Below are 55,814 nucleotides of genomic sequence, written 5' to 3'. Positions count from 1 at the left end.
CAGCCATCTTGGTGGCCCCCACTGGGTCGACGGTCGCGCTCCTCGGAGCCGTCGCCGCCGGACCACTGGTCGGGGCGGTGATGCTGACGTGGGGCCACGCGACACTCGGTGGTGTCAATGGTGACGTGATCGGCGCAACGAACGAAATCGCCCGCGCGGTCGGACTTCATCTGGGGGTCACTCTATGGATCTTGTTGTGAGCGCGACTGGAGGATGGTAGTTATGGACGCACTACTCATGTGTGGCGGCCAAGGAACGCGGCTTCGTCCAGCCGTCGGCGACACTGAAAAGCCACTGGTCGAGGTCGACGGCCGACCGATGGTCGACCGCGTCGTGAGCGCACTCCATGAGAGCCGTGTCTCGGAAATCGTGGCCGCCGTGTCTCCTGAGACGCCGTCGACGGCCGCTCGGCTCACTGGCTGTGCGGATGTGCGGGTCATCGAAACGGCGGGCGAGGGGTACGTCACGGATCTCACGGCCGCATTGGAGACGATGGAAACACCCACAGTCACCGTCACAGCTGACCTCCCGCTGTTGACCGGAGAGATCGTCGACCGCGCTGTCGAGACGGCCGACGGGGAGTCACTGGCTGTTTGTGTGCCGCTATCGCTTGTTGAATCGGTGGGAGCCAGTGCCGATACGACCGTCGACCACGATGGTGAGACAGTGGTTCCATCAGGGCTGAACGTCGTCGGCGATAAGAAGAGTCGACAGGTTGTCTGGGAGACCGAGCGGCTGGCACTCAATGTTAATCACCCGGCAGACCTCCAACGTGCCGAGAAACTATTTAAACATTTACAATAGTATCTGCAGGGATTTGATTTTGTCATCAGAAACGGCAGATTTCGATGTTAATAGAAACATAATTTAGGGAGATACCCTTGTTTACCTTCGTATGGACCCCCAGATGCTTGATGCACTCGACCGTGTTCCGCACGGTGGTGCGTCGGACCCGCAGTTACTCGACTTCAGCGCGAACACGAACCCTGTTTCTCCCGCAGGGACCGTGTCGGTCTACGAGTCGGCGTTTTCGGCAGCTCGTCGGTACCCAGTCGACGACTACTGTGAGTTCCGCGCCGCCGCTGCTGAGTACACCGGTGTTAGTGGCACACAAATCATCCCCGCCGCAGGCGGGCTTGCCGGGATACGGCTCCTGTTGTCGGTCGTCCTCGACAGCGGCGACAGCGTCGCCATCCCGTCACCGAGTTTCGGCGAGTATGCCAAGGAAGTACAGCTCCAGGGCGGCGAGCCGACGTTCGTCGACCACGACGCAATCACCGAGGTCGACCCCACCCCACACGAGGTGGTCGTCGTCTGCAATCCGAACAACCCGACCGGCGAGAGCTATTCGCCGACCGCGCTGCATGGGCTGGCTGATCGCTGCCGGAACGCCGGAACGACGCTGTTGGTCGACGAGGCGTTTCTGGATTTCACCGACCAGCCATCGATGGCGGGCGTCGAAGGTGTCGTCGTCGCCCGCTCGCTGACGAAAATCTTCGGGCTACCGGGACTTCGGGCCGGCTTTTTGGTCGCTACCGGACAGCTTCGAGATCGACTCGATGTCGCCCGGATCTCGTGGACACTGAGCACGCCCGCCGCGGCGGTTGGTGCCCACTGTCTGGGCGAGACCGAGTTCGTCGACGAGACCCGCCAGCGCGTCCGCTCGGAGCGCGAACGGATGGTCGACCGGCTCTCGACGGCGTTCGATGTCACCGACTCGACGGCACCGTTCCTGCTGTTGGAGACCGACCGACCGGTCAAAGAGGTCATCGACCAGGCCCGATCAAACGGGGTCGTCATCCGCGATGCGACCACGTTCCGCGGGCTCGACTCCCACGTTCGGGTTGCGATTAAACGACCCCACGAAAACGACACCCTGCTCGACGCACTCGGCGTCTAAGCAGTCTATGCGGTCTATGCGTTGCGATCGGATCGGTCGACAGCATCGGCGTCGACCAACTCGTCGAGGTAGTCGACCATATCGTCGATAGCATCGCGCTGTTCGGCAGCCCCAGCAGTGATCTCACCGATCCCGTCTTCGATCTCTTCGGCCTGCCCGGCGACCTTCTCGGCGGTGGCGGTGATCTCTTCGAGCGAAGCCGCCTGATCGTCGTTGGTGTCGGCGACTTCGGAGATTCCTTGCGCGGCCTCTTGGGAGGCAGCAACGATATCCGACAGTGAGTCGAGTACGCCCGAGATCTCCTCGTTGGCACTTCGGACGCGGCTGTTTGTCGTCTCGGAGACTTCGGCAGTCTCGCGGGTCTGGTGTTGAATCTCGTCGATGAGTTCCGAAATCTCGTCGGCGTTTTCTTTCGTATCCTCTGCAAGACTTTTGACCTCATCGGCGACGACCGCAAAGCCGTCGCCGGATTCGTCGGCACGGGCAGCCTCGATGTTGGCGTTGAGCGCGAGGATATTGGTCTGGTCGGCGATATCTGCGATCACTTCGACGACCTCGCTGATCGCGTCCATCCGGGATTCGAGCTGTTCGACTGTTCCGACGAGTTTTTCGGTTGAGGCGACGACCTCCTCCATTTGGCCTTGGGCACTTTCCCCGGCCTCTGCGCCCTGTTCGGCGGCCTGCTCGGCGCGGTGGGCCGCCTCGTCGACCTGATCGGAGGTGGCTGCGACCTCTTCCATGGTTGCGCTGAGGTTCTGCATCTCGTCGCTGACCTGACGGAGCGAGCGGTTTTGATCGCCCACCTCCTCGTTGATCTGAGTGGCTCCGGTGGCGATCTGTGAGGCGGCCGCCGACAGCTCCTCGACCTCGCTGACGAGCCCCTGGACCATCGTCTGGGTCGAGTCGGCGACGGTGTTGATCGCATCAGTGATTTCCAAGACGTTGTCGTCCAGCAAATCGTGGCTGTCGGTGTATCTAACACGGGCGCCGAGTCGACCGTCTTCGAGATCTTGGGCGGTGTCGGCGACTTCTTCGACGAGGTTTCCCATCGCCTCCCGGCGGCGAATAACCTCTGTGTTGTCCTGAATGAGCTGCATCACGCCCTGTAACTTCCCGGCTTGGGTGATCGGTGTCGCTACCGAGTGGACGTGTAGTGTCTCGCCGTTGGCGTTGTCCATCTCCTGTTCGACCTCGTAGGCCCGCTGATCCCGCCCGGAGCGGTCGGCACCGAACGTCTCGTCGGCGGCATCGGGGTTGTCGACGACCGCGTTGGCGAGTGTTTGGGTTCGGTCGTCACGGAAGAACTTCGCCGTGTCGTCATCGCCCAGCACCTCCTCGCGGGCGATCCCCGTCAGTACCTCCATTTCGCGGTTCCAACCGATGATTCGGTGCTGGGTATCGATAATAAAAGCCGGCTGTGGGAGTGTATCCAACAACGCGTCGGTATCGATATCGATGTCTTCATCCGTGGACTGTCGACCGCCAAGGGTGTCTTGATCAGCCTCATCGTCCCGGAGAGACCCCTCAGCATTACCCTGTGACATGGAATCGAATTACGGATTCGGCATATTATACGTTAGCTTGCCATTATCAGATATTATATTTTCATCAGCGACAGACGATTTTTCATATCGCTACCCGACGGCATGTATACAGCCAGTGTACTGACGATCAGAATTCGGCGTCGAACATCCGGACAGACGATAGGTTAGTCGACGACTAACGCAACCGGGTAGTTGGTGATGTTCTCGTAACCATCCTCAGTCACAATCACGATATCCTCAATTCGAACGCCACCAACCTTAGGATCGTACAGCCCTGGTTCGACAGTGATCACCTGTCCGGCTGTGAGGTCGCCACCGTCGGTGCTCAGTCGCGGGCGCTCGTGGACATCGAGGCCGACACCATGGCCAGTGCTGTGAATAAAGCCAACCTCCGTTTCGGGATCGGATCGAAACGTCGGCAGCCCGGCGTCTTCGTAGACCTCGCAGGCGGCGGCATGCACGTCCGCGCCTGTGTTGTCGGGGTGGACAGCAGCAAGCGCGGCTTCAAGGGCTTGCTCAGTCAGGTCGTACCATTCTCTGAGCGTCTCGCTCGGTTCACCCTTGCAGAAGGTGCGGGTCATATCCGAGTGGTAGCTGGTCGACTTGTTACGGGGGAAGATATCAATGATAATCGGTTCGCCAGCCTGCAGTGGGCCACTCCCGCGGTTGTGTGGATCGGCGGCCTGCTGACCGCAGGCGACGATGGTCTCGTCGAGTCCACAGCCGTGTTCCAAGAGCGTGATCTCGATAGCCTGTTTGACGCGCTCGCTCGTCACCGGCTCGTCTTTATAAATCAGTCGACCGTCGGTGTCGACCGTTGCCTGCCCGATCAGGTCCTCGGCGGCCGCCATCGCGGCCTCGTTGGCCCGCTGTGCGGCGCGGATGTGGTCGAGTTCAGTGGGTGTTTTGACTGCCCGGACATCGATCAGTACGTCATCGGCGTCGACAACCACGCTGACTCCCTGTTCGCGGAGCCCGTCGGCCGTGCCGACGGGGAACCGTTCGGGGACCGCCACGCTGTCGACGCCCGCGTCGGACAGAAACGCCGCCGCGACGCGGTGGCCGGCTTCGACCGGCCCGTAGTCGTCGACTAACGCCCGTCTGTCGTACTCCGCGTGGCGTCTGACCTGATCGGCACGGCTCTCGGTTTTCGCCCGCCCGTACTCCAGTCCCGAGACGAGCAGCGAGAGCGTCGTCGGTGTATAACACGTGAGGAAGGGGTCGGGTGCATCGAAGCCCGACAGATATCGTTGGTTAGCATCGCTGCTAGCGGCATCAATGAGGTAGGCGTCGACTCCGAGCGCCGAGAGATGGGAATCGAGGCGGGACAGATCCGGATCCATACGGCCAGTTGTCGATCACCCCACAAGTAGTTCGCCCTCGACACAGCGGTCGATGGCGGGTGGAGACCGATCTGGGGAATTCAGGCGACCGTGGACCTCAGCATGTCTGACATACGTTAATATGCGTGGCTGCTAAACAGTCAGTAAAGATTATGATCTCAATTTGGTCAGGTCGAACGGACAGTCACGGGCAAGAAGTATTTCAGTCGTCGTCCCCCACTCCCTCCAATCGGAGAACTCAATTATGAAACTCGCAACAATTGGCGTCGGTAACGCTGGCAGCAAGATCATCGACCGAATGCTCGAATTCGAAAACGAGACCGGTCGTGATCTGTGTCGACACGTGATGGTCATCAACACCGCCCGGACAGATCTCGCAAAACCGAAGTACGTCCCGGAGGACCGCCGCGTCCTGATCGGTGACACTCACCAGAAGGCCAAGGGCCACGGCGTCGGCGGCGACGGTGAGGTCGGCGCGGAGGTCGCCAAAAACGACATCGACGAGATCCGGCGGGTGTTCGACGACGTCGAGATCCACGAGGTCGACGCGATTCTCGTCGCCGCGGGACTCGGCGGCGGCACCGGCAGCGGAGCCGGCCCCGTCGTGATCGACGAACTCCAGAAAATGTACGACGAGCCGGTGTACGGACTCGGTGTCTTGCCGGGCGAGTACGAGGGTGGTCGACCGGCGCTCAACGCTGCGCGGTCGCTCCAGTCGTTTGTCACGAAGGTCGACAACTTCATCGCCTTCGACAACGACGCCTGGCGCTCCCGCGGCCAGACCGTCGAAGAGGGGTACGAACAGATGAACCGGGAGCTTGCCACGCGAATCGTCACCCTGCTGGCGGCGGGTGAGGTCGACGATTCGGATGTCGGTGAGAACGCGATGGATTCGAGCGACATCATGCGAACGCTCGACACTGGCGGCGTCTCCTCGATTGGCTACGCATCGAGCGATCTCGACAAACCGGACGGGCTGCTCTCGAAGTACAAAACCAAGGACAAAGACGAAGAGATCAACTCGATGGATGCGGCCAAAATCAAGGGGCTCGTCCGTCGAGCGGTCAACTCACGGCTGACGCTTCCCTGCGAGGTCTCAAGTGCCGACCGGGCGTTGATTATTTTCGCTGGACCGTCGTCGATGATCTCCCGCAAGGGGATCGAATCCGCCCGCGAGTGGCTCGAACAGGAGGCCGATACGGTCGAAGTGCTGGCGGGTGACGATCCCCGCGAGGATTCGGATACGCTTGCGGCAGTCGTCCTGCTGTCGAACGTCACCGAGACGCCTCGGATCAAGGAGATCCAGAATCAGGCCGTCGACGCTCAGAACAAGATCGCCGAACTCGATGCGGTCCGTGAGGAGGAGATCACGTCGCTAATCACCGACGATGACAATGAGCTGGACCCGATTGTCTAGTTGTGGGGAGCGATAGATGAAAGTCGCCCTGCTCGGCGTCGGCAACGCAGGCACCCGGATCGTCGACCAACTGGTTGGGACCGAACAGCGAACGGGCCGTCCGGTGACCGAAGGCCAGGTGCTCGCGTTCAACACCACGCCCTCCGTGTTCGCCGAGACCGAGCATATCGACGACGAGCGACAGGTCGTCGTGGGCGATATCCATCCGGATGTCGTCCAGCCCGATGAGATCACTGAAAGCGAGGGTGAGTTTGACGGCGGAGACGATGAGACCGCCCAGCGGGAGGGAGTCGCTGGCAACCCGGAGCTTGGCGTCTCGGTTGCGCGGGACGACCTGCCGGAGATCCGGCGGGCCCTCGATATGATCGAAGACACCGAAGTCGACGCGGCGATGATTGTCGCCGGACTCGGCGGGGGCACCGGCTGTGGTGTCGGGAGCGTACTCCTCGAAGAGCTGAAAGCGATTTACGATATTCCGGTGTACGTCCTCGGCGTGCTGCCGACCAGCGAGGAGTCCGACCAACGGGCCTGGACCGCCGCGCGGGCGATCCGAACGGTCGTTCCGTTGGCCGACTCCGTGATCCCCGTCGACAACGAGTCGTGGGTGACCAAACACGGCGCGAGCGAGGGATACGAGGAGCTCAACCGGGCGATTGCGACCCGAATTATCTCGGTGTTCGGGACTGGAGAGCGCGACGACCAACGTCTCTCGGAACTACAGATGGATCCGAACGATGTCAGACGAGTACTCGAAATCGGTGGGCTGGCCACTGTCGGCTACGCCGAAACCGAACTCGAAGTGGTCACCGAAAGCTGGCTCACGCGGCTCCGTCGACTGCTGGGACGTGAGGTGCCGGAGCCGGAGCCACAAACTGACGCCGTCTCGATCAAAAACCTCGTCCAGCGGGCCGTCGAGTCGGAGTTGACGTTGCCGTGTGATATCGAGACGGCGGATCGCGTTCTGCTCATCCTGTCAGGCCCGCCGGAGGAACTCTCACGGAAAGGGTTCGAGACTGGGCGCTATCTGCTCGAAGACAAGACTGGGACTGTCGAGGTGCTAGCAGGCGACGAGCCGCTGCCGGCTGCAACGCGGATTACGGCGACGGTCCTCCTGTCGAACGTGACGGGAGTGCCGCGGATCGAGGCGCTACAGAAGCGGGCGGTCGCCTTCCAGCAGGAGCGAAACAGCCAGCCAGTCGACGACAACGACCACGGGTTCCAGTTCCAGCAGGAGTCGGTCGACGAGGCTGATACTACAGACGAAATCGATGCCGAGGCTGCAGACGAGATCGACGCAGTCGACAACTCGGTCGACGAGGATGAGACTACGGCTCACGACGAGACCGACTCCGAGACTGAAGAGCCGACGCAGGAACAGTAACAGATCCAAACCGTCTTCAGTCGACCTCAGTTCCGTTCCGGCTTCGGTATTCTGATACCCCTCGACGGGTACGTCGGTGTATGGACGTTCACATCTCGGCATCGAGAGTTGCGGGCACCGCCCGCGCACCGCCATCGAAAAGCTACACCCACCGTGCGATTTTGGCCGCCGGCTACAGCGACGGCGCGACCGTCTACGACCCACTCGACAGCGCCGACCCCCGAGCGACGATGCGCGCGGTCGAAGGGTTCGGCGGGAGCGTCGACCACAGCGAAGCAAGCCTCGAAATCACGGGGTTCGACGGAACGCCCGAGGTTCCTGACAACGTGATCGACTGTGCCAACAGCGGGACGACGATGCGACTCGTCACTGCCGCGGCCGCGCTTGCCGACGGGATCACGGTACTGACCGGCGACGACTCGCTTCGCTCGCGACCACAGGGGCCGCTGCTGGAGGCTCTCGACGCCCTCGGCGTCGAAGCCAAGAGCAGTCGACACAACGGCCAAGCGCCACTCGTCATCGAAGGACCGCTTTCCGGCGGGCAGGTCGACATCCCCGGTGACGTCTCCTCCCAATACATCTCGGCACTCCTCATGGCCGGCGCAGTTTCCGACGAGGGAATCGAACTCAATCTGACGACCGACCTCAAATCAGCCCCCTACGTCGACATCACCCTCGAAGTCTTGGAGGATTTCGGCGTCACCGCCGAACCGGTCGGCGCGACCGGCGAGGGTGGCGTTCGCTCCGCAGGCGCGGAGGGCTTTGTCGTTGCGGGTGGCCAGCAGTACAGCCCCGAAGGTGGCGAGTACCACGTTCCAGGGGACTTCTCGTCGATGTCCTACCTGCTGGCGGCGGGGGCTATCGCCGCCGCCGACGGCGAATCGGTCGTCGTCGAGGGAGCCTATCCAAGTGCGCAAGGCGACAGCGCGATTGTCGACATCCTCGATGCGATGGACGCCGACATCGACTGGGACCGAGAGGTAGGCGAGATCACCGTCGCCCAATCCGATCTCACCGGGACGACGGTCGACGTCGGCGACACACCAGACCTACTGCCGACGATTGCGGTGCTCGGCGCGGTCGCCGAGGGCGATACCGTCATCGAGAACTGCGAACACGTCCGCTACAAGGAGACCGACCGGGTGAGCGCGATGGCAACCGAGTTGACAAAAATGGGCGTCGAAGTGACCGAAGAACACGATGTGTTGACAATCCACGGCAGTGAGTCGACGCTCTCGGGTGCAACTGTCGAGGGCTACCACGACCACCGAATCATCATGTCGCTGGCGGTCGCGGGGCTGGTCGCTGATGGAACCACGACAGTAACCGGGGGCGACCACGTCGACGTCTCGTTCCCGACGTTTTTCGACCTGCTGGCCGATCTGGGTGGGAGCGTCGACCGAACGGAGTGACCCAGCCGAGCGTTACTGTAGCCGGCCGGTGAGATCGAGTCCGTCGGAACTGTTTTCGGTCGACTCGTTGTCGCTGTCGGCTGTTTCGTTGTCGCCCGAATCACCATCGGTCGACTCGGATTCAGTCGACTCGGCGGCAGCCTCAGGAGTGATCGATTCGGTGAGTTCACGCGTGGCGGCGGCTTCGATAGTTCGGAACTGGCGCGGATAGACACCGACGGCGACTAAAAAGTCGTCTCCCCGTTCGACGGCTTTCGTGACGTACATATCGAGATCCAGTGGCAGGCCAGCGAAGGTAGCCTCGGCAACGAACCGCGACTGTATAACCGACTGCTCCAGAATCGTGATCTCTTGATCGCTGTCGTGTTCGATCCCGTCGATACTGTCGTAGTTCTCTCCGATGAGGTCGACCACCTCACGGCTCGACATCTCACCGATTGGGTTCAGCGTTTCCCCGGCAAGTTCGATTTTCGGCGTCGAAAGCACCGCGAACGTTGCGGTCGCCGTTTCGGCGAGCCCCTCGATACCAACCTGTTTCTCGTACTGGCTCAGATAGCTCGTGACCGCGAACGTCTCCGACTGCCCGGCGGCTTCGACCGTTCTCTCGGTGACTAGCTCCTCGATGCCAACCGCTTCGTATCCGGTCGACTCCAGTGCCGACTGGCTCACGCCCGCCGGTGTCGACTCCAAACTGGTGACGCTGCCCAGAACGCCACTGAGACAGCCCGATAGCCCGACAAGCCCGGCAACTGCAGTGCCCGAAAGCATATCTCTACGATTCATTTCATGATACCAAAATGCTGTACTGATATATGCTTGGTGTCTCTGGGAGCCAAGACCAACGGTGTACTATCGGTAGTATATTTGACCATCAACTACCAGAGCGCTGGTCAGTGCAAAAAACGGAACGAGGGAGCAGCCTCAGTCGACCTGTTTCTCGCCAGTCGAAGCCCCACTGTCGGTGTCGACAGCCGACGTATCCTCCCGTTTGTCGGCGAGTCGCTGTTCAAACCACTGCCATTCGGTAGAGAACTGGTTGGTCTCCTTGAGATTCCAGACATCGGCGTCAGTGACTTTCGGCCCCACACGGAGCGACTGGAACATGTTTATCGCCCAGATGCCGATGCCGATGATTAGCAACACCGCACCGAACGTCGACAGCTGCTGGAGCACCTCGAACTCGGCGGGATAGGCGGCCCGGCGGCGCGGCAGTCCCAGATAGCCGAGCGCCAACATCGGCGTAAACGTCGTAAACACGCCGACGATGGTGAGATAGGCGTGGACCTTCGCCGCCCGCCGGTCATACATCCGTCCCGTAAACAGCGGGAACCAGAAGTAACCCGCCGCAAACGCCATGAAGGTGATGACGCCGACGACGATGAAATGGAAGTGGCCGACGACGTAGTAGGTGTCGTGGAGCACGAGGTCGACCGGGATCGAGGCAAGGAAAATTCCGGTCACGCCGCCGATGATGAACGTGCCGACACCGCCGATACAAAGGATCATCGGCGCGGTGAGCCGGATCGAGCCACCCCACAGCGTGGTGATCCAGTTGAACGTTTTGACCGCCGAGGGGACCGCAATCGCAATCGAGATCGCCATAAACGACGCCCGGAGTCGGGGATCGATCCCGGTAGCAAACATGTGGTGGGCCCAGACGCCGAACGACAGCACCCCGATTGCCAACGTGGAGTAGACGATGAATTTGAAGCCAAACAGGCGTCGACCGGCGAACTTGGGTAAGATGTAACTCACCAGCCCGAACGCCGGCAGGACGAGGATATAGACTTCGGGGTGGCCGAAGAACCAAAACAGGTGTTGCCAGAGGATCGCGCCACCATCGGCAGTAAAGAACGCCGTCCCGAAGTTGCGGTCGGCCAGCAACATCAGGAGGGCACTACCGAGCAGCGGGAACGCGAAAATGACGATCCCGCTGGTGGTGAGCAGCGTCCACGAGAAGATATCGAGGTTCGACCACGTCACGTTCCGGCCACGCATGGTGAAGATGGTGACGACGATGTTGATCGCGCCCATCACGGTAGCCAGCCCGCTGAGGTGCAAGCCCAGCAGCAACAGATCCATCTGGGGGTTGTCGAGTTGGATCGACAGCGGGACGTACATCGTCCAGCCGCTAGCCGGCGGCTCAAGGGCCAGTAACACGGGGAAATCGATGCCGAACCCCAACAGCATCTTCCCCAACACCTCGGTAATCAACCCCGCACGGGCTAACAGAAACGCTGCCGGAAGGAGCCAGAAGGCGATGGCATTGATTCGGGGGAACGCCATATCTTCGGCCTCCAGCAGAATCGGGATGAAGTAGTTGGCGAGACCGAAAAATACCGGCGTAACGAAGAAAAACAGCATCGTCAGCCCGTGCATCGTAAACACCGCGTTGTAGGTGCTTGCATCCCAGATGCTCAACGCGGGGGTAAACAGCTCGGCCCGAATCATCATCCCGTCGGTCGCCCCCCAGAGCCCGGCGGCGGTGCCGAAGATAATGTAGAGAATCCCGATATCTTTGTGGTCGACGGTCGTCAGCCAGCGAAACAACCCGTCCGGTTTGTGTGCAAACCCGGTCTGTTTGCCCGGCAGAAACGCCGAAAATCCACCGTCTGAAACGAGTTGCTTGGCGTCCGATGAGCCACTGGCACGCCAAGCCAGTAACACCATGCCACCGACGAAACTAACGGTCACAACGGCGAGAAACGCGAGATTGAACATCACGGACGATCACGCCCCCGGAGCGGCAAACACATATCACACCGCTACAGTCTCGGGGGTGTTAGAAGTGTTTGATAGTTGTCAGGAATGTCAGTCGACGGGATAGATTCGATGTGCGACTGATTAGGGATTGCCGTCGACGTCGGGCTCTTGGGCTCGATTGGGTGTCGACCCCACGGAGTCACCAAAGCGGTTATAGAACGCCCCCAGCAGGAAGCCGTAGGCGAGGTGCGCCAGCAGCGTGAAGCCGGCGAACACCGCCAGCAGTGGACCGCTGATGTCGCCGCGACCGAGGACAAAAAACGCGATCCAGAGTACCGATCCCAGAATCATTCCGTTGGATGGCGGGTCGTCGAACGGCATCGAGGGCTCGATGGCGACGAACAACAGCGGCCAGATGACGGTGCCGACGAACGCGAAAATGACGAAACCGATGAAGGTGTTGCCGGGCATCCCGACGTAGCGGGCGACCGCGTCGAAGGCTTGGACCTGTTCTCTGGTCTCGACCTCCAACATGAGAAACACCAGCGACATCACCGATATTCCCGTCGCACCACCAAGTATCCCACCTGCGATCCGGTTCACGTCGACTCACCGATAGCCATTGTCCCTATCAGAGTGGCAGTCGACATAAAACTCGGTTTGCGTCGGATTGCTGTACTGTCCACGACGGGTGCTCACATTCCATGTCGACTGCTGGCGACGGCTGGCGAATCAGTCAGTACAAATTAACCGACCAAGCAACAATATGCAGCTATGACTACTGGTGATCGAAGTCGAGCAGGTCGGTTCGGAGGGCCAAATCAATGACGCGCCAGTATGCGCCGGTGTCGCCTCCGGTCGCACTGACAATCGCCGGCAGCGATTCGGGCGGCGGCGCGGGAATCCAGGCCGACCTGAAGACGATGGAGGCTCACGACGCCTTCGGGACCTCAGTCATCACGGCGACGACAGCCCAGAACACGACGGGCGTCCACGACGTGAACGTGCTGCCGACCGATCATATCGAAGCCCAGTACGACGCGGTCGTGGAGGATTTCCGCGTGCAAGCGATCAAGACTGGGATGTTGGCGACCGCACCAGTGATCGAAACGGTCGTCGACTGTCTCAACCGCTACGAGAGACCACTCGTCGTCGACCCCGTGATGGTCGCCGCGACGGGCGACCGACTGCTCAGCGAGGATGCGGAGGCAGCCTACGCCGATCTCATCAAGCAGTCGACGCTGGTCACGCCGAACGTCGACGAGGCCGAGATTCTCACTGAGACCGAGATTGATGACGCGAAAGCTGCCGAGCAGGCTGGCCGCGAACTGGTCGACCAAGGGGCCGACGCCGCGCTCGTCAAAGGTGGCCATTTGGATGGCGACGACGTGGTCGACACCCTCGTCGTCGCGGAGGCCGATGGGGAGCCACGAACCGAACAGTTCAGTCATCCCCGGATCGAGACCGCCGCGACCCACGGCTCGGGCTGCACGCTGTCGAGTGCGATTGCAGCCCGCCTCGCCCGCGGTGAGTCGCTCTCGACGGCGGTCGCCGGTGGCGTGGCGTTCATGGAGCGCGCAGTACGCTACGGGATCGATGTCGGCTCCGGGCCGGGATCGGTCCACCATCTCGTCGACCTCCGGGAGCGCGCCGACCGCGTGGCGGTCAGCGACGCAGTCGAGGCGGTTGTCGCCCGGCTGGTCGACCGCAAGGTCGAAACACTCGTTCCCGACATCGGCATGGGCGTTGTCGGCGCGACGCGGTACGCCGAAACCCCAGCAGAGGTCGTCGGTGTCGACGGCCGAATCTGCCGAACACGAAGCGGAATTCGGCCGACTGCGGGGGTTCGCTCGGGTGGCTCGATTGGGCTTGCCAACCAGCTGCTGGCGGCCCGCGAGACGTTCCCCGAACTCCGGTTTGCGGTCAACTGCCGGTTCGACGCCGGTGTCGAAACCGCGCTGTCGGCAGTCGACGGCCCGGTCGTCGAAAGCGAGACTGCCGACGTGGAAAGCGACGCCGTCGAGCGCGTCGACCACACGGCTCCGGTCGTCAGTATCGACAGCGAGAGCCTGCCGGACAACAAACCGCCAGCGGCGGTGATCGACCGGGGTAGCGAGGGTCGACAGCCCGGCGTGGTGCTGTTTGGGACCGATTCCGAGACGTTGATCGAGCGAACGCTGACGCTGTACGAGGCACTGATTACGGAGTGAACAGGGTACTACAAGACTGCGAGCGCCGAACTTTTTCCGCCTCGGGTTCGCCAGAGGCGAACCGCTCGGCGCAAAAACTTCGATGAAAAAGGCCGAGGGCTCGGCCTCTGGTCTCGCCCTCGGAGAACCGCGCTCGCCCTGCTCGCGCGGATGCTGGTGACAGACTCAGACTCTAAGTATAGCAGGGTGAAATCAGCTGAGAAGTGGTCAGTTTCATCTTCTTCAACAGTAAATCTCAACGAACCAGTCGACTACAGGAGCCACAGAGGTTCTCCTCTTTGACGTCGACCTCCCGGACGGTCGGTGAGAAGCTCATGACGCATTTGGAGTTGTCACAGTGTTCGAGGCCGAGGGTGTGACCGATTTCGTGGACGACCTCTTTGCGGACGCGGTCGGCGAACACTTCGGTTTCGGGTTTGGAGGTGATGCCGCCGTCGGAGGAGGTCTGAAGGCGGTACGTAGAGATCACAGAGCCGTTGCCGTTGAGATAGGCCAGCCCGAACACGTAGTTGCGGCGGCGGTAGTAGAGATCTTCGGCGGTGATGCCGATGTTTTTGTCACCCGATCCCACGCGGCTAACCAGTTCGATCAGATCCTCTGCGCGGTGTTGATCCCGGTTGGGATCGAACGCGCCGTCGGGGATCGGCTGGCTGTCATGGACGGTCACATCACAGCCATAGACCGACCGGAGGCTAGCCGATGACTCCCGCTTGACCTGGGCGGGGACATCCCCAATCGGCACGATGTCGACAAGCATGAAGGGCGTTATGAAGGGGTTGTTATTAAGTCTCACGCCACCGACTGCGTTCCGTCCGCCGATTGTGAAGAGATATGGCACGCAGTGACCACTGCCGTATCTCGGTACGTTTTTTTCAGTCCGCCGGTTCAGTTCGGTTAATGGACGTAGATACGGTCGTACTCGACATCGACGGTGTACTGGTCGACGTGGCCGACTCCTACCGGCAGGCCATCGTCGACAGCGTCGACCGCGTGTACGGCGAAACGGTCGACCGCGAGGCCTTACAGGCGTTCAAAGACGCCGGCGGCTTCAACAACGACTGGCTGGTGACCGACGCGGTCGCCCTCTACGTACTCGCACAGCAGGCTGGCTTCGAGAGCGACATTGCGACGTTTACCGATGGCATCGCTGCCCACGGCGGCGGGCTGGAGGGCGCAGAGGCCGAGCTGGCGGCCGAAATCCCGAATGCGACCTTCGAGGAGGTCATCGAGCAGTGGGATCCAGACCAGCTCCGAACGGTGTTTCAGGCACTGTATCTCGGGAGCGAGCTGTTCCGAGAGCTCGAAGGCGGCGAGCCACCGTTCGAGACGGCGGGCTACATTCACGACGAGCCAGTGTTGGTCGACCCCAAGACGCTGGACACACTGACCGACAGCTACAATGTCGGCGTGGTAACGGGTCGACCGGCCGCCGAGGCGACGATTGCCTTGGATCGTGTTGGCTTGGAGGTCGACGATAACCACCGGTTCACGATGGATAACTGGGAGGAGGGCAAACCCCACCCCTACGCACTCATGACACTCGTAGACCGATTCGATTCTGAATCGGTCGTCTTCGTTGGCGACACGCTGGATGATATCGAGACAGCGACCAACGCGGCGGCTGCAGACAGCAAAATCTCATATAAAGGAATCGGCGTTCTCACTGGCGGGCTGACCGGCGACGTGGGCCGCGAGAAGTTCGTCGACGCCGGGGCTACGGGCGTACTGGAGTCGATCAACGATCTACCGGACTATTTAAATTAGAGACGGACTACTGACGCTGTCATCGATACCGGGAGCGTTGGCCGAACACACAACGCTTAGGCGGGGATAGCGCCCACTATGTGGCATGCGAATCGCACTCCTTGGCGGCACTGGCGATATCGGTGAAGGACTCGCCCTGCGGTGGGCGTTCCACAGCAACCACGACATCGTAATCGGCTCCCGAGACCCTGAAAAGGCACGCTCGAAGGCCAACGAGTACGAGGCCAAAATCGAGGATCGGGGCGTCGACACCAAGATCACGGGCTTTGAAAACGGGATGGCCGCCGACCGCGCCGACATAATTGTCCTCGCGGTCCCGGCCTACCACATCGCCGACACCATCGAGGCCGTTGAGGGATCTCTCCACGAGGGTGACATCCTCATCACGCCAGCGACAGGGATGAAACGCGACGACGAGGGGTTCCACTACCACAAGCCCGGCGCGGGCAGTGTGACGAAGATCGCGGTCGAGGCGGCCCCTGAGGGTATCCCGGTGGTCGGTGCGTTCCACAACCTCGCGGCCGGTCGACTGACCGATCTGGACGCCGAGTTGGGGATCGACACGCTGGTGATCGGTGACGACGAATCTGCAAAATCGACGGTCGAATCGCTGGCCGAGGATATCGATGGACTTCGGGCACTGGATGCAGGTGGCATCGCAAACGCCGCTGAGATCGAGGCGGTCACGCCGCTGTTGATCAACGTCGCGATGAACAACGACGGCCTGCACGATCTGGGCGTTCGGTTCGACTAAGCGGATTTAAAATTACTCGGCGGCTATTTATAAACGAAGACAGCTATTCAGCACAGAGGTCGACGAAGTTCCGCAGAATCTGCAGGCCGGTCTCACCGCTCTTTTCGGGATGGAACTGAGTGCCGAAGACGGTTCCCTCGTCGTTGGCGATCACCGCAGGGAAGTCGACGCCGTAGTCGGTGGTGGCGACGACTGCGTGGTCATCGTCGGGGTCAGCGTAATACGAGTGAACGAAATAGGCGTACTCGCCGTCGACGCCCTCAACAAGCGGGTGGTCTCGCTGCACGTCGAGTTCGTTCCAGCCCATGTGTGGGACTTTCCGGTCGACGTCGAACCGAACGTTCGTGCCGGGAATGAAGTTCAGGCCCTCGACGTCGCCCTCACCGGCGTGTTCGGCTTCCTCACTCGATCCAAGGAGCATCTGCATGCCGAGACAGATCCCGAAGATGGGCTGGCCGCGGTCGGCGGCCTCGGCGAGGGCTTTGCGGTAGGGGCCGGCGTTGTCCATCCCCTCGCGGAACGCGCCGACGCCGGGGAGAACGATACCGTCGGCATCGGCGAAGGTGTCGGGGTCCTCGGAGATGGTGACGCCCGCGCCGGCGCGTTCGAGGCCGCGGGTGACGCTACGGAGGTTGCCGAGGCCGTAGTCGACGACGACAACCTCGGCGGCCGTCTGCTCGGGTGGGGTCGTGCTCATACAGACACTCTCGCGGCGAGGTGCAAGTGGTTTTCCGTTCGCGCAGTATGCGAACGCCGATGGGAGGAACTCAGATAATCGCCGAGACACCGCCGAAAATACCGACCGTGACGAGCAGTCGACCCAGACTCCCGATGAACGTCGCAATGGCGAACTTCAGGTAGTCCTTTTCGAGGATCGAAAACGCGTAGATCGAAATGGTATCGGGGAAAAACGGCACCGAGAGCGCCATCGCCAGCCCGGCGTAGCCGTACTGACGGGCGAGTGTGACCGACTGTTTTTCGGACCACGCCAAGATGTTCCACCGCGAGTTGCGGAGCCACCGCACAATCGGTCCCGACTGTTTGACCTCTTGGCCGATGTGGAACGCAAAGACACTCCCGGCGGCCTTCCCGGTCGCGCTCACGAGCATGATGCTGGCGAGCTGTGTCACCGGGCTAAAGCCGAGATCAATCGGCGCGACGAGGACGACCTCGCTCGGGCCGGGGAGGATGAACGCAATCAGAAACGAGTAGACGAAAATAATTCCCATCCCGGGCCAGCCGGTCGCCGACTCGACGAGCGTTTCGATCCCGCCGGCGAGGGTGAAAAGCGGCGTCACATCCGTGAGAAACGGTGTTTGCAGGCTCATTTGTACTCACTACGCATGGGAGTCGACGGCCTGACACTGGTCGACGGCAACACGATAGGTGTATTCAACATCGACATCAGCTATTGTTAGTACCACGCTAACTGATCATCATGAACATACCGATGCACACTGGCGACCGGACTGGACGACGTCGACCGCGAAGAGATAGACGAACCCGACTGTAACGATACTGAAACCAGCGAGAGAGAGCGTCGACTCAGAAGTGACCGGCCGATTCGTTGGAGTACTGCAGATCGCCGCCGCGGCCGCCTTCGACCGTATCAGCACCGGTATCGCCGGTCGAGGGAACTTTGACTTCGACGTTTTCGATTTCCTCGAACTCCATGAACATATCTCGCTTGATGTTCTGGGCAGTCACGTTCGAAATCCCACAACCCGAGCAGGTGCCGCCGAGTTCGACGACGACCTGTCCGCTTTCGGCGTCGGCCTCACGGACGACGCTCGTGCCGCCGTGCATCTGGATGATCGGCATCTGTTTGACCATCCACGTCTCGACTCGTGATTTGAGGCTCTCGTCAGTCATTATCTACCCTTTGGGCCGCAGGTATGGGTAAGTTGTGGTTGAAATGCGAGTCAGTAACAAACGATCATGCTACTCCAGCGGTGGTCGGTCCGGCTGTCGACCGGCCCGGTCCGGAAAGATCCAGAGCCCCGGCGAACTCCCGTGGCGGCCCATGCTACTGGCGACGACGCTCTCGCCGTCGAGCGCCTGCCGGGCGGTCCAGAAGCTGAGTCGCTCGGGGTCGCGCCACGCCGCAATCCGGCTGGGATCGGCGGGATCAGTGATGTCGTGGATCATCACCCCGCCCTGATACCACGAACTGTAAAGCCGGTCGGTCGACAGCTCGAAGTTGTGGGCGGAGGTCCACGTCCCATCGAACGTCGCATCCGGCGTCTCGGGCGGCTCGATGGCCGCGAGCTGCTGGGGCGCGGTCGACTCGCTAATATCGTACAGTTCGATTCCTCCGGGACCGCCCTGCTCGCCGTCGGTGTCGACCGCCCACGCCTCGCGGCCGAGCGCCAGCACCGAGTTGGTCGGATCGGTCGACCCGTAGTGGGCGTTGCCCGGGAGCGTTTGCTGTTCGGTGGCGACCCCACTGTTCGCGAGCCCCCCGAGGTCGGCGGGTTCGTGTGGACCAATTCGGCTCAGCAACGTTGGCTGCGTTGGCTCGGAGACGTCGACCAGCCACGTCCCGGCGTCCCAGTAGGGCAACACCGCCAGCCCATCGTGAACCCAGACGTCGTGGAGATACCGCAAGATTGGCGCGACCGGCTCCCAGTCGGGACGGGCGTCGAGAATCGACCAGCGGGCCACCTCGCGTAGGTCGGTTGGATCGGTGACGTCGACGATGACAAGCGGGTTGCGAGCCATGTCGTTGCCGCAGAGATAGGCATAGTCACCGTCGAGAAAGACGTTGTGAATGTGGGAGTCCGTCTCGAAAACACCGAGTCGGGTCGGATCGGCCGGATCCGAAACGTCGACGAGCAGGACAGCCTGCAGGTCTGCGTCGTGGTCGTGGGCAGGTCCGGCGACCAGCAGTCGGTCGCCCGAGAGATCGACATCCAAAATATCCCGAAGTGGTCCACCGGACAGGTCGGAAAGCGGGTCGCGGATGTCAGCGAGAACGGTTGGATTCTCGGGGTCGGAGATGTCGACTGTCGCGTAGCCGGAAGTCGTTGCCACGTAGGCGGTACGCCCGTCGTCGCTCGTCACGACCTCGGCGGTGCCATCGATGTCGACCGAGCCGAGCGGTTCGTAGGGGTTGGTCGGCCCGCTTTCGTCGTCCGAACGGGTGGCGACACCGTAGACGACGCCGGAGCCGAGGAGTCCGACCGCCCCGAGTCCCAGCGCCTCGCGTCGATGCATACCGGTGGCAAAGCGGTCGAAGCGAATAAAGGATGTGAGCCGTCGAACGAAAGGAAACCCTACAGCCGCGAGCGGTCGCCCGTTCCGTCTGTCAGCGCGCTGGCGACAGCCCCCTTGACGACGACGTCATCGCCGAGATCGGTCAGCCTGACTTCAGGGATGTTCGACATCACCATCTCGTCGAGGCGTTCGCGAAGCGGGTCGACCACCTTCTCGGGGTTGTTGAGTGCGACCGCGCCGCCGACGCTGATCACCAGCGGGGCGTAGGCGTGGACGATGTTCGCCACGCCCATCGCGTTCCAGTGAGTGACCTGCTCAATGACGTGGTCGGCGAACGTGTCGGAGCCGGCGTGATCGAAGACGTCGACCGCAGAGAAGTCGGGGTCTTCCAGCGGGAGGGCGGTGTCGATGGGGTCCTCATCGTGGAGCCGGCGGGCATAGCGCGGGATGTTGTTGCCCGAGCAGTAGGCCTCCCAGTGGCCGTCGTGGCCACAGCCGCAGGTCATGATCCCCTGTGGATCGAGCGTCAGGTGGCCGACCTCGCCGGCGTTGCCGTCCCAGCCAGCGATAACGTGGCCGTCGACACAGACGCCCGCGCCGATGCCCGACGACATCGTGAGATAGACCATGTCGTCGGGGTTGCGCTCGGAGTGGAACCGCTCGCCGATCACACCCGCAATCGTGTCGTTGTGAAGATGTATCTCGTCAGTATCGAGGAGCTTCGAGATCGGGCCAGTAAGCGGGATTCGCTCGATTACATCCGGAAGATTGGCTGGATCTTCGACCGCACCGGCGGCGAGATCCAGTGGGCCAATCGAGCCGATCCCACAGGCAGTCGCCGCTACGGGGTCGACGCCCGCCTCGACGCAGGCTTCGCGGATGAGATCGAGGATCGCTTCGGTGACCGCAATGCCAGTCGGTCCGCGCGGCGTCGAGCCACGGGCAGAGCCGAGGATCGTCGCTGATCCGTCTGCGACGACCGCTCGCACGTTCGTTGCCCCGAGGTCGACGCCCACGTAGTAGGCCATCACCTGTGTGGGGAGTGCCGTGGCACTTAATTAAGACGTTTTGGCTCACCTCTGCCGATACTTCTCACGGTGGTCGGTGATAAGGTAAGAACCCGAGAAAACAGGCTTAGTAGTCGGGGGTGTCGTCCTCGACGGTGCGTTTCATCGACTTGCGACGGGATTTCGCGTCGCGTCCGGTCGCCTCAAGCAGGAACTCGTTTTTCAGCGAGACGGCCTCGGCGGCGGCGTCAGCCTCGCCGGCGGCGATAACCTCCTCGGCCGGTCGTTCCTCGAAATGAACCACGAGTTGGTCTTTCTTGCTGCTGTACTCGGCCGCGCCAGCGAGAATCTGGTCGAACACGGCGTTGTCCGGTTCACCGATGACGTACAGTTCGTGGCCATCTTCTTCTGTGGTACCGGTGACGGGACCAAAGTACGATTCAATCGTCGACTTGAGGTCGGGGACGCGGTCGTCGAGATGCTCGCCGCGACGCATCTTGTACTCCTTCATCGGGCGCTGATTGGCGAGGCGGCGGTTTACCTGTTTCGTCGTTTAGATCTGATATATAGCTAGAAGATTAGGTCTGCCGCTCGGAGATATAGCCGCGCTTGCAGTCCGGACAGATGTCGCCAGCCCGCATCGAGGAGTTCCCGGAGCGACGCGCTAAGCCGCACTCGGGGCAGTAGAACTCCGTTTCGATGTCGTCGACGGTTGGTTCGAACTCGACGGAGGCCTCCTCGGCACGGGTAAACGAAAGCTCCGGATTCTCACCAGCGGCCTCGACAGCCTCGCCCGCGTCGGCAACCGACCCCGACTCGGATTTGGTGATCTCCGGGGTGAAGCCGCCGCCGAACGTCATATCCTCCGGCTCCTCGGCTGGCTCCTCGGCCGAGTAGCCTTCGTCGTCGCCCTCCACGTCGGGCCATGGAGCCTCACCATCACCCTCATCATTGGACTCGTATTCGGGCCACTCACCCGGTTCGCGGTCGACTGGTTCCTCGTCGTCTTCGTCATCAGCATCCAGAATAACACCGTCGTCCTCAGCCGAGTCCAGTTCGTCGTCAGACGCCACGTCGTCGTCAGGCTCAACCGCGCTGGCCTGCTCGGCCGCAGCCGACTCGACATCGTCGACGGTCATGTTGGCTGTCGTTGCGGTTCCGAGATCCTCCGGTTCGCCGTTGCTGTCGTTGTCGTCGCCGTCGTCGCTGGTGTCAGTGAGCACTTCGGCGTCGTCGGTCACGGAGTCGTCGATGGTGACGCCGATGTCCTCGGTTCCCGTCGACTCCGTGGCCGGCGTTGGCTCGGCCTGTGGCGAGCCACCGACAGGCTCCTGCGTGGGTGCCCCGGCGTCGGGCGCGCCGCCGTTGTCGGTCGCCGTGGCAGTGAGCTGTTCCATCGAGGTGACCTCGGTGTTTTCGCTGATCGTCCGCCGTTCACCACACCGAGAGCACGTTTTGACCTCGTTGACCGTGATGACCACTTCGTTTCCCTGTTCTTCGCGTTCGCGTTCGAGTTCGGGCTCGCCAAAATCGTGGCTGAGCAGACACCGGAGTCCCATTGGACGACATATCGATTTACTCGACTAAAAGCTACTCCCTCTGTCCGCCATCCGTCTGACGCTGTCAACGGCCCCACGCCGGTACACGTAAATCAATACAGGTTGTTAGGTATGGCCATGGGAGCAAAGCCCGAGTATCGGGACCGACCGACCGTCGAGGTCGACATCCTCGATGCGCTCGTCGACCGCGCCGACGAGGGAATGACCGTACTCGAACTACGGGCGGTCGTCGACCGCGACATCGATCAGATCGAAACCGCGCTGTCGACCTTAAAAAGCGACAACCTCATTTCGGTCGACAAGCAGGGCGAGACGATCCGCATCCAGCCCGCCGACCACGTGATCGCCACTGACCCGACGCCCGACGAGGAAGACCAGACGCTGGTCGACGTGCTTCGGGATCGGCTTGGGTTGTAGATCCGGAATCGGGTCCCACGGAGCTCTTCTATACGGAAACGTGTGTAAGATGGAGACGATAGCGGCCACTCACAAGCAGCTAGTCGTCAGCAGTGTACGCGCCGCCCCGTCGCTTGATGCGCGCGACGACAAGCCGCTTGTCGTCTCGTAGGAATCTCACCGAACGGCGGAACTCACCGACAGCTGACAGCTATGATTCGCGTGGTCGATCCCTGAACACGATGGAGCCGCCGAATAGATAGCTTCGAGTCGCCAGCCAACAGATCCGAACCCAATGACAGTCATCGTTCGAATCGTCGCCCCGTCGACAGCCGTGGTCGACCGGTCGAAGGCGGTTGCCGAGGGCGGTATCGACGGGGCCGCAGACCGAGTCGGTGGCACACCGACCGACGGTGGGGTCGGGTCACTGGCAACTATCGCTGCGATTCGCTATGCAATCTTCGTGGATGAACAGGGCGTTGACGTGGCCATCGAGTGGGACGAGTACGAGACCGTCGCCGAGCACGTGCTGCTGGTCGACGAGGGGCGGCCGATTGGAACCGCACGGGTGCGGCGTGCTGATGGCGCGCTCAAATGCGAGCGCATTGCCGTCAGGGCCTCGGATCGCGGTGCTGGCTGGGGTGAGCGGCTGATGGCGGTCTGCGAGACGATTGCGCGCGAACGTGGGCTGGATAAGTGCATTCTCCATGCCCAGCGGCGTGTCGAAGAGTTTTATCATCGACAAGGCTACGGGGTCGTCGGCGAGCCTTTTGAAGAGGCTGGCATCCCACACGTGGAGATGCGGTTGGAACTGACGGACTGACTGGCTCCTATCGCTTAGACAGCCAAGCGCTGCAGCGAGGGTGTGGAGGGAATTTTAACACCGCATTCGGCGGAGATTGCGTGGGCTAATCTGGTACGGGCGTCCTGGACTGCGGTGTGGCCGTCGATAGCCGCACTGGGCCAGTGCCTTGACGCTAGTCGTCTGGGGGATGGCGTGTCGACTGCATCGCGGCTGTCGACCGAATATCAGATTTAAATCCGGTGAGCAGACGGTCGTCAAGAATAGCACACTAACAGTCGACCACATCGTGAGGCGTCGCTGTTTTACTGTATCGGGCCATTGACCTCACAATGACACTTGTCGGAGGCCAGCACACCGATCTCGGGGCGACGTTCACCACCCGCAGCGGCCGCGAGGTCGTCGACCACTACGGCCGCCCCGAAGTCGCTCACAAGGCCGTGCGAAACGGGGTCGGAATCATCGAAATGGGGTACGGCATCGTCTCGATCACCGGCGACGACCGCATCGAATACGTCGACAACATCGTCTCCAACCGCGTCCCCGCTGAAAATGGCAACGGCTGCTACGCACTCCTCTTGGACCCACAGGGCGCGATCCAGTCGGATCTCTACATTTATAATGCCGGTGAGAAGCTCCTGCTGTTTACGCCGCCAGCCGAAGCCGAGCCACTGGTTGAGGACTGGCAGTCGAAAGTCTTCATTCAGGACGTCGACATCGAGGACGTCTCCGACCAGTTCGGCGTCTTCGGCGTTCACGGTCCCATCGCCACGGAAAAAGTCGCCTCCGTACTCAATCATGCGGGCGCACCCGAGCCCGAACTCACCTTCGAGCGCGGCTCGATGGCCGACTCCGGGGTGACCGTGATCGCCAGCGACAACCCCACCGGTGAGGACGGCTACGAAGTCATCTGCGAGGCCGCCGAAGCGCCGAACGTCTACGACACCCTGCTGACCCGCGGGCTCAACGCCACCCAGTTCGGCTACCGAACGTGGGAGTCGCTGACTCTCGAAGCCGGCACCCCGCTGTTCGACTCGGAACTCGACGGGCAGATCCCGAACACCGTCGGCCTCCGACATGCACTCGACTTCGACAAGGGCTGTTACGTGGGTCAGGAACTCGTCTCGAAGGTCGAAAACCGTGGCCAGCCGAGTTCGAGACTGGTGGGTCTTCGGACTGCGGAGGTAGTCGAGACCGGAGCGACAGTGTCGGTCGACGGCGAGGAGGTCGGCGAGATAACCCGCGCCATCGAAAGCCCGTCGCTCGACGAGCCAATCGCGCTGGCGTTTGTGAGCTTCGAGACACCCCTTGATACAGTCACCGTCCAGACGAACGAGAAATTGGTCGACGCAGCGGGCGTTAGTCTGCCCGTTGTTTCAGGGAGCGCAGACTCCCTCCGGTGCCCGCAGTATCCGGATACTGATAAGACAGATCAGGGGTAGGTTAATACGGGTTCGTGGTCAATGTGAGCCAATGACGATGGACCCTCGACTCTCCCTCGGCGTCTCCGGGCTAGATTCGATCCTCGCGGGTGGCGTGCTCCCCGAGCGGTCCTATCTCGTTCGTGGGGGGCCGGGCACGGGCAAGACGATTCTCGGACTCCAGTATCTGCTGGCAGGGATCGAAAACGACGAGACAGCGCTCTATCTCAGCTTCGAGGAGCCGCCCGAGAACATCATCGAGAACGCGGCGCGACTCGTCTTTGACGTCTCAGGAGTCGAGTTTCTGGATCTCACGCCCAGCGGTGAGCTGTTTTCGGATACACGGCCCTACAGCATTTTCGAGCCGGACGAGGTTGAAGTCGGGACGCTCACCGAGACGATCAGCGAGACGGTCGACCGACTCCAGCCGGATCGGATCGTGCTGGATTCGGTCAACCGGATGGAGGCACTGACTGCCGACCGCTACCAGTTCCGCCAACAGCTTATCTCGATGCTGGAACAGCTGACCGATGTCGGTGGCACCGTGCTGTTTACCACCCAGCCGACAAGCGAGATGCCCGACGACGAACTGCAGTTTCTGGTCGACGGCACACTCGAACTCGAATTCGGGCCGAAAGGCCGGACGGTCCAAATCACCAAACTCCGTGGCTCGTCGTTTCAGAGCGGTCGACATACCGTGCGAATCACCGACACAGGGATGGTCGTCTATCCGAAACTCGTGCCCGGCGAGTACGAACGGGAGTTCGTGCCCGAAACGGTATCATCGGGCGTAGTGGGGCTCGATTCGTTGCTCAACGGCGGCATCGAACGCGGGACCGTGACGGTTCTGAGTGGCTCGACCGGCGTCGGCAAGACGACGACCGGCACTAGTTTCGCGGTCGAATCGGCCACCCGCGGCGAGCGGGCAGCAGTCTACCTGTTCGAGGAGTCGACGGGGACGTTTCGACATCGCTGTTCGGGAATCGGGATGCCGGTCGACGAGCGGGCAGCCGACGGCACACTCGCCATCGAAGCCGTCGAGCCGGTCACGATTTCGCCCGACGAGTTCGCACACGCGGTCAGAGAGGAAGTCGAAACCCACGGGACACAGTTCGTGATGATCGACGGCATCTCGGGCTACCGGCTCTCGATGCGGAGCGACGATGACGATATCGTCACCGAACTCCACTCGCTGTGTCGCTACCTCAAAAACATGGGGGTGACGACGGTCCTGCTCGACGATGTCTCGAACATCACGGGCAACACCGAGGTGACGAGCCACCAGATCAGCTATCTCGCGGACAACGTCATCATGCTCCGCTATCTCGAAGTCGACAGTGAGCTCAAAAAGGCCGTGGGCGTCTTGAAAAAGCGAGCCAGTGATTTCGAGCGAAGCCTGCGGTCCTTCGAGATCACTGCCGACGGCATTCAGATTGGTGAGAAACTCACTGGGCTTCGTGGCATTCTGTCGGGAAGCCCGGAGATGATCGACAGGATGTAACAATGACTGACCAGCCCTCCACACTACAGGCAGTCGACTGGATCGATACAGCGGCGTCGACACCGCTGCATGTGGTCTGTTCGGTTCGGGGCGACCGGGACCGCGAACTCCTCGTCGACTGGCTCGGCTCGGTTGAGGGGGTGACGGTCTCGACAACCACCCCCGAGGAACTCGTCACCGCGCCGTTTGATCTCTGTCTGATCGACCAGTCGACGCTGAACGCGGTCGGTGACCGGCTCCTCGAACGAAGCACGGATGCCCAACCGATTACGTTGCCCTGTCTGTTGATAACGACGGGTCGACCCACGGCGACGAGCGCCGCCGGGGAGTCGACGACCGTCCCGGACAAATATCAGCCGCTTGTGACGGATGTGATCACGACACCGGTTCGGAAGTCCCAGCTCCGGCGACGGCTGCGGACGTCGTTGAAGATGCGTCAGCAATCCAAACAGCTGGCCAGTTCGAACACCCACCATCGGGAGCTGTTGGAACTGCTTCCGGAGGCCGTCCTCGTCGTCTCCGAGGGGACGATCAAATACGTCAACACCGCGGCCGAATGTCTGTTCGGTGCCAGCGAGTCGACCCTGCTCGGGAGCGCGTTTCTCGACTATATCGCCGCCGGCGACCGGTCGACCGCGGCCGACCTGCTTGCGGTCACCGAGCAAAGCGAGACCGTCTCGGGTACCGCCCCCGAGTTCGTCGAGTTCGAACTCGCCGTCGACGGGCGGGCGGTCGAGATCGAAGCGGCTTCGACGGCCGTCGGTCTCACTGGCGATTCGGTCCAGCTCATCTGTCGGGATATGACCGAGCGCAACGAGCGAGAAGATCAGCTCCGGCTCTACCGAAAAGCGATGGACGGGGCGACTGTCGGCATTACGATCACGGACGCCAGACAAGCCGACAATCCGCTGGTCTACGTCAACGAAGAGTTCGAACGACTGACCGGACTTGACAGCGAGGAGGTTCTCGGTCGGAATCCACGGTTCCCCCAATCGCCACGGACCAATCCCGACACTATCGCCGAAATCCGGCAGGCGGTCGACAACGGGGAGGCGGTCTCGGTCGAACTCCTCAATCAGTATACCGACGGCACCGAGTGGCACAACGCCCTCGACATCTCGCCGGTCCATCAGGACGGCGAGCTAACCCATTTCTTGGGCTTCCAACGGGATGTGACCGCCACCCGATCCCAGCAGAACCAGCTTGCAGTGCTCGACCGCGTGCTCCGACACAACCTCAGAAACCGGCTCAACGTGGTGTTGGGCCACGCTCAAACGCTCACAGAGGGTGCCAACACCGAGGCAGTCCCGATTCATGCGGGGAAGATCTGTGAGACTGCCGAGGAGCTGTTGGAGCTGAGCGACAAAACCAGACGGTTCCGGGCGGCAATCGAGACCGATGCCGAGTCGACAACCACCATAGAGCTCGCGGCAATCCTTTCGGACTGTCTCAGGGAGGTTTCCGAGACGTATCCAGCCGCTGTCTTCGAGCATACCGTCCCCGAGACGGCGCGGGTCCAGTCGAAAGCCGCAGTCACGTTCGCACTGACCGAACTGCTGTCGAACGCAGCGCTCCACTCGGATCAGGACGCTCCACAGGTCAGCGTTACCGTCTCGGAGGTCGACACTGAACTCCGAATTCGGATCACCGACGACGGTCCCGGAATCCCGGCGGCCGAACAGCAGGCGTTCACCGATACAACCGAGACGCCGACCGACCACGCCATCGGCATCGGGCTGTGGCTCGTCCGGTGGGCCATCGACAGTGCGGGCGGCGAACTCGACTACGAGGCCGTCGACCCACAGGGAAGCCGAATCACGGTTCGATTGCCGGCAGTCACGGCCGCCGAGTCGAAAGACAACACCACCTGACAGCCTACGACGTCGACCGATGGTCGGGACAAGAGCCGAGACGAAACCGAGGAGCCAAGCGACACACCCGAACTCAGGAGAACAGCCGTTTGAGATGTGATTTGGAGAAGAACGACGAGGGTTTGTCCATATGAACGCCGATTTCGCCGGCGAGCGCGCCGAGCCCGACTCGCTGGACTGGCTTGGGAAGCGAGTAGGCCCGGCGGATGAGATGGCCCATTTGGATCTCGGTCGACAACGTCTCGCGCCACGCCGACTCGTAGATCCCAAGCGATTCAGGACGGTCGGGCCGGATATGCCGAGCCGCGCAGTCGGCAGCAGTCATCCCGTACAGAATGCCACCTCCAGTGAACGGTTTGGTCTGGCCGGCCGCATCCCCAATCAGGAACACGCGGTCGGTCGTCACTGAGTCCGGCGGGCCAATCGGAATCGCTCCCGAACAGAAGCGGTCGGTTTCGACGCCGTAGGCGTCGGTCAAGAGTTGGAAACGGTCGTTGACATCACCGCCCGGCGGCGCGGCCAGTCCGTACTCGACGCCCGCCTCGCCGCGCGGGATACGCCACGCAAAAAACCGCGGGACGGTGAGGTGGACGTCGACGTGATCCGAGTGGTCGACCTCGTCGGTAAACGCGAGGACGCCGTGGATTTTCTCGCCCGGCTCGGGGAGGTCGACGGCCTGTCGGACCCGCGAGACAGGGCCATCACAGCCAGCGACCATCCGAGCTTCGAACGTTTGGGTGCCCTTCTCGCCAGCGACGCTCGCGGTGACGGTGACGCGATCCGGATGCTCTTCGATGCCGGTAACAGTATGGCCTTCCCGAACATCGGCACCGGCTCGGCGGGCGCAGTCGGCCAGCGTGCGGTCGAGTGCGACGCGGTCGACGACGTTCGAGACCTCCTCGGTTTTATAAAATCGATGGGAAGCGGTGTCCGGGCCACCAGTGTAGAAGTTCGCACCGTAGATCCGATTCTGGAAGAGGTCCTCGCGGGCGGAATCGGGAACGTAGTTCCAGATATCGGTGCTGACGTGGCCCGAGCAGGCCAACGGTGTGCCGACCGTACCCTTTTCGAGGGCGAGAACATCGAAGCCGGATTCGGCTGCCCGGCGAGCGAACCGCCCACCGGCAGGCCCGACCCCGACGACGACGAAATCGTACATACCTGTCTATGGCGAGCGATTTGCATATAGTTTGTTAGTTTATACCCGCCGCCCAGCGGTTCGAGTCGACCACCAGCGCTGGTAGTCAGTAGCTACTGCCTGAACAATTCACAGCAGACGGCGTTAGTCACGCTCTAACTCGTCGACACGCTGTTCGAGTTGTTCGATCCGCTGTGTCGACTCGGATTTCTCCGTCGACTGTCGGCGGAAGTAGCCGATGAGGACGACAAGGAGAATTCCAGCCGGTACGACCAAGAGAACAACAAATACGAGCAGGATAATCAGTAGCTCCGGTCCGATGGGAAGTTGCAGTAGCGGGAGTTGCATAACTTATAGAGAATCTCCCCCCAATCATACATAAAATACCTGATCACTCAAATATACTGTAGAGATGTGGCCACTCACCGCAACATAGGTCACACAACCACCAATCCACGCGGTGTTTGGCTTCGGAGAGAGTCTGTCCAGTTGATGTCGACTTCGCCCCACGAATCGCCCTGATCAGAGGCCGTACTCCTGAAGCCGGGAGACAGCTGTCGGTCCATCACCACCGTTCGAGACGACGAGGAGAGCGTTTCGCATCACCAGATGACAGGTGGCCATAGCACCCCATTTGAGACGTGTGGTAGAAAAGCTCCGTGGCGGACGAACGGCATTAGCAGGTCGACCGAGTTCAGTGATTCAGTCGTCGCTAGTGACTTTGGCAGGTTTCCGGCGATCCGAGCGTGGACCTTCGAGGTCGACAGCCGACAGATAATCCCGGAGATACCGGCCCGTATGTGAGGCTTCGGTGCGGGCGACGTCCTCGGGCGTCCCGCTGGCGACGACCTCGCCGCCGCCTTCGCCACCCTCTGGCCCGAGGTCGACGATGTGGTCAGCGTTTTTGACGAGGTCGAGTTCGTGTTCGACGACGACCACACTGTTGCCGTTGTCGACCAAGCGCTGCAGGACCTCGATCAACTTTCGCTCGTCATGTTTGTGGAGGCCGGTCGTTGGCTCATCGAGGAGATACAGCGTGTCGCCGGTCTGCTTTTTACCGAGTTCCTCGGCGAGCTTGACCCGCTGGGCCTCGCCACCCGAAAGCGTGGTCGACGGCTGGCCCAGCGACATGTAGCCCAAGCCAACGTCTTTGAGTAGTTTCAGGCGTCGACGGAGCTGTGAGTTGGCCTCGAAGAAGTCGTAGGCTTCGGCTACTTCCATCTCCAGCACGTCGGCAATGGTCTTGTCCTTGTAGGTCACGTCTAACGTCTCGTCGTTGTACCGCGAACCCCCGCACTCCTCACAGGGAACGTGCACGTCCGAGAGGAAGTTCATCTCGATTTTGACCGTTCCCTGCCCGCCACAGGACTCACACCGGCCACCCTTGACGTTGAACGAGAATCGGCCCTTCTTGTAGCCGCGCTGTTTCGAGAGTTTCGTCTCGGCGAACATCTCCCGAATGTAGTCGAAAACGCCGGTGTAGGTCGCGGGGTTCGACCGCGGGGTACGACCAATTGGGCTTTGGTCGATGAGACGGACGGTTTCGATCTCGTCGAGGCCCTCAAGCGAGTCGTGGTCACCGGGGTCGACGCTCGTGTTGTCGTTCATCTGCCGGGCAAGCGACTTATAAAGGATGTCGTGCATGAGGGTCGACTTCCCGGAGCCGGAGACGCCTGTCACGGCCGTAAACACACCCAGCGGGATCGAGACATCGAGATCCGCGAGGTTGTGTTGGCGGGCACCCCGTATCGTGAGCTCGCCATCAGAGTCGCGGCGCTCCTCGGGGACCGGGATCTCTTTGCGACCCGAAAGATAGTCACCTGTAATCGACTCGTCGGCGTTACAGATATCGTCGAACTCGCCATGGGCAACGATTTCGCCACCGCGCTTGCCGGGGCCAGGACCCATGTCGATCACATTGTCGGCCCGCCGCATCGTCTCCTCGTCGTGTTCGACGACGATCAGCGTATTACCGAGGTCCCGCAACCCGTCAAGCGTGTTAAGTAGGCGGTCATTATCGCGTTGGTGAAGCCCAATCGAGGGCTCGTCGAGCACGTAGAGAACGCCTACCAGCCCGGAGCCGACCTGCGTGGCCAGCCGAATGCGCTGGCTCTCGCCGCCCGAGAGGGTGGCCGCCTCACGGTCGAGTGTGAGGTATTCGAGACCGACCTCCTCCATGAAGCCGAGTCGGGCACGAATCTCTTTGAGGATCTCTGTCGCAATCGTTCGGTCGCGCTCCGAGAGGTTCGATTCAAGCCCCTCGAAATGTCGACGCGCATCGCCAATGCTCATTTTGTTGACGTCGGTGATCGAGGTGCCAGCAACGAGGACGTGTCGTGACTGCTCTTTGAGCCGGGTACCCCCGCAGGCCGGACAGTCGGTGACGGCCATGTAGTCCTCGATGTGTTCTCTGGTGCCTTTGGACTCGGTTTCGACATGGCGGCGTTCGAGGTTGGGAATGACGCCCTCAAACCGTTTTTCCTTCCGTCGAGTGCCGTTTTTCGTCGTTCGCTGGAAGACCACTTGGCGGTCGGTGCCGTAGAGGAACTGCCGCTGAATGTCGTCGTCAATATCTTCCCACGGTGTGTCGACGCTCAGATCGAAATGTGCCGCCACTGAATCGATTCGGGTTCGGTAGTACGAGCGGTTGTAGCTCCAGGCCTCAAATACCTTCTTCAGGGGTTTGCTCGGGTCCTGAATAACGAGGCCTTCGTCGACCTCCTTGGCTTGGCCGATCCCCTCACACTCCGGGCAGGCTCCGTGGGGACTGTTAAATGAGAACGACCGGGTCTCGATTTCGGAGAACTGAAAGTCGCTGTTGGGGTTGCCAAGCGATTCGGAAAATTCGACGACGAGTCGGTCATCACCATCGCCCGCGAGGTCGCCGGTCGACCGCGAGTTCGATCCCATCGACACGTCTTCGGGCGGATCGGGGATGAGTAGTTTCAGGCTACCGTCGGCTTTCTCCAAGGCCGTCTCGACGCTGTCGGTGATCCGTGAGCGAGCCTCGGCGGTGAGTTTGACGCGGTCGACGATCACGTCGATGGTGTGGTCGTAGTTCTTGTCGAGGTCGGGTTTCTCGATGGTCAGATCGTACTGTTCGCCGTCGACCTCGACTCTTGAGTAGCCGTCGGCTACCAGTTCGTCAAAGAGATCCTCGAAGGCCCCTTTCTGGTCACGGACGACCGGCGCGGCGATCATCGCGCGGGTTCCCTCGGGGAAATCGAGCAGTTGGCGGACCATCTCTTGGGCGCTCTGTTCGCCGACCGATTCGCCGGTGATCGGATCGTACTGCGTGCCGATGCGAGCGTACAGCAAGCGGAGATAGTCGTGGAGTTCGGTGACGGTGCCGACCGTCGACCGGGGGTTGTTGGCGGCGTTCTTCTGGTCGATGGAGATGGCGGGCGACAGCCCCTCGACGGCCTCGACCTTCGGTTTGTCCATCTGTCCGAGGAAGTTCCGGGCGTAGGCCGACAGCGACTCGATATACCGTCGCTGACCTTCGGCGTAGATCGTGTCGAACGCCAGTGAGGATTTCCCCGATCCCGAGAGCCCAGTGACGACCGTAAAGGCCTCCCGTGGGATCTCGACGTCGAGTTCCTTGAGGTTGTGTTCCTCCGCGCCACGGACGGTTATGTACTCTTTACTCATGCTGATCGTCCCGGAGTCGACCGCAAGAAACGCGTTCGTCAACGATGGCCCAGTGCATACAGAGAGGTGGGCGGCGAGGAACTTAACCCGCCCGTTCCATGTCACCGCGTACCGTTGTACCGGCGTCTCGGAGTGTGTTGTGGACGTCTTGAGACCCGCATTCGATTTATAAAACACTGATTGGAATCGGAAGCCGATAGAGCGTCACGACCGAAATATAGTAGACTATTTATCCGTTATACACCGACTAACGGTCCCGGTAGCCACTGAGCATGTTTTCGACGTATTTGGCGATCACGTCGACCTCAATATGAATTGGATCACCGACCGCTTTCTCCTGAAGCGTTGTGAGTTCGTAGGTCGTCGGAATAATCGCCACATCGAACGTGCCGGCCTCGCGGTCGATGGCAGCAACCGTCAGCGAGATTCCATCGAGGCAGATCGACCCCTTGTCGACGATGTACTGGCCATACCCCTCTGGGAGTTCAAACGTGAACCGCCAGTCGTCGCCGACTTCCTCGATGGCGTCGACGGTAGTGACCGTGTCGACGTGGCCCTGCACAACGTGGCCGTCGAACCGGCCGTCAGCGGGCATGGCACGCTCGATGTTGACGCTATCCCCGACCGATAACTCACCGAGATACGTTTTGTCGACCGTTTCGGCCGCCAGAAAGACCTCGAACCAGGAGTCGTCGGCAGTGGTCGACTCGAAGGCCTCGACGGTGAGACAGACGCCGCTGACGCTGATCGACTGGCCGTGATGGAGGTCATCGAGGCCAGCTGCCTCGATGCGGAGTCGACGGCCGCCAGCGTCGTCCTCGACAGCAACTACCTCGCCCGCGGTTTCGACGATTCCCGTGAACATACCCCAGAGAGGCGGGACGGACAAAAAGCGGTTGTGATACAGTTTGTTGTAGGAAGTTACCGCTCGACCGCCGCCGGTGGGCGGTCGAGGCGGGAACCGTCTACAACAGACAGTATGACTCCGGGCGGCGCGTTTTTATCTAATCAGGCGGTAGACGACAGCAATGAGACTCGGAATCATCGATATGATTGGCCTCGCCGCAACCCTCATTTTTGCCCTTCCGGTCGCCAACTTCGGCGTCACCAAGCTACTGGCTGGCGAGGCGACCATGGGTATTGCGCTGGTCGTCGTTGCAGTTGCGATGGTCGCACTCCCTCATTACTTCACGGACCCTCGTACCATCTTTACGAAACTACTCAAAGGGCTCCTCCCGGGCCGGTTTCGGAATGGAGAGTCGACGGTCGAAAGTGACAACGGGCCGGAACAGGAGAGTTAGTCGCCGTTTACCGGAGGTAACAAGCGTAATAACTTTATTATGGAAGGACATGTCACCGGGCATGAGTCCCCAACTCAAGCAGAATGACGTCCAAGAGCCCCTCCAAGAGGCGCTTGAAGCCGCCGAAAACACCAACACGAAGTATTACATTCGTCAGGCCCTCCAGCTGACCGAGCTAGATAACTGAACAGCAAACACTGACAGTCAGTCGACCTCTACTCAGTTCGGTCGACTGGTGTCAGTGAAGTGGGATACTCAATCAGTGTCTCCGGACCCTCCTCGGAGACGACAAACAGTGTCCCCAGTCGAATCGTTCCTCGGGCGGGGTCGACGACGCCGGTGTCGACGGCGATCACTGCGCCAGCACGAAGTTGGCTCTCAGCACCGACAGCAGGCTGTTCGTGTGTCGAGAGGCCGACGCCGTGGACGGTCGCGGTTGCTCGGCCCTGTGTCGACTGATCGGTATCCGGCGTGACCGCAAACCCGTAGGCACCGACTTCGGCAACCGCCTCTCCTTGGACTGTCGAGATGTCGACACCGGGTTCGATCTCCCGCTGTGCGGCCTGTAGGCCAGCTTCAGCTGCGATGAATGCCCGCCGCTCCCAGCCTCCTTCGCTGTCGACGGCCACCGTTCGCTTGAGATGACCGTGGTAGCCATGCGGGCCACGGGGGGAGACAGTGAGCCGAATCGGTTCGCCTGCCGGGAGCCGATCGGCGACATCGGTGTCGGCCTCGATGCTTGTATTGTCGGCTGGGGCGACACCGCTGGCGGCGAGTTCGGTGTTGATCTGTCGACGGAGTCGCTCGGCCGTAAGTGGCTGGCCGTCGACCACCAGTCGACCGTCGACTGGTTCGCTGGCCGCCAGCACTGCCTCCGAACGAGCCAGTCCGTCGGCGGCAGCCGCTTGGACGGCCCGGAGACAGTCGCGTTCAGCCGAGGTTTTTGTAGCGCGTGCCGTCGTCACTGCGGGCGTCGACTGTAGTTCATAGCCAGCCTCTTGAAGAAACACGGCCGCATCGTGTGGGAGGGTTCGCGGCACAAGCAGTGTGCCATCGCTTACGGTCGTTCCCAATCGGTCGGCGAGAACTGCACGGACTTGTTGACCAGTGGCAGTCGTGGGCGGACGACCCTCGATCTGTCGACTGATTTCGGTGTCACTGGTGACCTGCTTGAACCCAGTCACGTCGCTGACGACACCGCGTGGTACACAGTAGACGGCCTGTGGTGGCTGGTTTTTAGTACCGGGGAGAATGACAAGCGCCGTCTCGCGATCAGGCCCGTCGACACGCGTGAGATACCGACGGTTCGGATCGCCTCGCTCGCTGACGTGGACGAAGCCGACGGCTCCGGCGTCGTCGACCGCAGTCCAAACGGCTTCGAGTCCCGAGTGTGGCTGGTCGGTGGAACCGACTGCTGGCTCCGGCGAGCCCGTCACGGTTCGGGTTCGGGGGCATCCTCGGCGGCTTGGGCCGCATCGAGCAACTCGTTGGCAGGCTGCTGGCGGATCTCGTTGTGGAGCAAGACGCTGATCGGCACCGTCGGCGCGCCGTCGATCAGGTTTTCGAGGAGCACGAGCCGCTCGCGGGCACGGCTCATCCCGACGTAGAACACGCGGCGCTCGTTGTCGGTCAGCAGCGGCACCGGATTGGTGTGTTTGGTAAATTCGTCTTCGCCCGGAAGCTCGTCGTCAGAGGGCTCGACATCGCTCTCTTCGCGGCCGGTGACGGTCGCGGCCATCTGTTCGACGACCTTCTCGGTGAGATCGGTCCCAACAAAGACGTGGTCGGCCTCACGACCCTTCGCGGAGTGGATCGTTCCCACCCGCACGAGGTTGGGGTCCTGACCGTGGTAGTCGCCCTCGAAGTAGGCGTTGATCGACTTTCGCTGGAAGCTCGTCACTTTTCGGACCATGTCGCTGGCCGAGGCCGGATCAGGAATGAACGGGGCGAAGTTCTTGACGTCTTCGGGAGCCAGCGGAACCTCCGTGAGATCCTCGGTTTCAGCCGCCTCTTCGCGGTCTTCGAGGAACTCGTAGAACTCGTCGCGCTCGTTGGAACCGAACGCCGAGGTCTGGAGCATATCAGCCAGTCGACGCCCCTGTAGGAGAGTGAGGTCCTCGTCAGCGTCGTAGGCTTCGATGGCCCGGACGTAGTCGACGAGTCGGTCGGTCCAGAGCCGCTGGTCGGTCAGCGCCTTGAATGGAATCCCCTCGTCGATGAACTCCTCGATGAACTGGAACAGTTGGTAGCGGGCGCGGAACAGCACCATCACGCTACCGTCGTCTTCTTGGACCGTGTACCGGACGTTCCGAACGAGTTCGAGCATCGAGGCGTTTTCGACACCCTCGACGACACCGCCCTCTTTGCGGGGTTTGAGGTCCTTCTCTTGGCGTTTTTCGATATGCTGGATCTCCCTGTCGACGACGTTGAGGATCCGCGAGGGGAGTCGGTAGGAATTCGGGAGGACGACATCCTCATCGCGCTCGGCATCGAGCAGGAGGTTCGGGTCCGCACCCTGCCAGGCGTAGACGACCTGGTCGTCGTCGCCGGCGATCAGCACCTGCTTCATGTGGGGTTTCCACTCCTCGAAGACGTCATACTGCAGCGTCGTGATATCCTGAAACTCGTCGATGACGAGATAGTCGACGTTCGGCAGCAGCGAGCGCTGTTTGACGCGTTCGAGCATGTCGGCGAAGCCGACCAGTTCGTGGTCGCCTTTATAACTGCGCCACGCACGGATCGCCTCGGGGATGTCGACGCGGTCGTCGTCAGCCGTCCACGTCGGGGTGTACTTATTGCCCTCTTGGGCGTTGGGGTCGATCTCGGGTGGGAGGCGGACCTCCTCGACGTTCCACTGGAAAGGGACATCGTACCAGTCCGAAACCTCTCGGCTGGTCCGCTGGAGCCACTGACTCGTCGAGATGATCTTGTTGCCGAGGGTCGTCGACCGAGCGGTGCGGCGGCCGCCGCTCTGGTACTCGTCTTCGTATTCGAGGCCGAAATCCTCGCAGAACTCCGTTTTGTCGTCTTCACCGACGACATCACCACGGGAGAGGTTCAGCAGTTCGTAGGCTTTCGCGTGCATCGTGCAGACGTTGCCCTTCAGTTCGCGGGGTGTCGTCTCCAACCGCTCGGCGAGCCGCTCGCGGATCTCGGCGGCGGCCGCTCGGGTGTAGGAGACGACCAGAATGTCACGCGTGTCGACGTCGTCGTCTTCGAGAATCGTCTCGACGCGGTCGAGTAGGGCTGTCGTCTTCCCGCTGCCGGGACCACCGAACAGGCGGGTTATCTGCACGTCCGTGGTACTCATTGTACCATTTGCACGTGCCCCGACCTGATAAACGACGTGACTTCGGTCGCCGAAGTCGACGGCTGGGCACCGCTCGCGGGGAAACTGAGTTGCGGAAGGAGTCGACTACCGCTCGGGGAACCAACCACAGACAGCGCATTTCTGTGCGTCGTCGTCGTGGATGCCTCCGCACTCGGGACACTGCTTTTTGTTATACGAGTGGTCCCATCCTGCCGGTACCGTATCGTGTCCGTTTGCCGAAAGGAACTCGTCGAACAACTCGTCATCAGTGGTCTGTGCTGAGGCCATACTGGTTTGTGGTAACGTGTGTCACTCACTTAGCTGTTTGGCTCCCAGAGAGGGTTGTCACCACTCGGCTGAAACACGGACGAACCGAAAGGAATACTGCTCGAAAATGGCGTATGGCTCGTTCGTTTGCCCGACGAACGGAGCGCGGAGAGGGGTGCTCGTTCTGACTGCCCGCAGATCGGAGTGTGATGAGTGTGGTGTGTTCAGTGACGATCCGTACCTTCGGCTATCGGATCGTTACTTATCGGCTAGTAGCGATGGATGCAGGTGGTCCACCGCCCTGCCCGTTGCCCTGACCGCTGTTGCCGCCGGAGCCGCCGTTACCGCCATTGCCACCGTTACCGCCGTTGCCCTGACTGCTACCGCTTCCGCCACGGTCTGCGTTGCCGTTGCCCTGCCCATTACCGGCGTCTTCCGGTGCATTGCCCTGTCCGTTACCGGCGTCTTCCGGTGCATTGCCCTGCCCGTTACCGGCGTCTTCTGGTGCGTTGCCCTGTCCGTTACCGGCATCCTCTGGCGCGTTGCCCTGCCCGTTACCGGCGTCTTCTGGCGCGTTGCCCTGCCCGTTACCGGCATCCTCTGGTGCATTGCCCTGTCCATTACCGGCATCTTCTGGTGCGTTACCCGAGCCGTTACCGGCATCCGCCGGTGGCCCGCGACCGGCGGCCTCGGAGACGATTGGGCCGAGTTTCTCGATCTCGCCGTTACGGAACGCCGAGATCAGTTTCTGGATCGTTGAGACCTGATCGGCTGCCTCCTCGGGGACCTCTTGTGCGTCCTCGACACTCTCTTGGGTGATGAGTTCACCGCCGACAACCTCGTAGATCGTCGACTGGGTGGTGCCATCAACCGTCACCGCAATGTCAACTGCTGGTCGGTCGTCAAGACCGAACTGGAGAGTTCCGTTCGCGTCAGTGGTGCCCACATCGCTACCGTTGACTGCGACCGCCGCGTTCTCGACAGCCGTCCCATTGGAGGCGACTGAGACCGTCACGGTCTCGTTGTCGAGTGTCGCACCGAAGTCGAACTCGGTGGTCTCGTCGGTGTCGTCTTGTGCAACGAGTTCACCGTCGACAACCTCGTAGGTCGTCGTCTGGGTGGTCCCGTCGACAGTCACCGAGATGTCGAGTGCCGAGCGATTATCGAGACCGAACTGGAGGGTTCCGTTCGCGTCAGTGGGACCGACATTAGTGTCGTTGACTGCGACCGTCGCGTTCTCGACTGCGGTGTCGTTCGATGTGACCGACACCGTTACCGTCTCGTTGTCGAGTGTTGCGCCGAACGCGAAGTCGGTCGTGTCGGGACTCTCGGTCTGCTCGACGAGGCTCCCGTCGACTACCTCGTAGGTGGTCGTCTGGGTGCTGCCGTCGACGGTGACCCCGAGTTCGACCGCAGAGCGGTTGTCGAGACCGAACTGCAGAGTGCCGTTGGCGTCAGTTGTTCCTGCCTCGCTACCATTGACCGCGACCGTCGCGTTCTCGACGGCCGTGTCATTCGATGTTACAGACACAGTGACGGTTTCGTTGTCGAGCGTCGCGTCGAATGCGAAGCTCTCACCGTCGTCGGCTGTCTGGGCCCCAGCAGTTGTCGCCATGGCGGGGATTGCCATAGACAGACAGACTGTCAGGACGATTGCCATCAGTAGATTTCGGCGCATTACGACCTATCATATTGGAGGATAGTACTTGTATGAGAACAGTAGTGGACCCCATTTGCGCCGGATTACTCCCGTAAACGTCGTGTGGTTTTTTATATGAGGAGAGAATGTCAGCAATATAACCCGGTATATTTTAGATCGACCAACAGTGAGTCGACCCATCGCTACCGAACGGTCGACCACATCGGTGGGGCGCGGATTAGTTCTCGGCGGCCAGTTCCTCGGCGACGACACTCACATCGAGTAGTTCGGGGTCGACGGCCAAATCTGCTTGACCCTTGACGAAGTCCGGCAGGTTCTTCGGACTGTAGACGACCACGCGTATCTCGGGGGTGTTTTCCTTGGCGACCGGAATCCCGCTGGCTTCGCCAATGTCGGTCAACACCAGCAGATCGGCCTCGTCGAGGCCGGCCTCTTGGAGCGTCGACAGCGAGACGACGCCAGTGATCCGGTGGATCGTAACCCCCTCGGCTTCCAGTGCATCGCCGAGTCCGTCAGGGTCAGGACCGGCGACGATTGCAATCTGGCTCATTACTCGTACTCGATGGTCGCTGGCGGTTTGTGTGTGACGTCGTAGACGACGCGGGCGACGTTCTCGTTTTCGCCAGTAATCCGGCTCTGAATCCGCTGGAGCGTCGACCAGTCGATCTCTTGGGCGCGGGCGGTCATCCCATCGCGGCTCTCGACCGACCGCACGGCGACGACCCAGCCGTGGACTCGATTATCGCCTTTGACACCCGTGGCTTTACCGATCACAGCGGCGAACGCCTGCCACGGCTCGTACTCTTCGAGTTCCTCTTCGACGACGTGGCAGGACTCGCGGGCCACCTCGACCTTTTCCGGGGTGACTTCGCCAATGATTCGGACGGCGAGGCCGGGGCCGGGGAACGGCATGCGCTCGGAGATGATGTCTTCGAGTTCGAGTTCGCGGGCGACCTCGCGGACCTCGTCCTTGTAGAGGTCACGGACCGGTTCGACGATTCCCTCGAAGTCGACGCGCTCCGGAAGCCCACCGACGTTGTGGTGGGATTTGATGTTGCCCTCGCTTTCGATGCGGTCGGGATAAATGGTCCCTTGGACGAGATACTGGGCGTCGGTCTCCTTGGCTTCGCGTTCGAACTCCCGGATGAACTGCTCACCGATTACCTTGCGTTTCTCTTCGGGGTCAGTCACGCCTTCGAGACCCTCGTAAAACCGTTCGCGGGCGTCGACGATTTCGAGACTCTCCATGAACGAAAAGGTATCTCGAATCTGGTCGGTCTCGCCTTTGCGCATGAGGCCGGTGTCGACGTAGACGGGGGTCAACTGCTCGCCGATTGCTCGGTAGGCCAGCGTGGCTGCGACCGAGGAGTCGACGCCGCCGGACAGCGCGATGATCGCGTTTTCGTCGCCGATCTGTTCTTTAATCGATTCGACTGCCTCGTCGATGAACTCTGTTGGGTTTACCATTAGATGGTGACCTCGTCTTCGGACTGCGGTTCGGTTTCGGATTCGCTGCGGTCGACAACGGCCTTCAAAAAGCCCACGAACGGCGGGCTGGCTCGGTCCGGTCGGGACCGGAACTCGGGGTGGAACTGCGTGCCGAAAAAGAACGGATGATCCTCGTGTTCGAGAATCTCCATCCGTCGACCCGCCGTGCCGGAAAAGGCCAGCCCCTCGGATTCGAGTTGGTCGATGTAGTTGGGGTTAACTTCGTAGCGGTGGCGGTGTCGTTCGGTACACGAATCGTCGGCGTAGATTCTGGCCGCGAGCGTACCGGGTTCGATCTGGGTCTCGTGTGCACCGAGTCGCATCGTGCCGCCCATGTCGTCGACCTCCTTCTGTTCGGGGAGGATATCGATGACGGGGTGTGGGGTCTCTTCGTCGAGTTCCGCGGAGTTGGCGTCTTCGAGTCCGAGGACGTTGCGGGCGTGTTCGATGACGGCCATCTGGAAGCCCAGACAGAGCCCGAGGAACGGAACGTTGTTTTCGCGGGCGTGGCGCACGGCGTCGATCTTGCCGTCGGTGCCACGGGAGCCAAAGCCGCCGGGGACGATGATTCCGTCGGCGGCTTCGAGTCGCTCGGTGTGTTCGTCGTGCATCTGGTCGGAGTCGACCCAGAGTACGTCGACGTCGACTTCGCGTTCGATGCCGGCGTGTTTCAGCGCCTCGTGGATCGACATGTAGGCGTCTTCTAAGCCATACTTGCCGACGAGTGCGATTTCGACAGTTCCCTCACGGTCACGGGTGACGAGTTCTCGCCAGCGCTGGGAGCGCTCGGCTTTCGGCAGTGCGCTCTTAGCGATACCGAGTCGCTCCATTACGTACTCGTCGAGTCCCTCGTCTTCGACCATCAGCGGGACCTTGTAGATGTCGTCGACATCGGGATTCGAGAAGACCGCATCCGTCGAGACATCACAGAAACGGGCGATCTTGGTCTTTGTCTGTTCTTCGAGATGGTCTTCGTTCCGCCCAACGAGAATATCAGGCTGCAGACCGATAGATCGGAGTTCTTTGACGCTGTGTTGGGTGGGTTTGGTTTTCTGCTCGCCGTTCATCGAGTCGGGGACGAGCGTCACGTGCATGAAGAGTAAATCCTCGTCGTCCTCCTCGCTAGCGAACTGCCGGAGGGATTCCAAGAACGGCATCGACTCGATGTCGCCGACGGTGCCGCCGATCTCGACGATACAGACGTCGGTGCCCTCGGCGGCCTCCCGGATGCGCCGCTTGATGTCGTCGGTGACGTGGGGAATAATCTGGACCGTTTTGCCCAAATAGTCGCCCGCGCGCTCGGCTTCGATCACGCTCTGGTAGGTTTTCCCCGTCGTCACGTTGTGATCGGAGGTCATATCGATCCCGAGGAACCGCTCGTAGTTCCCCAGATCGAGGTCGACCTCGCCGCCGTCTTTGAGGACGTACACCTCGCCGTGTTCGTAGGGATTCATCGTCCCGGCGTCGACGTTGAGGTAGGGGTCGACTTTGACCGCGGTGACGTCGAAGCCCGCGTTGGCCAGCAGTCGGCCCGTACTCGCGGCTGTGATCCCTTTCCCGAGGCCGGACATGACACCTCCCGTTACAAAAATAAACTTCTTCCCCAGTGTGGGGTCGTATCCCGTTGTAGGTTCCGTCGGCATACTGACTGTCCGCAAGGTTTCATCAAAACGGTTTCGATAGGGTCGACTGGCTGGGTGTCGTTGGCATGCTCGACACCGCCACGGGAGTGCTGCGAGGCTGTCGACGCGACACGGGTTACCTGCGTTCTCCTAACAGCATCGGGCCAACAGTGGCGGTCCGTCGGATGATGGTTGCGGTCCGCAAAATAAACACGGCGAGCAGCACCAAGGGAACGAACACGAGCGTGACGAGCAGCGAGACGACGGATGGAAGAGCCGCCGCGCTGATCGCCGGGGTCCCAAGCCCGCCGTGTATGAGTATGATAAACACCGCTGCAAAGACGGCTGGAACACCGGTGTAGATAATGAGCTGTGAAAACCGGGTGAGTTCACGCTGGAGGTACACCGTTTTGAAATGTTCTTGGGCGCTACTAAACAGGCGTGTCGACTCGATCAGGTCATCGAACGCGGTTTCGGTCTCAGCCGAGAGCGCCGGGGCGCTGTTACGGAGATAGCGAGCGGTCGACAACTGCCAGCCGTCATCGTAGGCGATTGCGACCGAGAGCGCATCGAACGCATTCGTCTGAGGCTCGTCTACCGACTGGTCGACCCACTGGGCGTTGTCCTCGACGCTCTGGGCGTACTGTGTGACCTGCTGTCTGTACGCCGCGTTGGGACTGTCTGCAACCGACTCGGCCAGTCGGCTGGCATTCGTCCCAATCGTGTCGGCGAGCACCGATAGGACTCGCGTTGGCTCCATCGGTGTTCGTGGAATATCTGCCTGCTGTTCGATATCTTGCCGAAACTGCATCACACTACTGAACTGATCGCGGTGTTTTCCAACCGGGGAGAATTCTTGCGACAAAATGAGTTGATTCACTGAGACGACGAGCGTGACAAGCGACAGCGAGCCAGCAATCATCCCGCTTGCCATGCGGGTCACTGACCCTTGATCGGTGAATCCGATCACCCCCAGCGCGTTGAGAATCAAAAGCAGCCCGAAGAGACCGACTGAGATGATGATCGTGAGCAGCAGTCGACTCCCGTCGACCACGAGCCATTCGATGAGCCGATTCCGTGATCGTGGGTCATGCTCCAAACGCGGCTCGGATTGTGCCCCTGTGTCAGAGGACCCCGAAGAAGCCATACGACTACCACGGGTCGAGGGCCCAAAGTAGGTTATTCCCAACACAGCCAATACTGTACAGAGACGGCCGTTACGCGTGGAATATCACGTTCAACAGGATAAGTCCGTGATGTCGGTCGATGTGTCGGCCATGCGAGTTTTCACGACACGGCGTGAGGGGATCAGTCGACAATGACCGACCGCGCTACTGGAACGACCCGCCGTGGGTTTGTCGCCGTCTGTGGCGGAGGAGTGGTGGCTGTTCTCGGTGGCTGTGCCGAAACAAGCAGTAGCCCACCGTATCAAGACGGGCAGCTGAACCAAACCAATCAGACCAACCAAACCAATCAGACCAACCAAACCAACCAAACCAACCAAACCAACCAAACCAATCAGACCAACCAAACCAACCAAACCAACCAAACCAACCAAACCAACGCCACCGAGCGGACAGCCCAGCAGACGACCGCCGCGGAAGCGGCCGCGATAACGGAGCCAACCACCAATGCCGTACCCCTCGATTCACTCGTCTTGGAGTCACACGAGTATGTCCTCACCCAGGGGTACAAAGGGCCGGTCGTCCAGGGCACGGTGGTCAACACCGGCAGCGAGGTCGTCCGAACCGTCGAGGTCCGTGTCCGCGTCTACAACGCCACCGGCGCGCAACTCGGTCTGTATATCGCCCGCACGAGTGATCTCGCCGCAGGCAACGCCTGGCAGTTCGAGGTGATTCTGTTGGCCTCACCGTCGGATATTGCGGACTACGAAATTGCCGTCCTCGGCGTTCCTGACTGAAGAGAGCTGCATCCTCATTCGAGGTTCTCGGATGGCCAGTACCACGCATCGGCGTCGACCGCACCGAGGAGCTTTCGTCGGGAGTCCTCACGCTCGGCGAGTGCCTCGGCAAACTCCCGGTCCGAGACCGTCGGAATGTCCGCCTCACGGAGGTGGTCGAGATCCGGTGGTGGCGGCGGCTGTTCGGCCGGCTGTATGAAGGCGTTGTTGAGCGTTTCCAGATAATCATTGACGCTCGACCGTGTGCTCTCGGTCAGGGCCTCGTTGGGTTCGTTCGCATCCGGGACGGCGACTTCGAGGAGAAACATCGCATCAGCCAGAATGGCGACAGCCATCGCCGAGGCTTCCGTTTCGTTTTCACTATGGTAGTAGTGGAGAATCGGATACGATTTGTGCTGTTCGGCAAGCATGTTCAGGTCCGACGACAGCGTGTCGAGCAGCAGATCCAGATCGGTGAAATCCTCGCCATCCCATCCAGACTGCAGGAACGCCTCGCTTCGCATTCCTAACGCTGTGACACCGTTTGCGAACGACCGCTTTTGGGAGACCGCGCCGAGTATCGAGAGGATATATGAGACGCTCAGTGTCGCAACGAGCATCCCACTGGCCGTCGTAAACGAGGAGGCCATCTCCCAGAGGTCACCGTTCGGCGTGAAATCACCGTTACCGTCGGTAAACATGGTGTAGGCGACGTAGTAGATGCGTCCCGACCAGTCGGCAGGACCGCCGTTTCGGGTGTCGATCAGGGCATACTCACCGCCTGCGAATACGAACGTCCACCCCGCCCAGAGGAGTCCGATCCACATACTGAGAGTGAGCACCAACACGAACGGGCCAGCGAGACTCAGGAATCGGGAGTGTCGACGGCCGAGTCGCCGAAGAATCCGCCAGACACCGGTCGCCAACCGAGCCGACAGGGGGCCGCTTCCGCCGTCGACCCACAGCGTCGTCCACAGCAGGTCGACGACCAAAGCGATGAGCAGGACAACACCGAGAACAACGTAGAGCGGGTTGACTATCGCATCGATCTGAACCGGAGAGGCTCCTGTGGAAACCACGGTCTGCAGTCGCGCTACGTCCATACACCACTCACGGGGACAACGAGCCAATCCAGCGTCGACGACCCGGTCGAACCGTCAGTGAGTACTGACAGATGACAGCCAACACGGAGAGACGAAACAGTTGACTGGAGGTGCCATGGCATGCGACGGTGCTCGGTTGGCTCAGTCAAAAAAGTCCGGACCAGACATGATTAATACATATTGAACTAAGATAGTAAGAAAATGAAGCCAGTGTCAGCTCTCACTTCGACTCGCTGCTGTGATTTCAGGAGTTTGCTCCGGTCAGAGGTCATCTCTTCAACGGACGCCGCGTCGACATGGACTCATTCGCCGCGTGCCGAGCCAGTTGAGCAGCCATGTTGGGAGTCGTGGCCCACACCGCCCGTAGTTGCCGGAAAACGTCTACAACTCATCCGAAACTCATCGAAATCCGGCGTAAATCGGGTTTAAAACGCTTGTATCCGGATTTACGGCTTCCCCACCTTATGTGGCAGTAGCACCGTCGGTCAGATGCAATGAACGCAAGACAACTCATCACGATCACGGTTGCAGCACTGTTCCTGATCGGCGGGGCGACGGCGGTCGGTGCCGCAGCGCCGGCGGATCAGGCACCCGACACCGCATCGGACGCACACGCAGAGAACACGGATGACGTCGACTCGGATACAGACTCCGAGGACACTGCCAACAGCGAAGCACCCGCGGATGCCGCGGCCAACGTCGGACCGAGCGACGGCCTGCCCGAGCAGGTTCCCGACCACGTGAGTTCGGTCCTTGACACCATCCAATCGTTCCAGGATGGCGGCGTCGACTCCCTCGGCGAATCACTGAGTAGTCTGGTAGGTGGCGGACCAGCCGACAACGCTGGCGAGTCCAACGCCTAACGGTCGACTACTGTAGCAATCCTGACGATCCACACTCCGTTTTGATACCGTAAGACACCCCTCGCTGAGATAGGGAGTCTACCTCATGGGATCTGTTGGCGGACGTTACCGACTACTCCATGGGGTACAGTCACGCGGTACCAGTCGACAGCAGACCGTCTCACAGATCCTGTCGACTCACACCCGGCAGGTCGAGGACGAGATCGGGGCCGAACGCGCCTGCGGGCGTCGTGAATCCGGTTGGAGCCTCTCCCGCTTCGACGCGTTCGGCACAGGCCAGTGCGGCCTCGACAGTCAGTTCGTAGGTATCGGGCGTTCGGAGCAGCGACTGGACCGTCTCACCACTTTCCTCGTTCCATGCCTCACCCCAAACAGTGGTCTCGCTGGCCGCGCGGTCGGCCTCGCTCGGCCCGTCGACGAACCGGTCGACGAGTCCTTTTAATAGCCGCTGAACCAGGTCAGTGGCCATCAGCCCCTCGAACGGCCGGGCGATTTGGATGGCGTGGCGAACCGCGTCGGGGACAGCGACGTACACCGCGATGTTCGGAATCCCGGTCGTTCGGTAGGCCGTCGACAGATCCCCCCACGGGATCGTCATCACCGTTTGGGTACCCGAGCCGAAGTCGACGACGCGCTGTTTGGACGCCGAGGGGATCGCGCGGAGTTGGCCGTCCTCGCGGATCGCGCTCCCCGAGCCGAACCCGTTGATAAGCGTCTTGAGAGTTCCACCCGACAGCGAGCCCGACGCCGAAAGCGCCAACGAGAGATGGGTTGCCTCCGGGAGCCGCTCGTGCAAGTGGGCCGCAAGCGAGTCGGTCGGTACCACATCGTAGCCGACGCCGGGCATAAGCGAGACGCCCGCGTCGACGGCCTCGCTGTCCCGGCGAGCCAGTCGCTCGAAGACAGGGAGTTCACCGGTGATGTCCAGATAGTCGACGCCGCGAGCAAGACAGGCCGCAACCAGCGGGTCGGCAGTTTCCTCAAACGGACCGGCGCAGTTGAGCAGTGTGTCAATTCCCGACAGGTGGGCTTGGATGTCGTCAGTCAGATCGAACGCGCGGCTTCGACAGTCGAGGTCGGTGCCGAGAGTGTGGATACGATCCGGATCGCGGCCAGCCACCACGGGGTCAAACCCACGGTCGACCGCCGCACGGGCGATGAGTTCACCCGTGTAGCCGTAGGCGCCATAGATCAGCAGGGAGTCCATACCTGTCTGTTGGCACGTCGACACAAAAAGGGTGGAGGCTGTGATGTACCGGGACTATGGATGGTACCAATGTGCATGAATCCGTCTCGGGTAGCCACTGCTCGTTGCCACCGTCGAAACCCGAATACCGGACGGCTACAAACGGGGGGTATGACGAGGGTCGACGTTGGATCGCGGCTGCATTTCGGCTTCGGGAACCTTTCGCTGGCCCACGAGCGACTGTATGGGGCACTCGGGGTTGCACTCGACGAGCCACGGCTCTCACTGGCGGCGGAGCCAGCCGAGGGTGTGACTGCCCCGCCACGGTGTGAGACGCTCGTCGAGACCGTCTGTACCCACCTCGACGTGCCGGGTGCAACCGTCACCATCCGTGACTCGCTCCCGCCACACGTCGGTCTCGGGAGCGGCACCCAACTGGCGCTGGCGATTGCGGTCGCTATCGGCGAGAGCTACGACCGGTCGGTCGACGTCCGAGAACTCGCGCCCAAACTCGGGCGCGGCGGCCGGTCGGGCATCGGCGTCGCCACCTTCGAGGCGGGCGGCTTCGTGCTCGACGGCGGCCATCCGACCGCACGGTTTACCACCGCCCGCCCCGCCGACGGCGCGTGGACAGTTCCCCCGGTGGCCGCCCGCCACCGAATCCCGGACGACTGGCGGTTTTTGATCGTCCTGCCGGATGCCGACCCCGGACGGAGCGGCGAGACCGAAGACGACAGCATTCGGGGCGTGGTCGAACGCGCCGACCCCGCGCCCGCCGACAGGATTGCGGGCCGGATCACCCGCGGTGTGCTGCCGGCCGTCGCAACCGGCAACGCCGACCAGTTCGGGAGCGCAGTCGCCGACATCGGTCGACTCAACGGCACGTGGTACGCCGACGAGCAGGGCGGCGTCTACCGGCCGCCGGTCGGCGAACTCGTCGACTGGGTGGCCGACGAACCGGCCGTCTACGGAGCCGGCCAGTCATCGTGGGGACCCGCGGTGTACGGGGTGACAGACAGGGCCAACGCCGAGGCAGCCCGTACTGCTGGCGAGGCCGCCCTCGACTCGGCCGGACTCAACGGCGAGGTACTGATCGCCGCCGGGCGAAATCAGGGTGCGCGTGTCGACGGTGAGCCGTGGTCGGGTCGGTAGACACCCGTGGTCGGGTCGGTAGACACCCGTGGTCAGGTCGGTAGACAAGTTGGTCGACCGAGTAGGCAACGCATACTGCAGCGTAGGAACGGCGTAACGGCTAAGGACAGCCCCTGATATTGATAGCTATGCAAGATATTCCGTTCGGGATCTCGCGGCTCGACTCGCTGCTGGAGGGTGGTGCGCCTCCCGGTAGTGTGGTCCTCCTGTCGGGCGAAGCGGGGGCGGGGGCCCGCGAGTTCGTCTATACAAGCGCGGCGATGAACGCGTTGGCCCACACGAACGAGGACTTGTTCGATCTCCACTACGGCGAGCTACCGGAGGGCGCAATTCTCCCACCGGAGGTCCATTATGTCTCGTTTACCTCCTCGAAGGAGACGCTCGAAGAGGAGTTGCGCTACACCCTGTCGGATGATATCGTCGACGACGCCATCGATCATATCCAGTACAAGGATCTGTCGGTCGAATACTTCCAGTCAAGCCGGATTCCACAGGACTGGTATCTGGGTCGGACGACCGATCTCTCGGATCTCAGCGGCGGCGGCAACCGCGAGAAAGTCCTCAGCGTGCTTGGTGATTATTTGACCGAACACGCCTCGGGGAATCTCGTCATCTTCGATTCGATTACTGATCTGTTGGGTGCGCTTGGCGACGATCTGGGGTGGAACGACATTCCAATGTTGGTTCGTGGACTCAAACGGGCCGCCGCCCAGTGGGGCGGGCTGATCCTCGTGTTGGCCAGCGAGGAGACGCTGACGGCGACCAAACTCGGACAGCTTTCGGATGCCGCCAGCGGCACGATCAACTTCTCGTGGGAGACCGGCGGCTCGAAACGCGCCCGCGTGATGGTCGTCAAACAGTTCCGTGGCGTCCTCTCGCGGCTCGAACAGGAGGATATCGTCCAGTTCGAAAGCGAGATTCACGAAGGCGGCTACGATCTGAGCAACGTCCGGAAGATCAGATGAGGAGTGCGAACGTAGGCAGTCACTAACGCGTCGTAGTCAGTTTGTAAGGACACAGATCGTGTCCAATCATTTATGGAGGATATTTAAGTTTAGAGGATGATAGATAGCCAGTAATGGCGAGTGAGCAGGAAGATCCGGCCCCACTTCCAGCGCAGATCGAAGAGTGGGTGACGGATCGGACAGCCGAAACCGGAGATAGTCGTGAGACAGTGCTTGCTCGTGCGGTTGCATCCTACCGACTGCTTGCGGAGAACGAGGACGAAGACGACGCCTTGGAGACGGCACTGTCGGATCTGGAGGCCCGGATCGGGGCACTCGAATCCGACCCGGATGTCGACCGGATCGCGGAACTCGAAGCGGATCTCGACGAGCACGTCGATGATCTCCGGTCGCGGATCGTCGACGTGGTCAAGGAGGCTCGATCACGCGCGCCAGCCGATCACAGCCACGCGGAGTTCGACCGACTCGCAGGGATCGAAGCAGATCAAGAGGCCGTCGAATCACGGCTCGACGAGCTGAAGGGCGAGACCGCCGAGCGCTACGACGGGATCGAAGCCCGGCTTGCGGAGACCGACGACGACGTCGAATCGATGTCGGCGTCCGTCGAGACGCTCGAAGCGAAAGCCGACCGGCTCGCGGGGGCGGTGGTCGACCTCCGGCGGCGGCTCAAGCGGGTCGAAAGCCACGTGAGCCATCAAACCGCGCTGGCGAAGCTGCTCGAAACGGCGGCCCGTGAGGACATCGAGAAAGCAAAGTGTGACAACTGTAGTGAGATGGTCAGACTGGGGCTGCTCGTCGAGCCTGCCTGTCCACACTGTCGGAGCGCCTTCGACGGCATCGAGCCGGGGTCGATGTTCTTCAACTCGGCGTGGCTCACCATCGCCGACCGGCCAGCGCTCGAAGCGGGGTCGACCACCGAGGAACCGTTCGATGCCGACACCGAATCGCAGCCCGCAACCGACGACCGGGCGCGGCAGGATGAGCGATGAGCGGTAACTCTGAGGATGACGAGGAGTCGACCGGCGACCTCTGGGAGGAGGTCGACAAGTTCGCCGAAACCAACCCGGACGACGCCGAGTTCGAGGAGTTTACCGAACCCGATCCGAACGACTCCGAGGTAGCGGAGGTCGACGAATCAGCGTCGACAGACACCAAGGTCGAGGAGTTTACCGAACCCGATCCAGACAACACAGAGGTCGACCAGTTTACAGAAACCGAGCCAACCGACACGTTCACCGACTCCACCGAGTCAGCCAGTGGGCTCTCGGAGACCGAAGAGGCACCCGACGCCGACGAGGTGTTCGACGAGATGGGCGTCGACGAGGTCGACGGCGAGGCGCTGTGGGACGAACTGGCCGATACGGAGGCCGATGCCCGGTCGTTCGATACCGAGGAATCCACAGACTCGGCCACCGAGTTCGACACCGACGAGCCGGGTGCGTCGGCGTCGACGCCCGACGAGCAGGCCACCAGTCGGGGGCAGGCCGACAAACGAGCCACGTCAGCCGGGAGCGAAACGCTCGTCGACAAACGTGACTACTGCCAGCAGTGTCCCTTCTTCACCGAGCCGCCGGAGGTCAGCTGTACCCACGAGGGAACCGAAATCATCGAAGTGCTCGAAGACGGCCAGTTCCGCGTGAGCAACTGCCCGGTCGTCACCGACACGGGTCCGGATCGCACGATTTTGAACGACGAACATTAACTGCCGGAGTGCGAAGGCGAGGTATGCAATTCTGCGACGAGTGTGGCTCGATGATGCGCTCGGAAAACGGGCAGATGGTCTGTGCCAGCGAGGAGTGTGGGGCAACCGCTGACCAAGACGCCGACCGCGCCGCGGAGTTCACCTCAACGGAATCCCAAAGCACCGACGAACTCATCGAAACCGTCGAGGGCGCAGAGTTCGAGGGGAAACCGACCGCCAACGATATCGTCTGCGACGAGTGTGAAAATCAAGAGGCGTGGTACACGATCAAACAGACCGGCGCGGCCGACGAGCCACCGACGCGGTTTTTTAAATGCAAAGAGTGCGGCTACCGCTGGCGTGGCTACAACTAACAGCGCTTATCCGGATCTCATTGCTCGCAGCCACGGTCGACCGGGGAAATGCGTGCCACCGATCTCGATAACGCGGAGCTTGTCGGCCGCGATGTAGACGAGGTAGGACAGATAAAACAACATCGGCGTCAACAGCAAATGCCACACAATCAACTCGTCGACGGTGTAGCCGACATGCTCCAGTGTGTCCCGAACCGCCCGGATCACCGCAAACACCGCCGGATGGGTGACATAAATTCCAACCGCGTATTTGCCCCACGACGGCAGCGGCGTGTCGACGCCGAGCTTCGGCCGCGAAAGGAGGTAGATGAACAGCGAGGCGGTGAACAGCGCGGTGGTGATCCCGTAACTCGGCGCATAGACGTAGGCACCGAACGGCTCGCCGCGCAGGGGGTAGCCCAACACGTAGAGTTCGACCAGTTGGAGGATGGCGAAACCGAGCGTGAGACCGAGATACAGTCGACTGCGGTCGGTGCTCGGCCTCCAGTCGCGGGCAGCGATGGTGAAGCCGAGGCTGGTATAAAAGAACCCAAAGAACAGGGCGTCTCGAATCTCAAAGGGGACCTCAAGGAACATCGTATAGGTGCCGCCCAACAGGCCGACGACGTGGAACCCCAGTGCGACCGGCAGGGCGGCGGTTGGCACGCCGAGCAGGATGAACAGATAGACGAACAGAAACGAAAACAGGAGCGCGGGGAGGAACCAGAGGATTTCGGAGACCGAGGTGCCGTAGTAGATCAGGGCGACAGGGTCGACGAACGAAGCGAGACTGCTGTAGGTGGTTTCGGCGAGGGATCGGCCATCGAGAGCCGCGCGCACGAGTCGACCGGCCAGAAACGTCGGCGCGGCTAACACCAGCCCGAACACGTAGTATGACGAAATAGTGGCAGCCTGCTTGTGGACGTAGTCAGTGGGATCACGCTGTGCGATCTTGAGCGCGAAAAAGTAGCCCGACGTAGAGAGGGTGTCATAGAAAGCGTCACACACGAAGACGCAGGATGTTGGAACTGTGTCTACGAGCGCCAGCATCCTGCAAGAGGAGACTTCTATCGACGAGTTCTTCAATGTAATGGCGACCGAGACGCTCGCGTTGTTCGAGCATCTTGAGTTCGACTTTCTCGAAGAATTCGATGTGTTCGCCCCCGCTCGCCGGGGGCGAACACGAGATCATCACCCACCAGCACTCTTCCGAGCGTTCCTGCACTGCTACTACAAGAACGTCTACGGCATCCGTCCAGTCACGCGAGAACTCCAGAACACGGTCGTCTGGCTCAGCTGTGGCTTCGATCGACCGCCGTCGAGAGACGCGGTCGATCGCTTCCTCACCGACCTCGAACACGTCGTCGACGAGGTCTTCGACCGCCTCGTCGAGCAGGCCGCCTGCCGCGGCCTGCTCGACTTGACCTACTCCATCGATTCCACCGACGTGAGGACGATGCCCGCCGACCAAGACGCGTCGAAAGGCTACGATCCAACCGCCGAAGAGTACTACCACGGCTACGGCTGTACGATCGTCTCGACCGGGCAAAAGATCCCGATTGCCGCGGAGTTCACCGAGAGCAAGCAAGCGCCAGAGGAGACGGCGATGCGCGTCACGTGTGACGCGCTCGCCGTCGAGAAACCGATCTGGATGCTTGGAGACAGCGCCTACGACACGCTCGGCTGGCACGACCACCTGCTGGCCGCAGGGGTCGTGCCAGTCGCTCCGTACAACGCACGAAACACCGACGATCCGAAAGACATCGAGTACAGGGTCGAAGCCCGCATCGACGAACACAGCGAGGACGTTCAGCTGAAGCAATCGACGCTAGACGAGACGTACAACCGCCGGAGTGGAGTCGAACGAACCAACGACGCCGTCAAGGACTGCGGCCTCGGGCACGTTCGCGCCCGAGGCCGCGTCCACGCACGAGCACAAGTGTTCCTCGCGCTGTGCCTTCGTCTCGTTATTGCGATCACCAACGACGAACGCGGAGACAATCCAGGAAGCACCGTCATCACGCTATGAGAACTATTCTATGACACCCTCCGACGTAGAGGGTGTCATAGAAAGCGTCACACACGAAGACGCAGGATGTTGGAACTGTGTCTACGAGCGCCAGCATCCTGCAAGAGGAGACTTCTATCGACGAGTTCTTCAATGTAATGGCGACCGAGACGCTCGCGTTGTTCGAGCATCTTGAGTTCGACTTTCTCGAAGAATTCGATGTGTTCGCCCCCGCTCGCCGGGGGCGAACACGAGATCATCACCCACCAGCACTCTTCCGAGCGTTCCTGCACTGCTACTACAAGAACGTCTACGGCATCCGTCCAGTCACGCGAGAACTCCAGAACACGGTCGTCTGGCTCAGCTGTGGCTTCGATCGACCGCCGTCGAGAGACGCGGTCGATCGCTTCCTCACCGACCTCGAACACGTCGTCGACGAGGTCTTCGACCGCCTCGTCGAGCAGGCCGCCTGCCGCGGCCTGCTCGACTTGACCTACTCCATCGATTCCACCGACGTGAGGACGATGCCCGCCGACCAAGACGCGTCGAAAGGCTACGATCCAACCGCCGAAGAGTACTACCACGGCTACGGCTGTACGATCGTCTCGACCGGGCAAAAGATCCCGATTGCCGCGGAGTTCACCGAGAGCAAGCAAGCGCCAGAGGAGACGGCGATGCGCGTCACGTGTGACGCGCTCGCCGTCGAGAAACCGATCTGGATGCTTGGAGACAGCGCCTACGACACGCTCGGCTGGCACGACCACCTGCTGGCCGCAGGGGTCGTGCCAGTCGCTCCGTACAACGCACGAAACACCGACGATCCGAAAGACATCGAGTACAGGGTCGAAGCCCGCATCGACGAACACAGCGAGGACGTTCAGCTGAAGCAATCGACGCTAGACGAGACGTACAACCGCCGGAGTGGAGTCGAACGAACCAACGACGCCGTCAAGGACTGCGGCCTCGGGCACGTTCGCGCCCGAGGCCGCGTCCACGCACGAGCACAAGTGTTCCTCGCGCTGTGCCTTCGTCTCGTTATTGCGATCACCAACGACGAACGCGGAGACAATCCAGGAAGCACCGTCATCACGCTATGAGAACTATTCTATGACACCCTCCGACGTAATGAAAAAGAATGGCACCGCGAACCGGCCGGTGGTTTTGATGACGAACGTGATCATGTTCCCGTACTCGGTGACACCCGCAAACGGGTCGGTGTGAATCATGACCACAAACAGCATCGCAACGATCCGCATCGCGTCGATACTGTAGATACGCTTGGCCATTGTCCGACCGAGGGGCCTGCCAGTGATGGCTGTTTTTGCGGTCGACCAATCCGGTTCAAACGAAACCAACAGCCGATTCAATCGCGTGGTGCCGACTACGCGCCGTCTTCGATGGGTTCGTCGACGAACTCGTCGCCATACGGCTCGTTTGACTTCGCGTTGTCATCGGTGTCACGCTCTTCGACGAGGTCGTCACCGTACGGTTCGTTCGACTTCGCATTGTCGTCGGTGTCGCTCTCGGTAACGACGCCCGTGTCACCGTACGGACCGGCTGCTCTGCGTTCTTTATCCGACTCGCTTTCCTCGACAATGCCGTCATCGCCGTACGGGCCAGCGGCCTTCCGTTCCTTCTCGCTGTCGCTTTCCTCGACGATGTCAAACTCTTCTGTCTCGTTCATGACTCGAAGTATTTACTCAGTACTGAGTACTCATCGTGTAAATCATTTCTCATCCTGTCGGTTTTTTCAATAGTCACAGAGGATGGGAGGTGTGATTGGCGGCGAAATCGGCGCTGAAAGCTATCGACTGTATGAGGATTTAAGCCCCGTGTGTCCCAAAGGCGGCTATGGGAATCCTTTCGCGCACCTCCTACGTCATCCGGTCGAAAATCAACGCGTTGCTCAACCGGTCGGAGGACCCCGGCGAGTCGCTCGACTACTCCTACGAGAAGATGCGTGAC

56 protein-coding genes and 1 pseudogene (2 of these 57 only partly in view) are annotated in these 55,814 nt (G+C 61.1%); 26 read left to right on the top strand and 31 right to left on the bottom strand.

The genetic code is table 11. The annotated features are described in order from the left end of the window. From cobS to HALTADL_RS11395, 3 genes are all read left to right on the top strand, one after another. Positions 1-200: the end of an adenosylcobinamide-GDP ribazoletransferase gene (cobS, locus tag HALTADL_RS11405; RefSeq protein WP_245708405.1), read on the top strand. 562 nt of this gene lie to the left of the window's left edge; the window shows 200 of its 762 coding nt (coding positions 563-762); its start codon lies beyond the left edge, outside the window; its stop codon occupies positions 198-200. Between the two features lie 22 nt (positions 201-222). Continuing rightward, the gene (locus HALTADL_RS11400; RefSeq protein ID WP_245708406.1) at positions 223-804 is read left to right on the top strand and encodes an NTP transferase domain-containing protein; all 582 of its coding nucleotides are present in this window, start codon (positions 223-225) and stop codon (positions 802-804) included. A gap of 91 nt (positions 805-895) precedes the next feature. Beyond that, positions 896-1,900, top strand: a complete 1,005-nt coding sequence (locus tag HALTADL_RS11395; protein ID WP_089672390.1) for a threonine-phosphate decarboxylase — start codon at positions 896-898, stop codon at positions 1,898-1,900. Between the two features lie 14 nt (positions 1,901-1,914). Here HALTADL_RS11395 and HALTADL_RS11390 read toward each other — a convergent pair whose 3' ends face one another. Both HALTADL_RS11390 and HALTADL_RS11385 read right to left on the bottom strand, forming a co-directional pair. After that, positions 1,915-3,444, bottom strand: coding sequence for a methyl-accepting chemotaxis protein (locus HALTADL_RS11390; protein WP_089672391.1), 1,530 nt, complete (start codon positions 3,442-3,444; stop codon positions 1,915-1,917). Positions 3,445-3,608: 164 nt separating this feature from the next. Further along, positions 3,609-4,787 carry a M24 family metallopeptidase gene (locus tag HALTADL_RS11385; RefSeq protein ID WP_089672393.1) on the bottom strand — a complete coding sequence of 393 codons (1,179 nt, stop codon included), beginning with the start codon at positions 4,785-4,787 and terminating at the stop codon, positions 3,609-3,611. Between the two features lie 244 nt (positions 4,788-5,031). Here HALTADL_RS11385 and HALTADL_RS11380 point away from each other — a divergent pair, with 244 nt between their 5' ends. The 3 genes from HALTADL_RS11380 to aroA all read left to right on the top strand — a co-directional run bounded on the left by HALTADL_RS11380 (position 5,032) and on the right by aroA (position 8,997). Next, positions 5,032-6,204, top strand: coding sequence for a tubulin/FtsZ family protein (locus HALTADL_RS11380; RefSeq protein ID WP_089672395.1), 1,173 nt, complete (start codon positions 5,032-5,034; stop codon positions 6,202-6,204). Between the two features lie 16 nt (positions 6,205-6,220). Next, positions 6,221-7,585: a tubulin/FtsZ family protein gene (locus tag HALTADL_RS11375; RefSeq protein ID WP_089672397.1), complete on the top strand. Its 1,365-nt coding sequence runs from the start codon at positions 6,221-6,223 to the stop codon at positions 7,583-7,585. A gap of 80 nt (positions 7,586-7,665) precedes the next feature. Then, the gene (aroA, locus tag HALTADL_RS11370; protein ID WP_089672399.1) at positions 7,666-8,997 is read left to right on the top strand and encodes a 3-phosphoshikimate 1-carboxyvinyltransferase; all 1,332 of its coding nucleotides are present in this window, start codon (positions 7,666-7,668) and stop codon (positions 8,995-8,997) included. Positions 8,998-9,009: 12 nt separating this feature from the next. Here aroA and HALTADL_RS11365 read toward each other — a convergent pair whose 3' ends face one another. The 3 genes from HALTADL_RS11365 to HALTADL_RS11355 form a co-directional block, all read right to left on the bottom strand. Further along, entirely contained in the window at positions 9,010-9,780 is a 771-nt protein-coding gene (locus tag HALTADL_RS11365; RefSeq protein WP_143054137.1) for a DUF6517 family protein, read from the bottom strand. Between the two features lie 138 nt (positions 9,781-9,918). After that, positions 9,919-11,718 (bottom strand): cbb3-type cytochrome c oxidase subunit I, encoded by a 1,800-nt coding sequence (locus tag HALTADL_RS11360; protein ID WP_089672403.1) that lies wholly within the window; start codon positions 11,716-11,718, stop codon positions 9,919-9,921. Between the two features lie 123 nt (positions 11,719-11,841). After that, positions 11,842-12,303 carry a DUF6789 family protein gene (locus tag HALTADL_RS11355; protein ID WP_177171922.1) on the bottom strand — a complete coding sequence of 154 codons (462 nt, stop codon included), beginning with the start codon at positions 12,301-12,303 and terminating at the stop codon, positions 11,842-11,844. Positions 12,304-12,524: 221 nt separating this feature from the next. Here HALTADL_RS11355 and thiD point away from each other — a divergent pair, with 221 nt between their 5' ends. Continuing rightward, positions 12,525-13,910, top strand: a complete 1,386-nt coding sequence (thiD, locus tag HALTADL_RS11350; RefSeq protein WP_089672406.1) for a bifunctional hydroxymethylpyrimidine kinase/phosphomethylpyrimidine kinase — start codon at positions 12,525-12,527, stop codon at positions 13,908-13,910. Positions 13,911-14,145: 235 nt separating this feature from the next. On the opposite strand, the gene HALTADL_RS11345 is transcribed toward thiD, so the two are convergent. Beyond that, positions 14,146-14,667 (bottom strand): archaemetzincin family Zn-dependent metalloprotease, encoded by a 522-nt coding sequence (locus HALTADL_RS11345; protein WP_089672408.1) that lies wholly within the window; start codon positions 14,665-14,667, stop codon positions 14,146-14,148. A 140-nt stretch (positions 14,668-14,807) separates the two neighbouring features. Between HALTADL_RS11345 and HALTADL_RS11340 the strand changes: the two genes are divergently transcribed. Further along, positions 14,808-15,674, top strand: a complete 867-nt coding sequence (locus HALTADL_RS11340) for a TIGR01548 family HAD-type hydrolase (RefSeq protein ID WP_089672410.1) — start codon at positions 14,808-14,810, stop codon at positions 15,672-15,674. Between the two features lie 85 nt (positions 15,675-15,759). Further along, complete coding sequence (gene npdG, locus HALTADL_RS11335; protein ID WP_089672412.1) at positions 15,760-16,428, top strand: NADPH-dependent F420 reductase; 669 nt, start codon at positions 15,760-15,762, stop codon at positions 16,426-16,428. Positions 16,429-16,471: 43 nt separating this feature from the next. On the opposite strand, the gene hisH is transcribed toward npdG, so the two are convergent. From hisH to HALTADL_RS11300, 7 genes are all read right to left on the bottom strand, one after another. Next, entirely contained in the window at positions 16,472-17,125 is a 654-nt protein-coding gene (gene hisH, locus HALTADL_RS11330) for an imidazole glycerol phosphate synthase subunit HisH (protein WP_089672414.1), read from the bottom strand. A 70-nt stretch (positions 17,126-17,195) separates the two neighbouring features. Continuing rightward, positions 17,196-17,756, bottom strand: coding sequence for a YqaA family protein (locus HALTADL_RS11325; RefSeq protein WP_218143664.1), 561 nt, complete (start codon positions 17,754-17,756; stop codon positions 17,196-17,198). 217 nt (positions 17,757-17,973) lie between these two features. Continuing rightward, positions 17,974-18,300 (bottom strand): NifU family protein, encoded by a 327-nt coding sequence (locus HALTADL_RS11320; protein ID WP_089672416.1) that lies wholly within the window; start codon positions 18,298-18,300, stop codon positions 17,974-17,976. A gap of 69 nt (positions 18,301-18,369) precedes the next feature. After that, a complete protein-coding gene (locus HALTADL_RS11315; RefSeq protein ID WP_089672419.1) occupies positions 18,370-19,644 on the bottom strand; it encodes an LVIVD repeat-containing protein in 1,275 nt (424 codons plus the stop codon). Positions 19,645-19,703: 59 nt separating this feature from the next. Next, entirely contained in the window at positions 19,704-20,672 is a 969-nt protein-coding gene (locus tag HALTADL_RS11310) for an ROK family protein (RefSeq protein WP_089672421.1), read from the bottom strand. A 106-nt stretch (positions 20,673-20,778) separates the two neighbouring features. Further along, on the bottom strand, positions 20,779-21,162 hold the full coding sequence (locus HALTADL_RS11305) for a DUF5611 family protein (protein WP_089672423.1): 384 nt from the start codon (positions 21,160-21,162) through the stop codon (positions 20,779-20,781). A 67-nt stretch (positions 21,163-21,229) separates the two neighbouring features. Then, complete coding sequence (locus tag HALTADL_RS11300; protein WP_089672425.1) at positions 21,230-22,210, bottom strand: DUF7093 family protein; 981 nt, start codon at positions 22,208-22,210, stop codon at positions 21,230-21,232. 117 nt (positions 22,211-22,327) lie between these two features. On the opposite strand from HALTADL_RS11300, the gene HALTADL_RS11295 reads away from it, so the two are divergent. Then, positions 22,328-22,627, top strand: coding sequence for a DUF6432 family protein (locus HALTADL_RS11295; RefSeq protein ID WP_089672427.1), 300 nt, complete (start codon positions 22,328-22,330; stop codon positions 22,625-22,627). A gap of 79 nt (positions 22,628-22,706) precedes the next feature. On the opposite strand, the pseudogene HALTADL_RS17940 reads toward HALTADL_RS11295, so the two are convergent. Continuing rightward, positions 22,707-22,808 (bottom strand): annotated as a pseudogene (locus HALTADL_RS17940) (type II toxin-antitoxin system RelE family toxin); the annotation flags it as partial. A gap of 93 nt (positions 22,809-22,901) precedes the next feature. Between HALTADL_RS17940 and HALTADL_RS11285 the strand changes: the two are divergent. From HALTADL_RS11285 to HALTADL_RS11270, 4 genes are all read left to right on the top strand, one after another. After that, positions 22,902-23,429 (top strand): GNAT family N-acetyltransferase, encoded by a 528-nt coding sequence (locus HALTADL_RS11285; protein ID WP_089672429.1) that lies wholly within the window; start codon positions 22,902-22,904, stop codon positions 23,427-23,429. Positions 23,430-23,740: 311 nt separating this feature from the next. Continuing rightward, the gene (gene ygfZ, locus HALTADL_RS11280) at positions 23,741-24,850 is read left to right on the top strand and encodes a CAF17-like 4Fe-4S cluster assembly/insertion protein YgfZ (protein WP_089672431.1); all 1,110 of its coding nucleotides are present in this window, start codon (positions 23,741-23,743) and stop codon (positions 24,848-24,850) included. Positions 24,851-24,881: 31 nt separating this feature from the next. Further along, a complete protein-coding gene (locus HALTADL_RS11275) occupies positions 24,882-26,330 on the top strand; it encodes an ATPase domain-containing protein (protein WP_089672434.1) in 1,449 nt (482 codons plus the stop codon). Between the two features lie 2 nt (positions 26,331-26,332). Next, entirely contained in the window at positions 26,333-28,201 is a 1,869-nt protein-coding gene (locus HALTADL_RS11270) for a PAS domain S-box protein (protein ID WP_089672436.1), read from the top strand. Positions 28,202-28,274: 73 nt separating this feature from the next. Here HALTADL_RS11270 and HALTADL_RS11265 read toward each other — a convergent pair whose 3' ends face one another. From HALTADL_RS11265 to HALTADL_RS11250, 4 genes are all read right to left on the bottom strand, one after another. Then, positions 28,275-29,360 carry a geranylgeranyl reductase family protein gene (locus tag HALTADL_RS11265; protein WP_089672438.1) on the bottom strand — a complete coding sequence of 362 codons (1,086 nt, stop codon included), beginning with the start codon at positions 29,358-29,360 and terminating at the stop codon, positions 28,275-28,277. A 123-nt stretch (positions 29,361-29,483) separates the two neighbouring features. Then, positions 29,484-29,687, bottom strand: coding sequence for a hypothetical protein (locus HALTADL_RS11260; RefSeq protein WP_089672441.1), 204 nt, complete (start codon positions 29,685-29,687; stop codon positions 29,484-29,486). Positions 29,688-30,041: 354 nt separating this feature from the next. Next, complete coding sequence (gene uvrA, locus HALTADL_RS11255; RefSeq protein ID WP_089672443.1) at positions 30,042-32,990, bottom strand: excinuclease ABC subunit UvrA; 2,949 nt, start codon at positions 32,988-32,990, stop codon at positions 30,042-30,044. Between the two features lie 247 nt (positions 32,991-33,237). Then, a complete protein-coding gene (locus HALTADL_RS11250; protein WP_089672445.1) occupies positions 33,238-33,855 on the bottom strand; it encodes a riboflavin synthase in 618 nt (205 codons plus the stop codon). 163 nt (positions 33,856-34,018) lie between these two features. Here HALTADL_RS11250 and HALTADL_RS11245 point away from each other — a divergent pair, with 163 nt between their 5' ends. Both HALTADL_RS11245 and HALTADL_RS17790 read left to right on the top strand, forming a co-directional pair. Further along, positions 34,019-34,291 (top strand): DUF7533 family protein, encoded by a 273-nt coding sequence (locus HALTADL_RS11245; RefSeq protein WP_089672446.1) that lies wholly within the window; start codon positions 34,019-34,021, stop codon positions 34,289-34,291. Between the two features lie 61 nt (positions 34,292-34,352). Then, the gene (locus HALTADL_RS17790; RefSeq protein ID WP_265472930.1) at positions 34,353-34,478 is read left to right on the top strand and encodes a hypothetical protein; all 126 of its coding nucleotides are present in this window, start codon (positions 34,353-34,355) and stop codon (positions 34,476-34,478) included. Between the two features lie 28 nt (positions 34,479-34,506). Here the strand turns inward: HALTADL_RS17790 and HALTADL_RS11240 are convergent, their stop codons facing one another. The 8 genes from HALTADL_RS11240 to HALTADL_RS11205 all read right to left on the bottom strand — a co-directional run bounded on the left by HALTADL_RS11240 (position 34,507) and on the right by HALTADL_RS11205 (position 43,737). After that, positions 34,507-35,727, bottom strand: coding sequence for a M24 family metallopeptidase (locus HALTADL_RS11240; RefSeq protein ID WP_089672448.1), 1,221 nt, complete (start codon positions 35,725-35,727; stop codon positions 34,507-34,509). Further along, on the bottom strand, positions 35,724-37,601 hold the full coding sequence (locus HALTADL_RS11235) for a UvrD-helicase domain-containing protein (RefSeq protein ID WP_089672450.1): 1,878 nt from the start codon (positions 37,599-37,601) through the stop codon (positions 35,724-35,726). Before HALTADL_RS11235 ends, HALTADL_RS11240 begins: the two co-directional genes overlap by 4 nt. 105 nt (positions 37,602-37,706) lie before the next feature. Beyond that, a complete protein-coding gene (locus tag HALTADL_RS11230) occupies positions 37,707-37,889 on the bottom strand; it encodes an HVO_0416 family zinc finger protein (protein WP_089672452.1) in 183 nt (60 codons plus the stop codon). 241 nt (positions 37,890-38,130) lie between these two features. After that, complete coding sequence (locus tag HALTADL_RS11225; protein WP_089672453.1) at positions 38,131-39,498, bottom strand: hypothetical protein; 1,368 nt, start codon at positions 39,496-39,498, stop codon at positions 38,131-38,133. A 247-nt stretch (positions 39,499-39,745) separates the two neighbouring features. Further along, positions 39,746-40,078, bottom strand: coding sequence for a DUF7126 family protein (locus HALTADL_RS11220; RefSeq protein WP_089672454.1), 333 nt, complete (start codon positions 40,076-40,078; stop codon positions 39,746-39,748). Beyond that, complete coding sequence (gene guaA, locus HALTADL_RS11215; RefSeq protein WP_089672456.1) at positions 40,078-40,995, bottom strand: glutamine-hydrolyzing GMP synthase; 918 nt, start codon at positions 40,993-40,995, stop codon at positions 40,078-40,080. Before guaA ends, HALTADL_RS11220 begins: the two co-directional genes overlap by 1 nt. After that, positions 40,995-42,659: a CTP synthase gene (locus HALTADL_RS11210; protein ID WP_089672458.1), complete on the bottom strand. Its 1,665-nt coding sequence runs from the start codon at positions 42,657-42,659 to the stop codon at positions 40,995-40,997. The genes guaA and HALTADL_RS11210 overlap by 1 nt, the downstream gene beginning before the upstream one ends. Before the next feature lie 115 nt (positions 42,660-42,774). Then, positions 42,775-43,737, bottom strand: a complete 963-nt coding sequence (locus HALTADL_RS11205; RefSeq protein WP_218143665.1) for a hypothetical protein — start codon at positions 43,735-43,737, stop codon at positions 42,775-42,777. Between the two features lie 219 nt (positions 43,738-43,956). Here HALTADL_RS11205 and HALTADL_RS17395 point away from each other — a divergent pair, with 219 nt between their 5' ends. Continuing rightward, positions 43,957-44,559, top strand: coding sequence for an FxLYD domain-containing protein (locus HALTADL_RS17395; protein WP_089672463.1), 603 nt, complete (start codon positions 43,957-43,959; stop codon positions 44,557-44,559). A 14-nt stretch (positions 44,560-44,573) separates the two neighbouring features. On the opposite strand, the gene HALTADL_RS11190 is transcribed toward HALTADL_RS17395, so the two are convergent. After that, a complete protein-coding gene (locus HALTADL_RS11190; RefSeq protein ID WP_245708407.1) occupies positions 44,574-45,641 on the bottom strand; it encodes a potassium channel family protein in 1,068 nt (355 codons plus the stop codon). 494 nt (positions 45,642-46,135) lie between these two features. Here HALTADL_RS11190 and HALTADL_RS11185 point away from each other — a divergent pair, with 494 nt between their 5' ends. Next, the gene (locus HALTADL_RS11185) at positions 46,136-46,504 is read left to right on the top strand and encodes a hypothetical protein (protein WP_089672465.1); all 369 of its coding nucleotides are present in this window, start codon (positions 46,136-46,138) and stop codon (positions 46,502-46,504) included. Positions 46,505-46,664: 160 nt separating this feature from the next. Here the strand turns inward: HALTADL_RS11185 and HALTADL_RS11180 are convergent, their stop codons facing one another. Further along, positions 46,665-47,711: a saccharopine dehydrogenase family protein gene (locus HALTADL_RS11180; RefSeq protein ID WP_089672467.1), complete on the bottom strand. Its 1,047-nt coding sequence runs from the start codon at positions 47,709-47,711 to the stop codon at positions 46,665-46,667. Between the two features lie 150 nt (positions 47,712-47,861). Here HALTADL_RS11180 and HALTADL_RS11175 point away from each other — a divergent pair, with 150 nt between their 5' ends. The 5 genes from HALTADL_RS11175 to HALTADL_RS11155 all read left to right on the top strand — a co-directional run bounded on the left by HALTADL_RS11175 (position 47,862) and on the right by HALTADL_RS11155 (position 51,862). Then, positions 47,862-48,842, top strand: a complete 981-nt coding sequence (locus HALTADL_RS11175; protein WP_089672469.1) for a beta-ribofuranosylaminobenzene 5'-phosphate synthase family protein — start codon at positions 47,862-47,864, stop codon at positions 48,840-48,842. A 128-nt stretch (positions 48,843-48,970) separates the two neighbouring features. After that, a complete protein-coding gene (locus HALTADL_RS11170; protein ID WP_089672471.1) occupies positions 48,971-49,807 on the top strand; it encodes an RAD55 family ATPase in 837 nt (278 codons plus the stop codon). Positions 49,808-49,920: 113 nt separating this feature from the next. Then, positions 49,921-50,796: a hypothetical protein gene (locus HALTADL_RS11165; protein ID WP_089672474.1), complete on the top strand. Its 876-nt coding sequence runs from the start codon at positions 49,921-49,923 to the stop codon at positions 50,794-50,796. After that, positions 50,793-51,509, top strand: coding sequence for a prolipoprotein diacylglyceryl transferase (locus tag HALTADL_RS11160; RefSeq protein WP_089672476.1), 717 nt, complete (start codon positions 50,793-50,795; stop codon positions 51,507-51,509). The genes HALTADL_RS11165 and HALTADL_RS11160 overlap by 4 nt, the downstream gene beginning before the upstream one ends. Before the next feature lie 23 nt (positions 51,510-51,532). Then, entirely contained in the window at positions 51,533-51,862 is a 330-nt protein-coding gene (locus HALTADL_RS11155) for a transcription factor S (RefSeq protein WP_089672478.1), read from the top strand. Positions 51,863-51,868: 6 nt separating this feature from the next. Here HALTADL_RS11155 and HALTADL_RS11150 read toward each other — a convergent pair whose 3' ends face one another. Further along, positions 51,869-52,849, bottom strand: coding sequence for an acyltransferase family protein (locus HALTADL_RS11150; protein ID WP_089672495.1), 981 nt, complete (start codon positions 52,847-52,849; stop codon positions 51,869-51,871). Between the two features lie 82 nt (positions 52,850-52,931). On the opposite strand from HALTADL_RS11150, the gene HALTADL_RS11145 reads away from it, so the two are divergent. Continuing rightward, positions 52,932-53,870 carry a transposase gene (locus HALTADL_RS11145; protein WP_015911568.1) on the top strand — a complete coding sequence of 313 codons (939 nt, stop codon included), beginning with the start codon at positions 52,932-52,934 and terminating at the stop codon, positions 53,868-53,870. Positions 53,871-54,007: 137 nt separating this feature from the next. After that, a complete protein-coding gene (locus HALTADL_RS11140) occupies positions 54,008-54,946 on the top strand; it encodes a transposase (RefSeq protein ID WP_015911568.1) in 939 nt (312 codons plus the stop codon). Positions 54,947-54,949: 3 nt separating this feature from the next. Here HALTADL_RS11140 and HALTADL_RS11135 read toward each other — a convergent pair whose 3' ends face one another. Together HALTADL_RS11135 and HALTADL_RS11130 are read right to left on the bottom strand one after the other, a co-directional pair. Beyond that, entirely contained in the window at positions 54,950-55,135 is a 186-nt protein-coding gene (locus HALTADL_RS11135; protein ID WP_089673701.1) for an acyltransferase family protein, read from the bottom strand. A 95-nt stretch (positions 55,136-55,230) separates the two neighbouring features. Further along, a complete protein-coding gene (locus tag HALTADL_RS11130) occupies positions 55,231-55,533 on the bottom strand; it encodes a hypothetical protein (protein ID WP_089673700.1) in 303 nt (100 codons plus the stop codon). A gap of 167 nt (positions 55,534-55,700) precedes the next feature. On the opposite strand from HALTADL_RS11130, the gene HALTADL_RS11125 reads away from it, so the two are divergent. Next, positions 55,701-55,814 carry the beginning of a PspA/IM30 family protein gene (locus HALTADL_RS11125; protein WP_089673699.1) on the top strand. 735 nt of this gene lie beyond the right edge of the window, so only the first 114 of its 849 coding nucleotides appear in the window; its start codon is at positions 55,701-55,703; its stop codon lies beyond the right edge, outside the window.

Source organism: Halohasta litchfieldiae (genome assembly GCF_002788215.1).
Lineage (GTDB): Archaea > Halobacteriota > Halobacteria > Halobacteriales > Haloferacaceae > Halohasta > Halohasta litchfieldiae.
This window is presented reverse-complemented; position numbering and strand designations above follow the sequence as displayed.

Excerpts from the sequence above, each read along its gene's own strand:
- HALTADL_RS11400 (WP_245708406.1), top strand. The coding sequence starts at position 223 with ATGGACGCACTACTCATGTGTGGCGGCCAAGGAACGCGGCTTCGTCCA.
- HALTADL_RS11395 (WP_089672390.1), top strand. The coding sequence starts at position 896 with ATGGACCCCCAGATGCTTGATGCACTCGACCGTGTTCCGCACGGTGGT.
- HALTADL_RS11390 (WP_089672391.1), bottom strand. The coding sequence starts at position 3,444 with ATGTCACAGGGTAATGCTGAGGGGTCTCTCCGGGACGATGAGGCTGAT.
- HALTADL_RS11385 (WP_089672393.1), bottom strand. The coding sequence starts at position 4,787 with ATGGATCCGGATCTGTCCCGCCTCGATTCCCATCTCTCGGCGCTCGGA.
- HALTADL_RS11380 (WP_089672395.1), top strand. The coding sequence starts at position 5,032 with ATGAAACTCGCAACAATTGGCGTCGGTAACGCTGGCAGCAAGATCATC.
- HALTADL_RS11375 (WP_089672397.1), top strand. The coding sequence starts at position 6,221 with ATGAAAGTCGCCCTGCTCGGCGTCGGCAACGCAGGCACCCGGATCGTC.
- aroA (WP_089672399.1), top strand. The coding sequence starts at position 7,666 with ATGGACGTTCACATCTCGGCATCGAGAGTTGCGGGCACCGCCCGCGCA.
- HALTADL_RS11365 (WP_143054137.1), bottom strand. The coding sequence starts at position 9,780 with ATGAATCGTAGAGATATGCTTTCGGGCACTGCAGTTGCCGGGCTTGTC.
- HALTADL_RS11360 (WP_089672403.1), bottom strand. The coding sequence starts at position 11,718 with ATGTTCAATCTCGCGTTTCTCGCCGTTGTGACCGTTAGTTTCGTCGGT.
- thiD (WP_089672406.1), top strand. The coding sequence starts at position 12,525 with ATGACGCGCCAGTATGCGCCGGTGTCGCCTCCGGTCGCACTGACAATC.
- HALTADL_RS11345 (WP_089672408.1), bottom strand. The coding sequence starts at position 14,667 with ATGCTTGTCGACATCGTGCCGATTGGGGATGTCCCCGCCCAGGTCAAG.
- HALTADL_RS11340 (WP_089672410.1), top strand. The coding sequence starts at position 14,808 with ATGGACGTAGATACGGTCGTACTCGACATCGACGGTGTACTGGTCGAC.
- npdG (WP_089672412.1), top strand. The coding sequence starts at position 15,760 with ATGCGAATCGCACTCCTTGGCGGCACTGGCGATATCGGTGAAGGACTC.
- hisH (WP_089672414.1), bottom strand. The coding sequence starts at position 17,125 with ATGAGCACGACCCCACCCGAGCAGACGGCCGCCGAGGTTGTCGTCGTC.
- HALTADL_RS11325 (WP_218143664.1), bottom strand. The coding sequence starts at position 17,756 with ATGAGCCTGCAAACACCGTTTCTCACGGATGTGACGCCGCTTTTCACC.
- HALTADL_RS11320 (WP_089672416.1), bottom strand. The coding sequence starts at position 18,300 with ATGACTGACGAGAGCCTCAAATCACGAGTCGAGACGTGGATGGTCAAA.
- HALTADL_RS11315 (WP_089672419.1), bottom strand. The coding sequence starts at position 19,644 with ATGCATCGACGCGAGGCGCTGGGACTCGGGGCGGTCGGACTCCTCGGC.
- HALTADL_RS11310 (WP_089672421.1), bottom strand. The coding sequence starts at position 20,672 with ATGGCCTACTACGTGGGCGTCGACCTCGGGGCAACGAACGTGCGAGCG.
- HALTADL_RS11305 (WP_089672423.1), bottom strand. The coding sequence starts at position 21,162 with ATGAAGGAGTACAAGATGCGTCGCGGCGAGCATCTCGACGACCGCGTC.
- HALTADL_RS11300 (WP_089672425.1), bottom strand. The coding sequence starts at position 22,210 with ATGGGACTCCGGTGTCTGCTCAGCCACGATTTTGGCGAGCCCGAACTC.
- HALTADL_RS11295 (WP_089672427.1), top strand. The coding sequence starts at position 22,328 with ATGGGAGCAAAGCCCGAGTATCGGGACCGACCGACCGTCGAGGTCGAC.
- HALTADL_RS11285 (WP_089672429.1), top strand. The coding sequence starts at position 22,902 with ATGACAGTCATCGTTCGAATCGTCGCCCCGTCGACAGCCGTGGTCGAC.
- ygfZ (WP_089672431.1), top strand. The coding sequence starts at position 23,741 with ATGACACTTGTCGGAGGCCAGCACACCGATCTCGGGGCGACGTTCACC.
- HALTADL_RS11275 (WP_089672434.1), top strand. The coding sequence starts at position 24,882 with ATGACGATGGACCCTCGACTCTCCCTCGGCGTCTCCGGGCTAGATTCG.
- HALTADL_RS11270 (WP_089672436.1), top strand. The coding sequence starts at position 26,333 with ATGACTGACCAGCCCTCCACACTACAGGCAGTCGACTGGATCGATACA.
- HALTADL_RS11265 (WP_089672438.1), bottom strand. The coding sequence starts at position 29,360 with ATGTACGATTTCGTCGTCGTCGGGGTCGGGCCTGCCGGTGGGCGGTTC.
- HALTADL_RS11260 (WP_089672441.1), bottom strand. The coding sequence starts at position 29,687 with ATGCAACTCCCGCTACTGCAACTTCCCATCGGACCGGAGCTACTGATT.
- uvrA (WP_089672443.1), bottom strand. The coding sequence starts at position 32,990 with ATGAGTAAAGAGTACATAACCGTCCGTGGCGCGGAGGAACACAACCTC.
- HALTADL_RS11250 (WP_089672445.1), bottom strand. The coding sequence starts at position 33,855 with ATGTTCACGGGAATCGTCGAAACCGCGGGCGAGGTAGTTGCTGTCGAG.
- HALTADL_RS11245 (WP_089672446.1), top strand. The coding sequence starts at position 34,019 with ATGAGACTCGGAATCATCGATATGATTGGCCTCGCCGCAACCCTCATT.
- HALTADL_RS17790 (WP_265472930.1), top strand. The coding sequence starts at position 34,353 with ATGAGTCCCCAACTCAAGCAGAATGACGTCCAAGAGCCCCTCCAAGAG.
- HALTADL_RS11235 (WP_089672450.1), bottom strand. The coding sequence starts at position 37,601 with ATGAGTACCACGGACGTGCAGATAACCCGCCTGTTCGGTGGTCCCGGC.
- HALTADL_RS11230 (WP_089672452.1), bottom strand. The coding sequence starts at position 37,889 with ATGGCCTCAGCACAGACCACTGATGACGAGTTGTTCGACGAGTTCCTT.
- HALTADL_RS11225 (WP_089672453.1), bottom strand. The coding sequence starts at position 39,498 with ATGGCAATCCCCGCCATGGCGACAACTGCTGGGGCCCAGACAGCCGAC.
- HALTADL_RS11220 (WP_089672454.1), bottom strand. The coding sequence starts at position 40,078 with ATGAGCCAGATTGCAATCGTCGCCGGTCCTGACCCTGACGGACTCGGC.
- guaA (WP_089672456.1), bottom strand. The coding sequence starts at position 40,995 with ATGGTAAACCCAACAGAGTTCATCGACGAGGCAGTCGAATCGATTAAA.
- HALTADL_RS11210 (WP_089672458.1), bottom strand. The coding sequence starts at position 42,659 with ATGCCGACGGAACCTACAACGGGATACGACCCCACACTGGGGAAGAAG.
- HALTADL_RS17395 (WP_089672463.1), top strand. The coding sequence starts at position 43,957 with ATGACCGACCGCGCTACTGGAACGACCCGCCGTGGGTTTGTCGCCGTC.
- HALTADL_RS11190 (WP_245708407.1), bottom strand. The coding sequence starts at position 45,641 with ATGGACGTAGCGCGACTGCAGACCGTGGTTTCCACAGGAGCCTCTCCG.
- HALTADL_RS11185 (WP_089672465.1), top strand. The coding sequence starts at position 46,136 with ATGAACGCAAGACAACTCATCACGATCACGGTTGCAGCACTGTTCCTG.
- HALTADL_RS11180 (WP_089672467.1), bottom strand. The coding sequence starts at position 47,711 with ATGGACTCCCTGCTGATCTATGGCGCCTACGGCTACACGGGTGAACTC.
- HALTADL_RS11175 (WP_089672469.1), top strand. The coding sequence starts at position 47,862 with ATGACGAGGGTCGACGTTGGATCGCGGCTGCATTTCGGCTTCGGGAAC.
- HALTADL_RS11170 (WP_089672471.1), top strand. The coding sequence starts at position 48,971 with ATGCAAGATATTCCGTTCGGGATCTCGCGGCTCGACTCGCTGCTGGAG.
- HALTADL_RS11165 (WP_089672474.1), top strand. The coding sequence starts at position 49,921 with ATGGCGAGTGAGCAGGAAGATCCGGCCCCACTTCCAGCGCAGATCGAA.
- HALTADL_RS11160 (WP_089672476.1), top strand. The coding sequence starts at position 50,793 with ATGAGCGGTAACTCTGAGGATGACGAGGAGTCGACCGGCGACCTCTGG.
- HALTADL_RS11155 (WP_089672478.1), top strand. The coding sequence starts at position 51,533 with ATGCAATTCTGCGACGAGTGTGGCTCGATGATGCGCTCGGAAAACGGG.
- HALTADL_RS11145 (WP_015911568.1), top strand. The coding sequence starts at position 52,932 with ATGGCGACCGAGACGCTCGCGTTGTTCGAGCATCTTGAGTTCGACTTT.
- HALTADL_RS11140 (WP_015911568.1), top strand. The coding sequence starts at position 54,008 with ATGGCGACCGAGACGCTCGCGTTGTTCGAGCATCTTGAGTTCGACTTT.
- HALTADL_RS11135 (WP_089673701.1), bottom strand. The coding sequence starts at position 55,135 with ATGGCCAAGCGTATCTACAGTATCGACGCGATGCGGATCGTTGCGATG.
- HALTADL_RS11130 (WP_089673700.1), bottom strand. The coding sequence starts at position 55,533 with ATGAACGAGACAGAAGAGTTTGACATCGTCGAGGAAAGCGACAGCGAG.